Source organism: Mycobacterium sp. 852013-51886_SCH5428379 (assembly GCF_001665575.1).
Classification (GTDB): Bacteria; Actinomycetota; Actinomycetes; order Mycobacteriales; family Mycobacteriaceae; genus Mycobacterium.
On record NZ_LZSU01000052.1, the window covers coordinates 1 to 56,838 of the forward strand.

Below are 56,838 nucleotides of genomic sequence, written 5' to 3' on the forward strand. Positions count from 1 at the left end.
GATGTGTATAAGAGACAACGCCTCGCGCTGTTCGCCCGCGACATCGGCTGCACCCGCCCCGGCTGCACCAAACCCGCCTTCGACTGCCAAGCCCACCACGGCGAGAAGCCCTGGGCTGCAGGCGGACAGACCAACATCGACGAACTCGCCCTGGCCTGCACCCTCGACCACGCAACGCTCGAGGACACCGGTTGGACCACCCGCCGCCGCAACGGCCACACCGAATGGGTCCCCCCACCCAAACTCGACACCGGCCAAACCCGCATCAACCACTACCACCACCCCCAGCGCTACCTCCACACCGAAGACAGCGACGGCAGCGACGGTGATGACGATGATTAGCGCTGCACCACAGCGCATCTCACCGCCCAGCGACGACACGACTGCGGCGGGGTATGTAGCGCTGTCAGCTGTACGAGTTGCGCCAGAAGTCCTCCCACGTGGACTTGGTGCGATAGTCGCTGACGAGGTCGGCGCTGGGGAACGGCGACATCTGGTCCATGAAGTTCTTCACGTTGGACGGGTCGTCCGGTGCAGGCACCTGGGAGTTGGCGGAAGGCTTACCGTCGGCGAGCTGGATGGCGAACCCTTCCTCGGTCAGCATGTAATGGATGTAGAGCTTCGCCGCGTTGGGGCTGTCGGTCTTCGCGGCGTACGCGATCGCCGACGGGAACGACTGCAGCGCCCACGGTTTCATCCCGTCGCAGAGCGCCAGGTGGTAGCCCTTCTGGGCGTTGTTGCGGAACTTCGCCATCGAGATGGGCCCGAAGCTCGGATCCTGCTGGCCGGGCGCACCGACGGCTTCAGAAACCTCCTCGTCGTTACGGGTCAGCTTCGGACTGTTCTGCGCGAAGCGCTTCACCCATTCATGCGCGGCGTCGGGCTGATCGGTGGTCAGCTCCGTCCCGTACAGCTCCTTGTAAGCGCTTCGGAGTGCGGCGTCGTCGTTGAGCGCCATCGTGTTGAACCAGTACGAGTACTTGGCGTTACTCAGCGGATCCGCGATCGCGACGCGTCCGTTGAACTGTTCGTCGGTGAGCTGCCAGATGTTGGAGACCGGGCAGCTCGAATGAACCTCGCTGTTGTACACCCAACCCATCGGCCCGTAGTGCACGATCAGCGGGTACTGATCGTTCGGTTTGATCGACTCCTTCATGTCGCCTGGCACCCAGTTGACGAGGATGCCCTGGTCCAGCAGCTCGACGGCGTACGTCGGGAGATCCTCGTTGATGACGACGTCGCCGATGACGTTGCCGGACTGGTTCTCCTTCAGCACCTTGTCGATGGCACCGAGCTCGACCTTCACCCCGGTGGCCTCGAGCCCGTACTTCGCGGCGAAGGCCTCGGCGGTGGCGACGACCTTGGTGGTCTGGTCGTAGATCGTGATGGGAGGCTCGGTGCGGGCCGCTGCGATGAGCGCATCGAGATCGAAGCCCGCCAGATCCTCATCGGGCTGTGTCGTCTTCTGCGCCAGCGGGGGTGGCGCCTCGTCGGTATCGGTCGGGGCGGGCGGCGCGCAGGCCGTCGCCAGGAGCGTGGCGGCGGCGCCCACGAGCATGACGCGCCGGATGCGCGAGGGGTTTGCGAGCATGAGTTCTCCTTGATGGACGAGCGATCAGTGGTTGGACGGGCTGGAGAGCGAGTTCGCGTCGACGCGGTCACCTGCGGTGTCGAAGACGTGTACGTCGTCCGGGGCGATCCGCATTCGGATGTCGTCACCGGGCCGGCATACCGGCGGCACGGATGTGGTCGCAAAGAAGTGGTGGCCGTCGGCGACGACCTCCACGGTCCAGCTTCCGCCGGTGGCGAGCACCGCGAACACCGTGCCCTCGATGCTCAACCCGTCGCCGGTCGATGCACTGCGTCTCTCGATCCGGATCGACTCCGGACGAAACCCCACCGAACCCGCGGCAGCCGCGGAGCCCTGCATCCTCGCAGTCCCGAACGCGTACGCCGCCGACACATGCGGCGCGCTCTCGCTGTCGACGAACTCCACGACGTTGAGCGGCGGGTTGCCGAGGAACTCTGCGACGAGTCGGTTCCGTGGGCGGTCGTAGATGTCGGTCGGCGATCCGATCTGCTGGAGCCGACCGTCGAACATGACCGCGATCCGCGTCGCCAGAGTCATTGCCTCCCACTGGTCGTGGGTCACGAAGACGATGGTGGAGCCGAAGTCGCGGTGGATGCGCTTCAGTTCCGCCCGCATCTCCAGACGCAGCCGTGCGTCCAGATTCGACAGCGGCTCGTCGAGCAGCATGACGCCGGGGTTGACCGCCAGCATCCGGGCCAGCGCCGCCCGCTGCTGTTGTCCGCCCGACAGCTGGGACGGGTATCGGTCCGCGTAACGGTCGATGCCCATCACCGCCATCACCTCGTCGGCGCGCCGATTCCGTTCCGCTCGGGCGATTTTCCGCAGACGCAGACCGTAGTCGGTGTTCTGCCGGATCGTCATGTGCGGCCACAGTGCGTAGCTCTGGAAGACCATGCCCATGTCCCGGCGCTCGGGTGGAATGCACACACCGTCGTCGACCGAGTCCAACACGCGATCTTCCACGGAGATCGACCCGGCGGTCGGCGGCTCCAGACCGGCGATCATCCGCAGCGTCGTCGTCTTGCCGCAGCCGGACGGGCCGAGCAGGCACATGAAGTCCCCGTGCTCGACCGTCAGGTCCAGCTCGTCGACGGCAGCCGTCGTCGCACCGGGATATCGCTTGGTGACGCGGCGCAGTGTGATCGTGGGCATCGGTCAATAACCCCATCCCCGACCGAGGTCGGCTTTCATCGTCTTCTGGATGGCGTAGGTGCCGCCGAACGCGATCGCCGAGACGATGAGCACGACGCTGTTGGCGGCCTGGGTGAAGCCGAACTCGACGAGTTTGATCGCAAACGTCGTCAGGACGTCCATCCCGGGCACGGTCAGGATCACGACGAGGCTCAGGCTGCGGACTCCCGCGATGAACGGCAGGAGTACACCGACGGCGAGCGAGCGTTTCTGGAGCGGGAGAACGATGCCCGCCATCCGACGCCACCAGGCGGCACCGGCGACCTGCGCCGCCTCTTCGGGCTCCGGGCCAAGTTGCATCATCGACGAGATGCCCGCGCGGGACGCGAACGGCATCTGCTCGGCGGTGTAGATCAGCACCAGGATCGCGGCCGTGCCGTACAGCGCCGGAATCGGCCCGCGCGGTACGGCGAACAGCGACAGGTAGGCGACCGCGAACGCGATACCCGGTACGAGGTAGGGAAGGAACGTCAACTGGCGCAGCGTCGTTGCGAGGAACCGGTGCGGTGAGCGGACGACGACGTAGCCGACGAGCTGGCCCAGGATGCCCGCCGACACCGCGGCGACGCCGACGATCCAGAACGTGTTCCACGCTGCCGACCACACGGCGCTGCTCACCAGCACACCGTCGGTGAACCCCGGGGTGTCGAGGTCGTGGCCGGTCCAGTAGGCCACGGTGAAGTTGTCGAGTGAGAAGTCGGCCGGCCGCCGCATCAGGGTCGAGAGCAGCAGGACACCAACGGGAACGACCACGCTCAGCGAGAATGCGAATCCGCACAGCGCAGTGGCCGGCAGACGCAGTCTCCCGAGTAGTCGAGGCCGGTCCATCGCCCCCCTGCCGCCGACGGTCACGAAACGCCGTGCCTCCCTGAGGAACCGCACATCCACCCACAGGGAGAGCAGCCCGATCACGACGATGGCGCCGGCGATGACCGCCGCCGAACCGCTGTCGCGGGTCGAGATGTTGCGGTACAGCGAGGTCGCCAGGACATCGAAGTCGCTGGGCAGGCCGAGGATGTAGGTCACTCCGAACTCGCCGAGGATCTTGGCCAGGATCAGTGTGGCGGCTGACGCGATGGCGGGCCGCATCAGCGGCACGAGGATGGTGCGCACGACCGTCGCGTAACTCGCTCCGAGCAACCGCGCCGAATCCTCCCACTGCGAGTCGAAGCGTTCGAGCGCGTTGCCGACCAACAGGATGACCAGCGGTGAGAAGTACAGCGTGAAGATGATGGTGATCGGAACGCCGCCGTAGGCAAGCCAATCCGGAGGGGTGATGCCGATGGACTCCAGCCAGCCGGGTTGTCCACCCACCGTGCGGTTCTTGAAGATCGTGGTCCACGCGAGCGCGAACGCCCACGTCGGCAGCATGTACGGAACGATCAGCGCCGTGCTGAACCACCGGCGGCCCCACAGATCCGTGCGCGTCAGCAGCCAGGCGAACACCCCGCCGACGAGCAGTGACAGCACCACCGAACAAACACTGACCACCACCGTGTTGAGCAACGGCTGCCAGAACAGGTCGGCGGAGACCGGCGAGAGGAACACCCGCCAGAGGTAGTACGACGTCAGCGAGCCCGCTGGCTGCTGCACGATCAGCGTGTCCTTGGGGCTGACGGTGACGCCCTGGATCAGCATCGTCACGATCGGAACCACGATGAGGTAGCCGAACAGCAGCAGCCCGAGCACACCGAGAACCGTCGTGGGCCGCCGGACGGCAAGCCGCAACCGGTGCCGCACGGGCATCGGATGATCCGGCGCCGCTGCCCGTCTCATCACCTGGAGTCCTCGTTCGGCTACGGCTCAACGGACAGATGTCCGGCACCATACCTGCCCGAACCGGTGGGTCTGGCCTGAAAGGACGGATCAGCCGACGTGGCGGGCGAGCCAGTCCTGCACGCGCTTCCACGCATCGGCGGCGGCGGTCGGGTTGTAGCGGTCACCGGTGTCGTTGAAGAACGCATGGTTGGCGTCGGGTTCGGTGACGAGCTCGAACACCAGACCGGCCTTCTCCAGCGCCTCGCGCGCGACCGGTTCGGTGGCGTTCACCCGTTGATCCTGTGCGGCGTAGATCCCCAGCACCGCAACGTCTTTCGAGCCGGAAAAATCCGGGTTGTCCGGTGCCGGGCCGTAGAACGGCACCGCGGCGGCCAGCCGTGGCTCCCCCGCCGCGAGCAACCGCCACACCATGCCGCCGCCCATGCAGAAGCCCACAGCGGCGAGCTTCTGATCCGGCGTGCGTCGGGCGAGCTCGTCGATCCCGGAGCGCAAATCCGCGACCGCCTCCTGCGGCGGGATCTTGCTCAGCGCCGCGGTCGCCTCCGCGGGATCGGCGAAAGCGCCCGTCCCGCCCTGCGCCGACAGCAGATCGATGGCCAGGGCCGAATAGCCGATGCCGGCGAAGCGTCCCGCGACCGACCGGATGTAGTCGTTGAGGCCCTTGTTCTCGTGGATCACCAGCACCGCGCCGCGCGGTTGCACCGCCGCCGCCCACGCGCCCTGCAGTTCGCCGCGGGGTCCGGCCCAGGTCACCGGCATCGTCGTCACCGCGGTCTCGGCGCCCGGCGGCGGCGCGCTCACCGTCGCCGCGCCACTCGACGTCACCGGCGCCTCGGCCTCGGGTTGCCGGTTCTGCCCGCACGCCGCGATCAACGCGGCCGCCGCACCCGCACCCATGCCGAGCAGGCCGAGACGGCGCATCGCCTCGCGCCGGGTCAACAGCCCGTCCACGTGATCGGTCGCGATCTCCTCAGCGATGTACTGCTGTAGCGGCGTCACTCGTGCGAGTATGCCCACGCCACCCGACCGCCGCCGGAAATTGCCAGCTCACGGTCAGAAATAGACAGAAAATCAAATCTGTTCATCACGATCGTTGACACCCGCCCGCCGGGGACTGTTCTATGACAGACGTGACCTACGACACGATCATCCGCAACGGCCGCTGGTTCGACGGCACCGGCGCCCCGTCGGCGGTGCGCACCATCGGCATCCGCGGCGGCCACGTCGTCACCATCACGCCGGACGACCTCGACGACACCGACTGCCCCCAGGTCATCGACGCCACCGGCAAATGGGTACTGCCGGGCATGCTCGACATCCACACGCACTACGACGTCGAAGTGCTGTGCGCGCCCGCGCTGAGCGAGTCGCTGCGCCACGGCGTCACCACCGTGATGCTCGGCTCCTGTTCGCTGTCCACCGTGCACGTCGACGGCACCGACGCCGGCGACCTGTTCGGCCGTGTCGAGGCCATCCCGCGCGAGCACGTCATCGCCGCGGTCGACGAGCACAAGACGTGGACGAACTGCGACGAGTACGTTGCGGCACTCGAATCCACTCCCTTGGGCCCCAATCTCTGCGCGTTCATCGGCCATTCCGATATGCGCACCGCCGTGATGGGTCTGGATCGCGCCACCCGCCATGACGAGCGGCCCACCCGCGCCGAGCAGGCCCGGATGGAGGAGATGCTGCGCGAGGCGCTCGACGCCGGCTTCGTCGGGATGTCGTCGCAGCAGTTGCTCTTCGACAAGATCGACGGCGAAACCTGCCGCTCGCGCACCCTTCCGTCGACCTACGCCAAACCGCGCGAACTGCGCCGCCTCAAGGCGCTGCTGCGCCACGCCGGCCGCATCCTGCAGTCCGGCCCGGACATCGCCAATCCGCTCAACCTCGGCTCCCAGCTGGCGCAATCGCTCGGCATCTTCCGCAATCCACTCAAGACCAGCCTGCTCTCGGCGGCCGACGTGAAGTCCAACCCCTACGCCATCCTCGCGATGGGGCCGTCGGCCCGCGCCGTGAACAAGCTCGGCGGCGACTTCCGCTGGCAGCACCTGCCCGTGCCGTTCGAGGTCTACGCCGACGGAATCGACCTGGTGGTGTTCGAGGAGTTCGGCTCCGGCGCCGCTGCCCTGCATCTGCGCGACGAGGTGGAGCGCAACGCGCTGATGCGCGACGAGGACTACCGCCGCCGGTTCCGCAAGGACTACGAGAACAAGATGGGTCTGCGGGTCTGGCACCGGGACTTCTTCGACGCCGAGATCGTCGGCTGCCCGGACCAGACGGTGGTGGGCAGATCGTTCGGCCAGGTGGGTGTGGACCGCGGCCTGCATCCCGTCGACGCCTTCCTCGACCTTGTGCTCGAACACGGACGAGAGTTGCGGTGGCGCACCACGATCTCCAACCACCGCCCCGAGATCCTCAAGAAGATGGCGGCCGAGCCCGGCATCCAGATGGGCTTCTCCGACGCCGGTGCGCATTTGCGCAACATGGCCTTCTACAACATGGGCCTGCGCCTGCTGCGCCACGTCCACGACGCCGAGAAGGCCGGCCGGCCGTTCATCAGCATCGAGCACGCGGTGCACCGCCTCACCGGGGAACTCGCCGACTGGTACCGCCTCGACGCGGGCCACCTCCGCATCGGCGACCGCGCCGACGTCGTCGTCATCGACCCCGCGCACCTGGACGCTTCACTCGACGCCTACGCCGAGGACACCGTCGAGGAGTACGGCGGCCTGTCGCGCATGGTCAACCGCAACGACGACACCGTCGTCGCCGTGCTCGTCGGAGGCCGCACGGTCTTCCGCGACGGCGAGTTCACCGAGCTGGTCGGCCGACAGCGCACCGGCCGCTTCCTGCGCGCCGCCCACCAGGCCCCCGCGCTGCCCGTCACGGAGCTCGCCGGTGTCCGCTGAAGACGTCGTGCGGGGTCTCTGGAAATCGTTGTCCGCCAGGGACTGGAACGCGGTGAAGACGCATCTCTCGGACGACTGCATTTACGCCGACATGCCGGTGGGCGCGGCGCTGGCCGCCCGCGGACCCGAAGACATCGTCAAACGGCTCAAGGTCGGCCTCGAACCGCTGGCCGGCTACGAGAACCACGACGGCATGCTCGTGGACAACGGCTCCGACGTTTTCTACGAGCACTCCGAGACGTGGCGGTGGCAGACCGGCGAGACCGCCCTGCTGCGCTTCGTCACGGTGCACCGCGTGGAGGACGGCAAGATCACGTTGTGGAAGGACTACTGGGACATGTCCGGCCTGACCGCGACGGCCCCGCCGACCTGGATGGAAGAGCTGATGACGGCCGACACGTCGTGGGTGTTCGACGCCACGGGCATGATCTGAATCGCACCGCAAGTGGTGCCGATCAGAGGGTGATCTTGCAGCTCTGGCCGATGTCCAGAGTCCGCAGCACCCGGCCCATCCCGAGCCACATCGCACACGAGATCGCCAGGTCGGTCAGCAGGTCGGCGTCGAAGTGCTCGGCCGCCCGGGCCCAGAAGTCGTCGTCCTCGCGGAGACCGACGTGGTCGGCGGCGAAGCGGTGGGCGAATTCCGCCGCGATCCGCTCGGCCTCGCTGTACCCCGGCCAGGTCCGCCACTCCTCGGCGTGGTCGTAGAGGTCCTCGTCGACGCCGGCGGCCACGCCGTCGGCGTCGCGGGTGTTCTGGCACACCACGCACTCGTTCGAATTGGCGATCACGATGCGGGCCAGCTCCCGCACCCGCAGCGGCAGCCTGCCCTTGGTGTAGACCGCGTTCGCGAAACCGGCCATCGCGGCACCGAGGTCCGGGGAGCGCACTGCGAACGAGGTGACGTCGTCGTCGGCGAAATCGTGCTCGGGGTCTCCGATTCGGCTCATGGCCGAATGCTACGCCGACCCGGGGCGGTTCTGGAACGTGTTCCAGTTTTCGCCCCGGGGACCGGTCCGTGTCCTGCTACTGGGGTGGCCGCGATACGCACTGCGCCTGGTACAGCGCCTCGCCGAGCTGCCCCATCAGTTCGAGCTGTGTCTCGATGTAGTCGATGTGCTTCTCCTCGTCGGCGAGGATGGTCTCGAAGAGGTTGGCCGTCGTGGCGTCACCCTTCTCCCGGCACAGCTGGATGCCCGGCCGCAGCCGTTCGACCACCTCGTACTCGATCGCCAGATCGGCCTCGAATTGTTCGCGAATGGTCTGCCCGACGCGCAGCGAGAACAGGCGTTGATAATTGGGCAGGCCATTCAGCAGCAGAATACGGTCGGTGATCGCCTCCGCGTGACGCATTTCTTCGAATGACTCGTCGCGGGTGTGCGAGGCTAATTCTGTGTAGCCCCAGCTCTCCTGCATCTTGGAATGCAGAAAATACTGATTGATCGCCGTCAATTCGCTCGTCAATTGCTCATTGAGCAATTTCAGAACGTCCGGATCGCCTTGCATTTTTCCTACTCCTATCGACCGTGTGGGCTGGGCCGTCGCGGCGATGGGTGGGCCGGCCGCGTGTCTCCAACTTAGTGCAGTGCAACGACATCGGTGAACCTTTATTGCCTGATGTCGGGGCATTTTCGGCGTTTCGAGGCGTCCGTACGGACAGCGCTAGGCACTTCTCTGGACTGCCTGTCCTAAGTAAGGTTAGACTGCGCTAACATGTCGTCGATGACTGCGAACAGACGGGAAACAATGGACGAGGACGAGCTGCATTCGCTTATTCTCGCCTGCGATTTCCGAGTCACCGACGTCACCGGGATGTGGCAGTGGCTCAGAAAACACAAACGCGGTCTGCATTCCATCGGCGCCCATCATGTCGTGCTCTACACATCGATTTGGGAGCCCGGCCGGGTATTGGTCACGGTCGGCATCCGGCACGCCCGGTCGATCCGTGACGTGCTCAGATCCCCCGAAATATTCGAATGGTTCGACGTCTCCGGCGTCGAGGACATCCCGCCCATCTTCGGCGGCCAGGTCGTGGAGAAGATCGACGTCGACGAGCCCCGTCCCAAGCTGCACGTGGCCGGCGTGATCGTCGGGGCGATGGCGTCGGTCGACGGCGTCGGGCCGCTGATCGAGAAGGTGCACGACGGTCTCGACCGCTTCAGGGAGGCCGGCGTCCGCAAGGTATGGGTGTACCGCGCCCTCGACGACGGGCAGGAGGTGATGATCCTCCAGGAGATCAGGGACGAGAAGACGGCCCGGCAGTGGATCGACCATCCCGACGCCGCCGCGGAATGGATGACCAACGCCGGCTTCGGCGCCTACCCGACGTTGTTCGTCGGCAAGCTCGCCCACATCATGACCGTGGACGACGGAGAGTAGCGGGTCGGCCATGTTCGTATGTCTGTGCCGGGGAGTCACCAGCCACGTCGTCGACGAGGTGGTGGCGGCCGGGGCCAAGACATCGAAGGAGATCGCGGATGCCTGCGGTGCGGGTAGCGACTGCGGGCGCTGCCGGCGCACCCTGCGAGCGATCCTGTCCGCCCATCAGATCAACGGCTGCCCCGCCGGCGGCACCGACCAGTGCCCCGCATCGGGCCCGGCTCAGCGCAACGGCCACTCCTCGCGCGCCCCGCGCTGAGCCGCCGCCGGTCAGCTCTTGGGCCGGCCTGCGAACGCGGCGAGCGCGTCGCTGTTGGCCGCACTTCCGAGCAGCGTCTCGAACTGCGCGTACTCGCGGCTCAGCGCCGCGCGGATCTCGTCACGCAGTGGGTCGACCATCGTCTGCTTCACCGCGATGAGGCTCGAAATCGGCCGGGAGGCAAGCACTTCGGCGTGCCGCCGGGCCTCGGTCAGCAGCTGGTCGGGTTCGCACACCCGCCAGGCGATGCCCATCCGGTGCGCCTCCTCGGCCGACACCCATTCCGAAGACAGCAGCAACCAGGCGGCGTTCTGCCTGCCCATCAGCTGGGGCAGCAGATAGGACGACGCCGCCTCCGGAGCCACGCCGAGACTGGTGAACGGGCACTTCAGCCGCGCCGAATCGGCCATGAACACCAGATCCGCGTATCCCAGGATCGTGGTGCCGATACCGAGCGCCACGCCGTTGACCGCGCAGATCAACGGCTTTCGGAGATCCAGCAGCGCCTCCATCAGACCGGGGAAGCCGAATTCGCCCGGCTGGAACTCGGGATCGGTCACGCGGGCGGCCATCTCGTGCAGATCGTTACCCGCACTGAAGGCCCGCCCGTTGCCGGTCAGGAGCACGACCGCGACCTCCGGATCGGCGTCGGCGTCGCGCAGCGCCACCGTCGTCGCGTCGTAGAGCGCCTCGTTGAACGCGTTGAGCGCTTCGGGCCGGTCCAGGGTGACGGTCCGCACCCCGCTGTCGTCGCTGATCTGCACGGTCACGGCAGCAGACTACGCGTCGGCGGCGAACGGCGAGCGCAGCACGTAGCGACTCGTCGGCACCGTGTCGACATCGCGGTCCGCCCCGAAAGCCCCCGTGCTGGCCAGCATCCGCTGCATCCGGTCCGACAGGTCGGCGTCGTCGGCGGCTCCGAAGAAGGCGTGCAGATCCGCCACCGCCGCGAGCGGGAACAGCTCCTCCACGATCGCGTCGATCCGCGGCGCACCGTCTGTCAGCGGCCGCACCACCGTGTTCTGCACGTAGCCGAAGGTGTCCTGCGTGGCGATCGCCACCGGGGTGTGGTCGACGTGCCAGCGGGTCAGCCACGTCCGCTCGTCGAGATCCGGCGGACGGCGCAGCAGCGCCACGTTCGCCAAACCGTCGGTGCGTGCACCGACCACGCTCGGCGGCGGCAGCGGCACCGACTCCGTGACCAGATAGGCCGGCGCCTCGGCACATTCGGCGGCAAGAAGGTCGCGCACCGCACCCAGTTCCGGGCTGTGATAGCTGTGGGTCCACACGCTGACCACCGCGACCACGGGCGGGTCCAGCGTCGTCAGCGTCATCAGCGACGCCCGCACCGGCGCATCGCGGACGTTGACGGCCAGCCCCGGCACCCCGGCGTCGAGCACCCGGTTCGCCACCTCCGTGCGCAGCCGCGCACACCACTGGTCATCGGCGCCGTCACGGCGCAACGTGAACATCACCTTCTCCACGAGACCTCCTCCACGAGGGAACGTACACATGGCCGTGACGACGGCCACCGGCGATAGGACACAATCGACTCGTGCTCATCGGCGACCGCGTGAAGGATGCGCTGCGGTTGACCACGCCGGGTGCCGGCGCGGTGCTGCGCAGCCTGCTCGGCGTGCTCGCGATGACCGCACTGGCGCTCTACCTGATCTCGCCCACCGCCGCGATGTGGACGGCAGGCGCGGGCATCGTCGCGGCGGCCGTCGCGCTGCAGGACGTACCGGGCAGGCGCTGGCCGATCGTGCTGATCGCCTCCGCCGAACTGGGGGCCGCGGTGCTGCTCGGCGCTTTGACCGGTGCACACGACGTGGCGTTCGTGGCCGCGGTCGCGGTGTGGGGTTTCGTCGCCGGAATGCAGTGGGCGCTCGGCGCACACGCGGCGTTCGTCTGCTCGGCCGCGGCGGCGCTGTTGGTGATCGCCCCGCCCGTCGCGAGCGGATGGGTCGACGTCGTGGCCGGTACGGCGATGGCGGTGGCGGCCGGTCTGCTCCAGGCGGGGCTGGTGTGGCTACGGCCGCCACAGCGCTGGCGGGTGCAGCAGCATGCGCTCACGCGGGCACACCGATCGTTGGCCGAGGATGCCCGCAGTATGGCCGCGGCGCGCGACACCGCACTCGACCCCGCCCAGATCACCTGGCTGCGCGAGGTGTTCGTCGACATCCCGGTTCGCCAGCGCCCCAAGGCCTACCAGGTGGGTTACCGGCTGCCCGAGCGGATCTCGGCGACGCTGACGGCGCTGCGGCGCACCGACACCGACGCCACCGAGTTGCTCTCGGCCGCCGGTGACTTCCTCGACGCCATCGCCGGACACGGCGTCACCGCCCACCGGGACGCCGAGCGGGCACTGCAGCGCGTCGATGCGGCAGCCGCGGCCATCGACGGTCCGGGCGCGGATGCGGCACAACAGTTCTCGAAGCAGCTGCACGACGCGGCGGTGCTGCGGTTCGGTCAGCTGCGCGGGCCCGGCGTCGCCGAATCGCTGACCGGTTCGATGGCGGCGCTGCGACGGCATCTGGAGTGGACGTCGCCGGTGTTGCGGCACGCGCTGCGCCTGGCGGTCGCCGTGGGGATCGGCGCCGGGGTGGCCCGCTTCGGTCATCTCGAGGAGGGTCACTGGGTCGCGCTCGCGGTGCTGCTGCTGCTCCGCCCGGAGACCTCGCACACCTACACCCTCAGCGCGGGCCGGCTGGCCGGGACCGTCGGCGGTATCGCGCTGGCCTCGGCGCTGGGCCTGATGTGGCCGCCGTCGGGCATGGTGGCGGCCCTCGGCGCGGTGGTGTTCGCCGGGCTGGCGTATCTGGTGTGGGGATTCGGCTACATCGCGGTCAGCGGGGCGATCGCCGCGTCCACGGTGTTCCTGGTCGGCATCGCGACGCCGGTGCAGGCGCTCGACGTAACCGACCGGTTGTTCGCGGCGATGCTCGGTGGCGGTCTGGTGATGGCAGTGCACGTGCTGCTGCCCGACGACTCGCTGATCCGGCTACGCCAGCGCGCCGGCGAACTGCTCAAGACCGAGATCGACTACGCCGCCACGGTGATGCGGGCGTTCGTACGGGAGGTGGACCGCCCCGCCGACGCACTGGCGGCCGCGTGGCAGCGGGCGTTCCGCGCTCGGGCAGCGTTCGAGGCGGCGTCGGGTGCGGTCCGGCTCGACGAAGCCCACCTGAGGCAGTGGCTGCGGTCCCTGCGCGCTGCGCTCAACGCCATCACCGGGGCCTGCACCACCATGGAGGCCGGTCTGCCGCAGGTGCCGCCGACGGGTCTGAGCCCCGAATTCGTCGCGGCGGTGGACGATTACGTCGACGCGCTGCGCGGTGCGCCGGCCAATCCGGCGGCGCCGTGGACCGTGGATCTGACGGAGCTGACCGCGGCCGACCAGCTGGTCCGCCGGACCGCGCTGACCGGCGCCGGGGACAGCGCCGCGGCGCGCGTCCTGGTCGCCGGTCTGACGACCATCACGCGCAGCCTGTCGGCGATCACGTTTGTTCCCGCGCCCACCTGGGCTGAATGAACACCCCGTGGGCTTCGACGGTCACACCGTCGTCGTCGGCGAGGAAGCCCTCGGCGTAGGCCTTCACGCCCTCGATCCGCACGATCGCAGCCTCGGCGCGTAACCGGCCCAGCGGGGTGGTGCGCAGGTAGCGCAGGCTGATGGTGCCGGTGAGGCGGGGCCGTTCCAGGTTGCTCGCCGCCTCGCCCAGCAGATGGTCGAGCACCAGCGCGGCGACGCCGCCGTGGACGTGGCCGGGCGGCCCCTCGTAGGCGGCGCCCAGTTCGAACTCACTGGCGACGCTGCCGTCGTCCCGGTGCTCGACGATCACCGGCGGTGCCATCGGGTTGCGCAGCCCGATGACGGGGTTGCCCCAGGTCATCTGGGTGCCGTCCCCGGCAGTGCGGATCCCGAACGGGCCGTCGATCTGACGACTGCGCAGCCGAGCGGTCGCGGCGTCGATCTCGGCCTTGGCGGCGGCGACGGCGTCGGCGTCGGCCTCCGTGCGGATCGTGGCGTCGATCAGGGCGCGCACCGATTCGGTCAGCGGTTCGTAGACCGCCCGCAACCGGTGGACGTCGTCGGTGCTCAGGCTGTCGACAGGGGTGTAGTCCAGCACCTCTGCACTAGAACACGTTCCAGACTCCGGTGTCGAATCATCGTCGCCGGCCGCAGCCGTCATCGATCGAGGTCCGACAGCGGCCGCCGTTCGACCCCGCGCCCGGTGACCACCTTGGCACTGATCGCGGCGAGGCGGGCCATCCCGCGATAGGTCGACGGGTTGAACAGGGTCGGCCACGTGGTGCGGGTCAGATGGTCGTCGAGGGGGCGGCCGTCGAACCGCTCCCGCAGCCACCGCAGCGACATCGGCGCCGACATCGGGTGCAGCAGAATGTGCTCGCAGAACCGGTCCCGGTGATAGGTGACGTGGGTGCCGAGGCCGCGGTAGTTGCGGGCCAGTTCGTCGATGTCGTCGACGGAGATGATGCGGTCGTGCACCGCCTGGATCATCAGCACCGGCATCGACGGCGCCGACCGGCCGAGCCGGATGGCGTCGAACACCTCCTGCACCTCCGGCATCTCGAGCAGTTCGTCGACCGGGCCGTCGAGCATCGTGGCCATGTCCTTTTTCATCAGCCGCAGCACCGCCTGCGCCGTCGTCATCTTCGACAGCCGCTCGAGCGTTGCCCTGCCCTCGGCGTTCGCCCGTTCCTCGACGATCCTGCGGAGCTCGGGATAGCTGTGCATCAGGGCGACGACCACCATCACCGGCAGACCGGAGAAGACCTTGCCGTTGAGGCGGTGGTAGGTGTTGCCGAGGTCCCCGACCGGCGAACCCAGAACGGCCCCGACGATGTTGAGTTCGGGTGCGTAACAGCTGTGCATCTCGGCTGCCCAAGCCGTCGCCAGACCGCCGCCGGAGTAACCCCACACGCCGATGGGCGCCGCCGGGGACAGTTCGAAAGGGGCATGGTTCAGCGCGGCGCGCAGTCCGTCGAGCACACAGTGCCCGGGTTCGTACGGCGCGCCGAACACCCCGTGCGGTCCGCCGTGGTCGGGGATCGCGACGGCCCAGCCCTCGGCCAGCAGCGCCGCGATGAGGAGCAACTCCACCTGCGCGAGCGAACCCGCCGCCCTGGCCCGGCGCCGCAGTGCGTAGGACGGGAAGCAGCGGCCGGTGACCGCGTCGATCGCGCACTGGTAGGAGACGATGGGCGTCAGCTCGCCGGGCCGGCGGTCGGCCGGCGTCAGCACGGTGGTGGCGGTGCTCAACGGTCTGTTCTCCAGATCGTTGGTCCGGTACAGCACCTGGGTGGCGGTGAAGCGCTGCGGTATCAGTCCGAGGAAGGCCAGCTGCACGTCGCGGAAGCGCAGCACGGTCCCGGGCGCCGTGTGCTCGTATCCACTGGGCGGCCGGTAGAACGGGTCATGCGCCGGCAGCTGCGGGCGGCCGCCTCTTCGAGCCATGCTCGTTCTTTCCCCGGCGTGCAGCCGAATATGCCTGCTCTCAGATCTCCTGACGCCGCGCGGCAGAGGCGAACCCCAGCCAGGTGTGCCGGTTGCCCGCCCAGCACCACCCGACCTTGAGCGCATCGCGCCGCGCACGGCCGTCGCGGCCGGTGCCGTTGCTGATCCACAGCGCGGGCGTGCGGGTGTCGAGCGCGCCGCCGGGTTTGCGCCGCCGCGATCCGATCGTCATGAAGCAGTACCCGCGTTCGAGCGCGCCGGGTTGTTGGAGCACCCAGAACAGGCCCTCGGTGACGGTGAGCGGCGTCCGCCCGGCCGCGACCAGTGCGGGCAGCGCCTCGTCGGGGCTCCAGTTCGCCATCGCGTCACCCCGGTCGAGGCCGGTGACGGCATAGGCGGGGGCGTCCGGCAGGTCGTCGACCGGGTCGAAGTCGTCCACGTCGGTCATGTCCGCGACGACGAAGGCCGGCCGGTCCCGCCAGATGACCGCCGGGGTGAGCACCGACGGCGGCAACAGCTTCGGATGGATGACGAGCAGAGCGCCCTCGGGGGCGTCGGCGGCCGCGCGTCGCAGCGCGTCGACGGGGAGGCCGGCCATGTCGTGCAGGCCGGTGTCGATGATCCGGTCGGCCTGTTCGGTCGGCGTGGGCAGCGCATCGGTGAGCGTCGGCACCCGCGATCAACGATCCGGCGCCCCACCGGGTTCCCGGCGGCGGTCAGGTGGCGACTCAGCCCGGGATGAACGCCACCTCGACGTCGTCGGCCAGCACCACGTACATCCGGCGCCACGGATCGCTGCCCTCCAGGCGCCATTGGTGTCCGGATCCCGCGGTGTCCTCGGCCAGCAGCACATCGCCGGGACCGAGCGGGAACTCCGAGCCGTCACGCGTGGCGAACACCAGTGAACCCGCCAGCGTCACGACGAGCTGGCGCACCGGCGCGGTGTGCCACGCCAACGCTCCCCCGACGGCAGTCTCCTCGACGGTGACATGGGTGGTGGGCATGACGGCCGAGACGAGGTCGTCGTTGCGGCCGGGCCGCATGTCGAGGCGGCCGACCTCGAAGTGCGACGCGTCGTCGGAGCCCGTCCACAGCCGCACACATCGGATCATTGGGTCACCGTAGTGGCAGACGCATCGATCCGCCGTACAACGGGGCAGACGCGACCGTCGCGGTCGGGCCCGTATTCGATTACCGTGCGTGACATGGCTGTATCGCTCGGCACGGACGCCGAGCCCTACTACGACCTCGGGACCTACCACCGGCCGACGGACACCCCGTCCGCGCAGGCGCAGACGTGGTTCGACCGCGGCATGGTGTGGGCATACGCGTTCAACCACGAGGAGTCGATCCACTGTTTCGAGCGGGCGCTGGAGCTCGACCCGGATCTCGGGATCGCGCGGTGGGGTGTCGCCTACGCCGTCGGCCCGAACTACAACAAGCCTTGGGAGGCTTTCGATCCCGTCGACCGGCAGGCCTCGCTCGCGCGGGCCCGCATGGAACTCGACCTGGCCGCCGCGGCGCGGGCGTCGACGGTCGAACGCGGCCTCATCGACGCCCTGAAGGCGCGGTTCGCCGCCGAGGATCCCGAGGACGGGGACGCGCTGGAAGCCGCGCACCGCGCCTACGCCGAGGCGATGGCCGGCCTGGCGCGCACCCACCCCGACGACGTCGACGTCCAGGCGCTGGCAGCCGACGCGCTCGTCAACGTCACCGCGTGGGCGCTGTGGAACACCCGGACGGGCGAACCCGCGCCGGGGTCGCGCGTGGTCGAGGCGAAGGCGCTCCTCGATGCCGCCCTGGACACGCCGGCGGGCTGCGCGCACCCCGGGGTGCTGCATCTGTATCTGCACACGATGGAGATGTCGGCGACGCCCGAGGTGGCGCTGCCAGCCGCGGATCTGCTGCGCGGACTGGTGCCCGACGCCGGACACCTGCAGCACATGCCGAGCCACATCGACGTGCTGTGCGGCCACTACCGCGCCTCGGTCGTCGCCAATACCGTTGCGGTGGAGGCAGATCGGCGGTTCGTCGAACGTGCCGGGCCGTTGAACTTCTACTCGCTCTATCGGGCGCACGATCTGCACTTCGTGGTGTATTCGGCGATGTTCGAGGGCGCGTCGCGGATCGCGCTGCAGGCCGCCGACGAGCTCGCCGGTCAGCTGACCCCGGAGTTGCTGGCGATCGAGTCGCCGCCGATGGCCGACTGGCTGGAGGCCTTCGTCCCGCTGCGGGTACATGTCCTGGTCCGCTTCGGCCGGTGGGACGATCTGATCGCCGAACCGCTGCCCGACGATCTGCAGCTCTACTGCACCACCGCGGCCACCGTGCACTACGGCCGCGGCGTGGCCCACGCGGCCAAGGGTGATCTCGACGCGGCCCGCGCCGAACGCGACGCCTTCGCCGCCGCTCATGACCGGATCCCCGAGAGCCGCTACCTGTTCAACAACACCAGCCGCGACATCCTCGCCGTCGGCCGCGCCATGCTCGACGGTGAGATCGCCTACCGGGAAGGCGATTTCGAGCGCGCATTCGCGGATCTCCGTAGGGCGATCGACCTCGACGACGCCCTGCCCTACGACGAACCGTGGGGGTGGATGCAACCGACCCGCCATGCGTACGGCGCGCTGCTGCTCGAACAGGGCCGGGTGGAGGAGGCCGCCGCGGTGTACGCGGCGGATCTGGGGCTCGATCCGACACTCGCGCGGTCGTCCCAGCATCCGGGCAATGTGTGGAGCCTGCACGGCTATCACGAATGTCTGCAGCGACTCGGCCGTACGGCCGAGGCGACGATCATCGGGCGGCAACTGGCGATCGCCGCCGCCCGCGCCGACGTCCCGGTCAACGCCTCGTGCGCCTGCCGGCTCGAGGTCGCCGGCGGCTGCTGCGACTGAGGCCTGCTGACCGGGACCCGCTGCGTAGACTTCGGGGCGTGCCGATCAGCGACTCCGACCTGCAGCATCTGCGGCGCTGCGTCGAACTGGCCCGAGAGGCGCTGGAAGCAGGCGACGAGCCGTTCGGGTCGATCCTGGTCGACGGCGCCGGTCAGACGCTGTTCGAGGATCACAACCGCGTCAGCGGCGGCGACGCGACGCGCCATCCGGAATTCGAGATCGCCCGGTGGGCGGCCGAACACCTCGACCCCGCCGGCCGCCGCGACGCCACCGTCTACACCTCCGGCGAACACTGCCCGATGTGCTCGGCTGCGCACGCCTGGGTGGGGCTGGACCGCATCGTGTATGCGACCTCCTCGGCACAACTGGTGGACTGGCTCACCGAATGGGGCGCTCCCCTGCCGCCCGTGACCGGCCTGCCGATCAACGCGGTCGCGCCGGACGTCACCGCCGACGGTCCGGCACCCGAACTCGCCGAGGTCATGCGCGGTCTCTACGAAGCGAGGTTCCGCGGATGAGCGCGCCCGGGTGGGTCGAGCACGCCATCTGGTGGCACGTCTATCCGCTGGGTTTCGTCGGGGCCTTCCCCGCCGAGACGCCGCCGTCGGCCGACGAACACCGGCTGCGACGGATCATCGACTGGCTCGACCACGCCGTCGCGCTCGGTGCGTCGGGCCTGGCGCTGGGCCCGGTGTTCGCGTCGAAGACCCACGGTTACGACACCACCGACCACCTGCGCATCGATCCCCGCCTCGGTGACGATGCCGACTTCGACGCGCTGGTCGCCGAAGCGCACGCCCGCGGGCTGCGGGTGCTGCTCGACGGCGTCTTCAACCACGTCGGCACCGACTTCCCGCAGTACCGCGACGCACTGGACGGCGGCCCCGGCGGTGAGTGGTTCCGCAAGCGGCGCAACGAATTCGCTACCTTCGAGGGGCACGGCGAGCTGATCGCGCTCGACCACCGCAATCCCGCGGTGGTCGACTACACCGTGGAGGTGATGTCGCACTGGTTGTCGCGCGGCGCCGACGGCTGGCGGCTCGACGCGGCCTACGCGGTGCCCGACCACTTCTGGGCTCAGGTGTTACCCCGCGTGCGGGAAGCGCATCCCGATGCCTGGTTCGTCGGCGAGGTCATCCACGGCGACTACGCGGCCCGGGTGGCGGCCGGTTTCGACTCGGTGACGCAGTACGAACTGTGGAAGGCGATCTGGAGCAGCCTCAACGACGGCAACTTCCACGAACTCGACCATGCGCTCAAGCGGCACAACGAGTTCCTCGAGACGTTCGCACCGCTGACGTTCGTGGGCAACCACGACGTCACCCGGATCGCGAGCAAGCTCGAGAACCCGGCGCACGTCGCCCAGGCACTGGCCCTGATGTTCACGATCGGCGGAGTGCCGAGCGTGTACGCCGGCGACGAACTCGGCTACCGCGGGGTCAAGGAAGATCGGGCCGGCGGTGACGATGCCGTCCGACCGGAGTTCGGGACGCCGCCGGGTGACGACAGCGATATCTTCCGGCTGCACCAGTTCCTGATCGGGCTGCGGCGCAGGCATCCGTGGCTGCACCGGGCCACCACCACCCCGGTCGTGCTGACGAACCGGCACTACGTCTACCAGTCTCGGCACGGCGACGACGCACTGCTGGTGGCGCTCAACGTCGACGACGCGGAGCCGTTGACGGTGCCGCTGGCCGATGCCGGATTCGGTCGCGGCACGGTGATCGCCGGCGCCGGCGCGCCACCGCCCGACGAGGTCGAGCAGGTCACCGTGGCTCCGCAGAGCTGGGTCGTCGTCAAACCGGCCTGAGGCCGGTTCAGTCAAGCCTGCGGGCAGTGACCGGATCCTCCGCACCGTCGTAGAACTTGTCGAGTACAGCACGGAACCGGCCACCGTCCTCTGCGCACCGGGCGAACAGCGTCATCGAGGAACGCAACTTCAGATCGTCGGGCGATCCGAAGATCTCCCCCGCCGACCGGCCCTCGACGGCGAGCACCAGGCCGGTGCATTCCCGCAGTCGGCCACCCAGCACCGGATCCGCGAGGTAGGCCTGCGCCTCAGCGCGCGAACCGATGCCGTAGTGCACCGCCGTCGGACTGTGCCCGAGCCCGCGGAGCTGGGGAAACACGAACCACATCCAATGGCTGCGTTTCCGGCCTTCCCGCAACTCGGTCAGCACGGTTTCGTACACCGGATCCTGCGCATCGCGGAAGCGCTGCAGGTCGAACGGATCGGGGCCGTCGGCGGCGGTGCTCATGCGGTGCGGATACCCACCCGAGCGGGCCGACATTCACCGTCGGCCCGGGCCCAGCGACTATCGTCGGGAGACGACGACCACACGCGTATCCGGCGCGTCGAGGAGGTCCACCATGCCCAGCCGCCACGTGCCGCGCCCCCGCGATCTCGCGCCGCTGCTGCAGCTGCGCAAACCCGTGCTGCAGCCCACCGCGCGGCGGTTGTCCAAAGCGCTGACCATCGAGGACCTCCGGCGAATCGCCAAGCGTCGCACGCCGAAAGCCGCGTTCGACTACACCGACGGCGCCGCCGAGGACGAACTGTCCCTGGCGCGGGCCCGACAGGCATTCCGCGACATCGAGTTCCACCCGACGATCCTGCGCAATGTCGCCGCCGTCGACACCAGCACCGAAGTGCTCGGTGGCCCCGCGGCCCTGCCCTTCGGCATCGCGCCCACCGGGTTCACCCGGCTGATGCACACCGACGGGGAGATCGCCGGGGCGCACGCTGCGGCCGCGGCGGGCATCCCGTTCGCCCTCTCGACGCTCGGCACCCGCTCCATCGAAGAGGTTCGCGCCGCGAATCCGCGCGGCCGCAACTGGTTTCAGCTCTACATGTGGACCGACCGCGAACGGTCGATGGCGTTGGTGGAACGCGCCGCCGCCGCGGGCTTCGACACGCTGCTGGTGACCGTCGACGTCCCGGTGGCGGGTGCGCGGCTGCGCGACACCCGCAACGGCATGTCCATACCGCCCCGGCTCACCGTGCGCACGGTGCTGGACGCGATCCCGCGGCCGCGCTGGTGGTTCGATCTGCTGACCACCGAACCGCTGTCGTTCGCCGAGCTGGACCGGTGGCCGGGCACCGTCGCGTCCTACCTGGACTCGACCTTCGACCCGACGGTGACCTTCGAGGATCTGGCCTGGATCGCCGAGCAGTGGCCGAACAAGCTGGTGGTCAAGGGAATTCAGACCCTCGAGGACGCCCGGGCGGTCGTCGACCTGGGTGTGGACGGCATCCTGCTGTCCAACCACGGCGGCAGACAGCTCGACCGCGCGCCGGTGCCGTTCCACCTGCTGCCGCAGGTCGCACGCGAACTCGGCCGCGACACCGAGATCCTGCTGGACACCGGGATCATGTCCGGAGCCGACATCGTCGCCGCGGTCGCGCTCGGCGCCCGGTTCACCCTGATCGGCCGGGCCTACCTCTACGGTCTGATGGCCGGCGGCGAGGCCGGGGTGCGCCGGGCCGTCGACATCCTGGCCGGACAGCTCGCCCGCACCATGCAGCTGCTCGGCGTCACCGCACTCGACGAGCTGACCCCCGACCACGTCACCCAGTTGCACCGACTCACGCCGCGCCCCTGAGGGTTTCGTAACGACCCGAGTCGCAATCGTTGTGGTTTCGCGATGCGCGTTGTCCGTGTTGAAACGGCCGCCGGAGCCGTGCCGCCTGTTTCATGAGGACCGAAAAGCGACGGCGATTGCTTTGAGACATGCGATGGAAAGGTTGGTGGGTTGCCGTTATGAAGATCGGTGAACTGAAGGCGCGGACGGGGCGAGGGACCCTGCGGCGCCGACTGGCGGCGATGGCCGTGGCGCTGCTCGCGCTGCCCGGCCTGATCGGATTCGCCGGAAACACGGCGACGGCGGGCGCGTTCTCCCGACCCGGGCTGCCCGTCGAGTATCTCGACGTGTTCTCCCAGGCGATGAACCGCAACATCCGGATCCAGTTCCAGGGCGGCGGACCGCACGCGGTGTACCTGCTGGACGGACTGCGCGCCCAGGACGACTACAACGGCTGGGACATCAACACCCCGGCGTTCGAGTGGTACTACCAGTCGGGGCTCTCGACGGTCATGCCCGTCGGCGGACAGTCCAGCTTCTACACCGACTGGTACCAGCCTTCACGCGGCAACGGTCAGGACTACACCTACAAGTGGGAGACCTTCCTGACCCAGGAGCTGCCGGCATGGCTGCAGGCCAACCGCGGGGTGTCCCCGGACGGTAACGCCATCGTCGGCCTCTCGATGGCCGGTAGCGCGGCGCTGACCTACGCCGTCTACTACCCGCAGAAGTTCATCTACGCGGCGTCGCTGTCGGGCTTCCTGAACCCGTCCGAGGGCTGGTGGCCGATGCTGATCGGGCTGGCGATGCAGGATGCCGGCAAGTTCAACGCCGAGAGCATGTGGGGCCCGAGCAGTGACCCGGCCTGGCGGCGCAACGATCCGATGGTCAACATCGCTCAGCTGGTCGCGAACAACACGCGGCTGTGGGTCTACTGCGGCACCGGCACCCCGTCGGACCTCGACGCCGGCACCCAGGGCGGCAACCTGATGGCGGCACAGTTCCTCGAAGGGTTCACCCTGCGCACCAACATCACCTTCCGCGACAAATACATCGCCGCGGGCGGCACCAACGGTGTGTTCAACTTCCCGCCGAACGGCACGCACAGCTGGGGCTACTGGGGTCAGCAGCTGCTGCAGATGAAGCCCGACATCCAGCGGGTCCTGGGGGCACAGGGCAGTGTCTGAGATCGACGTCTAGAAGATCCCCCCAACCAGGGAGCCTGCCGCGACCCCCCGCGGCAGGCTCCCTGCCTTTGTCTGGGCGAGAAGCGGCCGGGAACAAACGCCTCCCCGCCAAGGTTGAGTCGATCTGACTGAACTTTGGAGGATCACATGGCTGAAGCCAACGGCACGACACGTGCTGTGCCCGTCCTGCTGAGCAACGACGCGATCGTGCTGCCGGGCATGGTGGTGCCGATCGAACTCGACGATGCCGCCCAGGCCGCGATCGACGCGGCCGGCGCGACCGAATCCGGTGAGTTGCTCGTCGCCCCGCGACTGGACGATCGTTACCCGTCCTACGGCGTGCTGGCCACGATCGTGCAGACCGGGCGCATCCCCGGTGGCGGCACCGCAGCCGTCGTCCGCGGCACCACCCGCGCACACATCGGCGCCGGGACCACCGGACCGGGAACCGCGCTGTGGGTGGAGGTCACCGAGGTGACCGAACCGGAGATCACCGACGAGATCCGCACGCTGGCCGCCGAATACAAGAAGCTCCTGCTGGCGATGCTGCAACGCCGGGAGGCCTGGCAGATCATCGATTTCGTCAACCAGCTCAGCGATCCGTCGGCGCTGTCGGACACCGCGGGTTACGCCGGCTACCTCTCGCAGGTGCAGAAGCGTCAGCTGCTGGAGACGCCCGACGTCGCTGAGCGGCTACGGGCGCTGATCGAGTGGACCGGCGAACACCTGGCCGAGGTCGAGGTGAACGAGAAGATCGCCGAGGACGTCCGTGCCGGTATGGACAAGCAGCAGAAGGAATTCCTGCTGCGTCAGCAGCTGAACGCGATTCGCAAGGAGCTCGGCGAAGACGAACCCGAGGGATCTGAGGATTACCGCGCCCGGGTCGAGGCTGCCGATCTGCCCGAGAAGGTCCGTGAGGCGGCGCTGCGCGAGGTGGGCAAGCTCGAACGCGCCAGCGACCAGAGTCCGGAGGGCGGCTGGATCCGCACCTGGCTCGACACCGTGCTCGACCTGCCGTGGAACGTCACCACCGAGGACTCGACGGATCTGAAGTCCGCCAGAGAGATCCTCGACGCCGATCACCACGGGCTCGACGACGTCAAAGAGCGCATCGTCGAATACCTCGCGGTGCGGGCCCGCCGCGCCCAGCGCGGGTTGGCCGTCGTCGGCGGTCGCGGCTCTGGTGCGGTGATGGTGTTGGCCGGCCCTCCCGGTGTCGGAAAGACCTCGCTCGGCGAGTCCGTCGCCCGCGCACTGGGCCGCAAGTTCGTCCGCGTCGCCCTCGGCGGTGTGCGCGACGAGGCCGAGATCCGCGGTCACCGGCGCACGTACGTCGGCGCGCTACCCGGGCGCATCGTGCGGGCGATCGGCGAGGCGGGTTCGATGAATCCCGTTGTGCTGCTGGACGAGATCGACAAGGTCGGCTCCGATTATCGCGGTGACCCCGCGGCGGCGCTGCTGGAGGTGCTGGACCCGGCGCAGAACCACACGTTCCGCGACCACTACCTCGATCTGGACCTGGACCTGTCGGATGTGGTGTTCCTGGCGACGGCCAACGTCATCGAGAACATCCCGCAGGCGCTGCTGGACCGGATGGAGCTGGTGCAGATCGACGGCTACACCGCCGACGACAAGGTGGCCATCGCCCGCGACTTCCTGCTGCCGCGTCAGCGGGAACGCGCCGCGCTGACCCAGGACGAAGTCGCCGTCACAGATGACGCGCTGCGCAAGATCGCCGCCGACTACACCCGCGAACCCGGGGTGCGGCAGCTCGAACGGCTGCTGGCCAAGGCGATGCGCAAGGCGACGACCATCCTGGCGGCCGATCCGTCGCCGATCACCATCGACGAGCCGGATCTGGTGACCTATCTGGGCCGGCCGCGGTTCATACCGGAATCGGCGGAGCGTACGGCGGTGCCCGGCGTGGCGACCGGACTGGCCGTGACCGGTCTGGGTGGCGATGTGCTTTACATCGAGGCGGGTTCCACCGACGGCGACGCGGGATTGCAGCTGACCGGTCAGCTCGGCGACGTGATGAAGGAATCGGCGCAGATCGCGCTGTCCTACGTCCGCTCGCACGCCGCCGAACTCGGCGTCGACCCGAAGGCGCTGGACCGGCGCATCCACGTGCACGTGCCCGCCGGTGCGGTGCCCAAGGACGGGCCGTCGGCCGGCGTCACGATGGTGACCGCGCTGGTGTCGATGGCCACCGGGCGGCAGGTGCGCTCCGACGTCGGTATGACCGGTGAGGTCACGCTGAACGGGCGGGTGCTGCCGATCGGCGGGGTCAAGCAGAAGCTGCTGGCCGCGCAGCGCGCCGGGCTGTCGACGGTGTTCATCCCGCAGCGCAACGAGGCCGACCTCGACGACGTGCCGGCCGAGGTGCTGGAGTCGCTGACGGTCAGACCGATGACCGATGTTGCCGAGATCGTCGCGCAGGCACTGGAACCGGCGGCGGAGACTGTCGCAGCCGCCTGAGCGCCAGCCCGCGAGTAGACGCAGACTCGGACGATCCGTTGCTGGATCGTCCGAGTCTGTGTCTGTTCAGCGGTCATAGGTGACGCGGTTCGCGGCCGCCCGCCGCGGGTACCGGTCGATCATGGCGGACAGGAACACCGAAGACACCGTGCGACGCCTGCTCGACGAGGCCGGCACGACGTACGCCGAGCAGGCCGGTATCCGGCTCGACGACAAACCGATGCCGCTGTTCGAGCTCCTGACGCTGTGCATGTTGGCCAGCAAGCCGATCGACGCCACCACCGCGGTGCGCGCCGCCCACGAGATCTTCAGGGAGAAACTCCGCACCCCCGATGCGGTACTCGCAGCCAACCGCAGGACGATGATCGATGCGTTCGGCCGCGCCGGTTACGCCCGCTACGACGAGAGCTCGGCCACCCGGCTGGTCGATATGGCGCAGGCCGTGCACGACGACTACGCAGGCGACCTACGTCGACTCGGTGAATCCCACGATCCCGCCACCGTCCGCAGACTGCTCAAGGAGTTCAAAGGCATCGGCGACACCCGCGCCGACATCTTCCTGCGCGAGGTGCAGGACGTGTGGACGTGGCTGCGGCCGTTCTTCGACGACCGGGCCACCGACGCGGCGAAACGATTCGGCCTGCCCGCCGACCCCCAGGAGTTGGCAGAGCTCGCCGGCGACCGGTGCGCCGCGCTGGCCGCCGCGCTGGTGCGGGTGTCGCTCGACGACGACCTGCGGGACAGGGTCGAGCAGGGGTGACGCGGTGACCGTCAAGATCGGCACCTCCGGGTGGTCCTACGACCACTGGGCCGACGTGCTCTACCGGCCGGGACTGCCGGTGGCCAAACGCCTGACGCGCTACGTCGAGGAGTTCGACACCGTCGAACTCAACGCCAGCTTCTACCGCTGGCCGCGCGACGCGGCCTTCACCGGATGGCACGACCGGCTGCCCGCCGGATTCACCATGTCGGTCAAAGCCCACCGCGGGCTGTCGCACTACCGCAGGCTCGGCACCCCGGAGCCGTGGATCGAGCGCTTCGAACGGTGCTGGAAAGCGCTCGGCGACAAGGGCGAAGCTCTTCTGGTGCAGGTGCATCCGGCCCTCGAGCGCGACGACGCCCGCCTCGAGCACTTCCTGACGGTGATGCCGGTTTGGATCCCGGTCGCCATGGAACTGCGGCACGCGTCCTGGAACCACCCCGAGGTGTTCGCTCTGCTGGAACGCCACCACGCGACGTACGTGGTGATGAGCGGTGCCGGTATGCCGTGTGTGCCGCGCGCGACCAGTGATCTGGTCTACGTGCGTCTGCACGGCCCCGATCAGGAGTCGCTGTACGCCGGGTCGTATCCGGACGACACACTGCGGCAGTGGGCCGACCGCATCGCCGGCTGGGCCGACGAGGGCCGGCGCGTGGTCGTGTACTTCAACAACGACCTGGGCGGGCACGCGGTGCGCAACGCGTGGACCCTACGCGAGCTGCTCGCGGCCCGGGTGGGCTGACCCCGCCGCCCGCGCCGCGACCGGCGTCGGGCACCCTGGATAGCCGACATGCGAGCGATGACCCTGATGACCCTGGCCCCGGCACTGATACTGATGACAGCCGGCTGCACCGCGCCCACCATCGTCAACACCGACGAACCGCGGCCGTCGGCGGCCAGTGGCCCGAGCACCACCGCGGCACCGGCGCTCAACACCACGAACCTGGTGAACGCCTTCGACTACGGCGCCCCGGTGGACGCGGTCACGCACTACTTCTTCACCACCCCGTCGGGACGCTGGCAGTGCGCGATCGTCCCCCGGGTCCAGGCGGGGTGTCAGCCTGCCGACGGCGCGGACCTCGACGTCCCTGGCGCACCGGACACCGTGCTCGACGCCACCGGGGAGGAGACCGCCCCGAACGCGATCGTGCTGACCCGCGACGGCGACGCCGCATTCGCCGCCGTCGAGGACACGGCTTTCGTTCCGGAGCCTGGACCGGCCGTCGAACTGCGCTTCAACGAGGTGCTGGCGGTGGCGGGGTTCCGCTGCAACGTGCAGGAGGCGTCGGGGATCTCCTGTCTGAGCGAGCGGTCCGGGAAGGGCTTCGCGTTCTCCACCGAGGCTTTCGAACCGCGGTATGTCGAGGTGCCGGCCGGTGCGGCCGTCGCCTCGACGACGACCAGCACCGGCCGGTAGCCGGTTACGGCTGCTTCTGGCCGGGGATCCCCTCGTAGGCGATGTCGCCGGTTTCGAGGTTCTTGTTGGTCAGATCGGTAAGACCCTCGAGGAACTTCTGCCGCTCGGTGACGACGTGCTCGATGGCGACGTCGACGTTGTCCTTGGTGATGGCGGGCATGATGTAGACCGGCTTGGTGTCGACCTGCTCACCCTTGGCCAGCTTGTTGGCGACGGCCAGCCCGGCGGACAGCTCCACGGTGCCGTTCTGCAGTGAGGTGCCGATGAACTCGCCGCTCTTGACGGCGTTCAGGCCGTCCTCGATACCGTCGATGCCCACGATCGGCACATTGTTGCGGCCGGACTCCTTGAGCGCCTGCAGCGCGCCGAGACCCATGTCGTCGTTCTCGGCGACCACGCCGTTGATCTGATCGCCGAAGCCGGAGATCCAGTTCTTCATCTTGTTGACGGCCTCATCGCGCTTCCAGTTGGCGGTGTCCATCGCCAGGATGCGGATGTCCGGGTAGCGCGACAGCACATTGTTGATGCCCTTGGTGCGGTCGATCTCGCCGGACTGGCCCAGCGGGCCCTGCAGCACGACGATGTTGCCGCGGCCGCCGAGGCGGTCGGCCATCATCTGCATTTCCTGTTCACCGGCGGCGACGTCGTCGGGCTGCACGCTCGCGGCGACGTCGGGGCTGTTGAGTGCGGCGTTGACCGGCACCAGCGGGATGCCCTTGGCCTTCGCGGAGGCGACCTGCGGGCCGAGCGAATCCGCCTGCACCGGAACGACGATGATCGCGTCGACACCCTGGTTGATCATCGAGTCGACCTGGCTGGCCTGGGTGGCGACGTCGAGGTTGGCCGAGTTCCAGACCAACTCGATGTTGTTGTCCTTGGCGTACTGCTCCATACCCTCCTTGCCGGCGGTGATGAACGAGCTCATGTCGTACACGGTCACCCCGATGCGGGTGGTGTCGCTGTTGGCCTCGGTGTCCCCGGCGCCGCAGGCCGTCAGGCCGAACCCCAGCGCGGCGGCCGAGGCGATCGCGAACATCTTCGTCGGCAATCTCATGTGCTTCTCTCTCTCGTTGATGTGCGGAATTCTGCGATGCGCGGTGTGGGCGTCATGTTCGCCCCGTCATGTTCGGCGTCGTGAGGACCAGACGTCGACGGCGACCGCCGACACGATCAGCACACCCTTGATGACGTCCTGCCAGTAGGCGGGCACCACGAGGATGTCCAGCCCGTTGTTGAGGGTCTGAATGATGAACAGGCCCAGCACCGTTCCCCAGATCGTGCCGCGCCCGCCCATCAGGCTGGCGCCGCCGATGACCACTGCTGCGATGGCGTCGAGCTCGTAGCCCTGGCCCAGGTTCGGCGGGCCGGAGATCACCCGGGAGGCCAGCATGACGCCGGACAGCCCGGCCAGCAGCCCGGAGATGGCGTAGACACTGAACAGCACGTTGCGGGCGTTGATACCGGCGATCTCGGCGGCGTTTCGGTTACCGCCGACGGCGTAGACGCGCATGCCGTAGGTGGTGCGCTTCATCACCACGGCCAGCACGAGGATGCCGACGATCATCAACAGCACCGGGATCTGCAGACCCAGGATCTTCGTGTTGGCGATCGAGCCGAACTCCGCGGGGAGGCCGTTGATGGGGGCGCCGCCACCGATGACGTAGGCGAGCCCCGATCCGGCGGTCAGTGTGCCCAATGTCGCGATGAACGGTGGCACGTTGATGCGGGACACCAGGATCCCGTTGACCGAGCCGACCGCGAGGCCGACGAGCATCGCCACCGTGACGGTCATCCACACCTGTCCGGGATTCGCCTTGGCCGTCGCGGCACCCGCCATCGCCGACACCGCGATCACGCTGCCCACCGACAGGTCGATGCCGCCGGTCAGCACCACCAGCGTCTGCCCCAGCGCGATCAACGCGAACGGCGCGGCCGCGACCAGGATGGTGACCAGGTTGTCCACGGTGCCGAAACGCGCACTGCGGTAACTGAAGTACGCGATCACCAGCAGCATGATGATGACCATCGCGTAGCGCAGCGCGATGCCGCCCAGCCATTCCTTGCTGAACAGCTTCACCGGCTCACCGGTGATCGGCGACGCGACCGTGGTACCACCGGTGCCCTTGGGCGCGGTGTCCTCGTCATCGAGCTTGGTGGTCACGATGCTGCCTCCTGATCGTTTCGCTCTGGTTTGGAGTCGAGCGCGGTCGCCAGCCGGAACACCGACTCCTGCACCTCGGGATGGTCGAGCGCGTCGCGATCGAGTTCGCCGACGAACGCGCCGCCGCGCATGACGAATGCCCGGTGCGACAGCCCCACGACTTCGGGCATGTCCGAGGACGCCATCACCACGGCCATGCCCTGCGCGGCGAATTCGGTGATGATGCGGTAGATCTCGCTGCGAGCGCCGACGTCGACGCCGCGGGTGGGCTCGTCGAGCAGCAGCACGTTGACGGTGCCGGTCAGCCAGCGCGCCAGCACCACCTTCTGCTGGTTGCCGCCGGACAGCGTGCCGACCTCCTGGCTCATACCGCGGCTGCGCAGCCGCACCGACTTCATGACATCGGAGACCGCGGTGGTGCGGGCCTTGCCGCGCAGCCAGCCGCCGACCGAGAACGCCCCAAGCCGCGGCAGGGATCCGTTGTCCAGCACGCTCATCGACAACACGACACCGGAGATCTTGCGGTCTTCGGGCACCATCGCCATGCCCGCGGAGATCGCGGCGGCGGGCTGGTTGCGTTTGACCGTCCTACCCCGGACGACGACGTCGCCCGCGGAGGTGTGCCGGGCACCGAAGATCGCCTCGAGCAGTTCGGTGCGGCCCGCGCCGACCAGTCCGGCCAGGCCGAGGATCTCACCGGCCCGCACGGTGAACGACACGGGTTCGGAGGCGCCGTCGACCATGAGGTCGCGCACCTCGAGGACGGTGTCGGCGCCCGGTTCGGGGCGGGCCGGAAACAGGGTGTCCAGTTCCCGGCCGATCATCGCGGTGACGATGTCGTCGTCGGTGACCTCGGCAATGGCTTCGTCGAGGATGAGGCCGCCGTCGCGCAGCACCACCACCCGGTCGGCGATCGCGCGGATCTCGGCCATCTTGTGGGTGGTGAACACCATGGCCACACCGTGGTCGCGCAGTTTCCGGACGATGGTGTAGAGGCCTTCGACCTCGCGTTCGGAGATGGCCGAGGTCGGCTCGTCGAGCATCACCACCCGCGCACCCGTGCGTGCGGCCTTGACGATCTCGACGATCTGGCGCAGGCCGACGGGCAGGCTGCCCATCCGGGCCGATGGGTTGATGTCCACACCGAACACGCCCAGCGCGTCGCGGGCCTCGTCGATCATGGCCCGGCGGTTCAGGAACGGGCCGACAGTGAGTTCCCGTCCGACGAAGAGGTTCTCGTACACCGTCATGTCCTCGATCGAGGCCAATTCCTGCGGCACGATCGCGACACCGTGGCGGACGGCGTCCTTGGTGTTGCCGCCCGCGAGTTGGGCACCCTGCACGGTCACCGTGCCGCGGTCGGCGGTGTACTGGCCGCTGACGATCTTCATCAACGTGGATTTACCGGCCCCGTTCTCTCCGGCGAGTGCGGTGACACTGCCGGGTTCGAGGTTGAGTGTGATGCCCTTGAGGACGGGCACCCCGCCGAAGCTCTTGTGGATGTCGGTGCATTCCAGCAGCGCCTGGGTCACGTTGCACTCCCTGTGTTCTGCGGGTCGGCCGGCGCGGCGGTCACCATACGGTGTACCCGCCGTCGGCGACCAGGACGGAACCGGTGATGAACGAGGCGGCGTCACTGGCCAGGAACACCACGCTGGGGGCGATCTCTTCCGGCAGCGCATACCGCAGCATCGGGGCGTCATCGATCCAGTGCTGTTTGAACTCCGGGCGGTCCACCGGAGCCATATCGGTCTTGACGTAGCCCGGCGCCAACGCGTTGACCCGGATGCCGAGCGGAGCCCATTCGGCAGCAAGCGATTTCGTCAGATGGTGCACGGCGGCCTTCGAGGCGTTGTAGGCCGGCTGCCACTGGGGGCGGTTGACGATGAGACCCGACATGGAGCCGATGTTGACGATCGAGCCCGAACCGCGTTCCCGCATGTGCGCGCCCACGGCCAGCGAGCACGCCCACAGCGCCTTGACGTTGAGGTCGAACACGTCGTCCCACTGCTGTTCGGTGACGTCCCACGACTCGGCGTGATGGCAGGTCCCCGCGTTGTTCACCAGGATGTCGACGTGCCCGAGCGCGGATACGGCTTCGGCGGTCATCCGGTCGACGTCAGCCTGGACGGTGATGTCGGCGGCGATGGGATGCAGGGCGATCCCGTCGGCCGCGGCGTCCGCGACGACCGCGGCGTTGCGGTCGCCGCTGCGGCCCGCGATCGCCACGGTGGCGCCGGCCTGCGCGAGTCCGATCGCGAATGCCCGGCCCAGACCCTGGTTGCCGCCGGTGACCAGGGCGGTGCGGCCGGTGAGATCGAACGGATTCGGCCGGTTCACGAGGGGCTCACGATCGATTTGAGGCTGGCCGGGTCGGAGTCGCTGTCCAGCGCCTCGGCGACGTGGTCGAGGTCGTAGTGGGCGGTCACCATCGCGTCGAGATCCACTGCCCCGGAAGTCACGAGATGTATTGCGGCGGGCCAGGTATCGGTGTAGCGGAACACGCCGGTCAGGCTGATCTCGTTGTTGGCGATGTGGCTGACCGGCAGCGCGTATTCGTCGGCGCCCATCCCGACGAGCACGACGTGCCCGGCCGGTCCGACCGCCTTGATACCGCTGACGACCGCGGCGGGGACGCCGGTGGCGTCGACGAACGCGTCGACCGGGTCGATGGCCGAGACGTCGGCCGCGGCGGGGTCGAGGACCTCGGTGGCGCCGAACGCCCACGCCCGCTCCCGCCGGGAGGCGACGAGGTCGGTGACCACGATGCGGGCGGCGCCGAAGGCGCGGGCGGTCTGCGCGCAGATCACCCCGATCGGGCCGGCCCCGGCGATCAGGATCGAGGTGCCGGGCGCGACCCGGGCCTTACGCATGGTGGCGACGGCGACGGAGAGCGGTTCGAGTAGGGCCGCCGCCTCGTCGGACATGGAATCCGGTACGGGATGGGCCATGTCGTCGTCGATGGTGACGTAGCGGCAGAACGCACCGTCGACCGGCGGTGTCGCGTAGAACTTCATATACGGGCACAGGTTGTAACGGCCTGCCATGCACTGCGCGCACCGACGGCAGGGATGCTGCGGTTCGACGGCCACCCGCTGGCCGACGCGAGCGGGGTCGACGCCCGCGCCGACGGCGGCGATGCGCCCGGATAGTTCGTGTCCCAGGATCATCGGTTCCTCGACGACGAAGTCGCCGATCCGGCCGTGGCGGTAGTAGTGCACATCGGAGCCGCAGACGCCCACCGCGGCCACCTCGACGAGCACCTCGCGCGGCCCGGGAGACGGCACGGGCCGTTCTTCGATCTGCAGGGTGCCGACACCGGTCATGACGCTGGCCCGCATGGTGTTCGGGGTGGCGACCTCAGTGGTCATGGGGTGCGTCCTTCCGCGGGAACGGGCAGTGGGATATGCGCCGCGCGACGGGGACCACACCGCTTCGCACCGGATCGACCTCCGCTCCCTGCGACGCTCGTTTGTCGATGTCGGGACTCATGTGAGTGCTTGTGTCCAGGATCATGCAATGCCTATGCTCATATGTCAACGCTGCCGCACATATGTGCATTTGGGTTCTGTGGGGGTTCCGAAAGGGGTTTGATGGGGCCGGACGAACTGTTCCAGCGCGCCGTGATCGCCCGCCGCTACTACCTGGAACGGAAGACCCGGATCCAGATCGCCGAGGAGTTCGGCCTGTCCCGGTTCAAAGTCGCCCGAATCCTCGATGAGGCAGTGGAATCCGGCATGGTCGAGATCAGAATCCACAACCCGGCGTCCATCGACGTCGACCTGTCCACCGAACTCCAGCGTCGCTTCGGCCTCGAACACGCCTACGCCGTCACCCCGGAGTCCGCCGACGAGGCCGACCGCGTCACCGCCGTGGCCAAGGCGATCGCCGAACTCCTGCAATCGATCCTGCGTGAGGGCGACGTGGTCGGCGTCGACTGCGGCCGCACCCTGACCCACATCTCGGGACACCTCAAGAAACTGCCGCCGTGCGACGTGGTGCAGCTGACCGGGATGGCCGGCGCGATCAACGCCAACGGCACCGACCTGGTCCGGCGGATCAGCGAGGTCAGCGGTGGCCGGTCGTGGCCGATGTACGCCCCGCTGGTCGTCCCCGATGCCCGTACCGCCGCCAGCCTGGCCGGCAATCAGCAGATCGACGAGACCATCCGCAGACACGCCGATGTCAGTTGCGCGATCGTCTCGGTCGGCGCGTGGAGCCCCGGCGCCTCGCAGGTGTATCAGTCGCTGTCGGCCGAGGAGGTGCGCACTTTGGCGGAGGCGGGGGTGTGCGCGGAAACCTGCGCCCTGCTGCTGGATGCGGACGGTAACCGCATCCCGGGTCTCGACGACCGGCGGATGGGGATCAGTGAAGCGACGCTGCGGGCCATTCCGACCCGCATCGCGCTGGCCACCGGGCCCGAGAAGGCCGAGGCCACCCGTGCGGTGCTGTGCTCGGGGTTGGTGTCGTCAGTGGTCACCGACGTCGACATCGCCGAGGCCGCACTCCAGTGAATCGCCCGAGGATGAAGCACCCGACCAGATTGGATTGACATGCAGAACACCCCGACCGAAGAACCCGTGGTCGACCTCGACTTCCGCCTCGACGGCAAGGTCGCGCTGGTCACCGGCGGCGCCTCCGGTATCGGCGCGGCGATCGCCGAGGCGTTCACCGCCAAGGGCGCCCGCGTCGCCGTGGTCGATCTCAACGAGTCCGGCGCCACGGCCGCCGCGGCGGCGCTGTCCGAGCAGAGCCGCGGATTCGGGTGCGACGTCGCCGATCCCGCATCGGTCACCGCGGCCGTCGACGCGGTGGTCGAGGCGTTCGGCCGCATCGACATCCTGGTCAACAGCGCCGGCATCGTGAAACTCGCTCCGGCCGAAGACCTTCCGCTCGACGCCTGGGACGCGACCATCGGGGTCAACCTCAAGGGCACGTTCCTGATGTGCCAGACGGTCGGCAGGCACATGCTGGCCGCCGGCGGCGGCGCCATCGTCAACATGGCCTCCCAAGCCGCGACGGTGGCACTCGACCAGCACGTCGCCTACTGCGCCTCCAAGTTCGGCGTCGTCGGAGTGACCAAGGTGCTGGCCTCGGAGTGGGGCGGGCGCGGCGTACGCGTCAACGCGATCTCACCGACCGTCGTGCTGACCGAACTGGGCCATCAGGCCTGGGACGGACCACGCGGCGAGGAACTGAAGAAGTCGATCCCCGCCGGCCGGTTCGCCTATCCGAACGAGATCGGCGCCGCCGCAGTGTTTCTCGCCTCCGACGCCGCCGCGATGATCACCGGCGCAGATCTGCTCATCGACGGCGGCTACACGATCAGGTGACCAGAGTGGCCGTGCCGTCGGAGTGCACGTCTACCCGCAACCCGGCGATGTCCCGGTCGACGACGTCGGCGGCCTGCGCGGTGTCGGTGATGACCGCCAGCGCGCGGGCGTCCTCGGGGGTCCGCACCGCGAGGAACACCTTCTCGGCCGCGCCGTCCCGGTCGACCGGGATCGTCCACGACTCGACGGTGCCCTGGCCGGTCCACTGCACCTCCACCGCCCGGGTCGGCTCGCTGTCGACCTCGGGCTGCACGTCCTCCCAGCGGAATTCGTGCTGCGGCGGCTCGGTGCCGTACACACCGACGCTGTGTTTGGTGAGATATCCGCCATTGGCGGTGATCAGCCCGCGCTGACCGGGATTGGCGACCAGCCGTTCGGCCATGGTGGCGATCGAGTGGCTGACGTAGTTGTTCCATGGACCGCCGGCGAAGGTCAGACCCCCGGTGACGGTCAGCGGCCGGGCGGGATCGCCGACGGGGAGCCCCAGTTCGGTGGCGGCCACCTGCACGGCGGATGGGAAGCAGGAGTACAGGTCGATCTGTTCGATGTCCTCGAGCGCCGTCTCCGCCAGGTCGAGGGCCCGCCGACCGGCGATCCTGATCGCGGGTGAGCGGTGGAACTCCGCGCGCGCCCCGATCTCGTAGGTGTCGTGGGCGTCGGTGCCGGCGTACGGGAAAACCCACCGCTCTGAGGGGATCTGGAGGTACCGGGCGGTCTCGACCGAGGTCAGGATCAGCGCCGCGCCCTGGTTGACCATGTTATTGGAGTTCATCAGCTTGGTGTACGGCCAGCTGATCATCCGGTTGTCGGGCCCGGGTTGCCAGATGGCGTCGGCGGCCAGCGCCTCGCGGCTCCAGGCGTGCGGATTGTCCGCGGCGACCGCGGAGAACTGCGCCCAGAGGTCGCCGATGCGGCGGCGGTGCTCGTCGAGGGTCTCCCCCGCGGCGATGCGTACCGCCTGCTCGAACATCGGATAGACGTAGGCGGGCCGGTCCAGGCCGATCCGGATGTCGGCGTCGTGGGCCATCGGCACGTTCTCGTCGGCGCCCTCGGCCACCGGCACCGACTCGTCCTGGCGCGTCCAGGTGGACTTCTCGCCCCGCTTGCGCAGTTTGGTACGGGTGCGCCAGTTCTCGGCGCCCGCGATGAGGACGACGCCGGCTCGGCCGGACTGGATGTCGAGGCAGGCGTGGTTCACCAGTGTCTGCGGGACATTGCCGCCGATGCCGGTGTAGCGGGTGGCCGCACCGGGCGCGCCGATGCGCTGGGCCAGCAGCAGGCCCGGATCGCGGTAGCGCGCGGACAGCAGGTTCACCACGCGCACCGAATCGACGGCGGCCAGCACGCGGGGATCGGCGGCTTCGCGCGCGGCCGCGGCCATCAGGTCGACCGGTTCCAGCGCCGGATCGTCGTCGCGGTCGTTGACCTGCCCGTAGCCGATCAGCACGGGCGTATGGACGGTCGACGGCATGCACGCTCCTCGAGAACAGTTGACAGGTGTCAAGGCAGCTTAGCGGTCAGCTCTGTGGGTAGACGGTGGCTACGCGATGTTCACCCGATGCGACCAGAATGGCGAGTATGAGCAGCCCGATCAGCGAAGTGGTCCCCGGTCCCACCCCGACGCTCAGCGACGATGAGCTTCGGCTCATCGACGCCTACTGGCGCGCCGCCAACTACCTGTCCGTCGGACAGATCTACCTGCTGGACAACCCGCTGCTGCGCGAACCGCTCTCACCCGAGCACGTCAAACCCCGGCTGCTCGGCCACTGGGGCACCACGCCGGGACTGAACCTGGTCTACGCGCACCTCAACCGCGTCATCCGCGAGCGCGACGCCGACGTCATCTACATCACCGGCCCGGGACACGGCGGCCCCGGACTGGTCGCGAATGCCTATCTGGAGGGCACCTACAGCGAGGTGTACTCAGCGATCCGCGAGGACACCGAGGGCATGCGACGGCTGTTCCGGCAGTTCTCGTTCCCCGGAGGCATCCCGTCCCACGTCGCCTCCGAGACTCCGGGCTCCATCCACGAGGGCGGCGAGTTGGGCTACGCCCTGGTGCACGCCTACGGCGCCGCGTTCGACAACCCCGATCTGGTGGTGGCGTGCGTCGTCGGCGACGGCGAGGCCGAGACCGGTCCGCTGGCGGCAAGCTGGCACTCCAACAAATTCCTCGACCCGGCGACCGACGGCGCGGTGCTGCCGATCCTGCACCTGAACAGCTACAAGATCGCCAATCCCACGGTGCTGTCGCGGATTCCGCAGGAAGAGCTGGAATCACTGTTCTACGGCTACGGGTACCGGCCGATCACCGTGGCGGGCGACGACCCGGCGAACGTGCACCAGCAGCTCGCCGCCGCCCTCGACGAGGCCTTCGACCAGATCGCCGCCATACAGCGGGCCGCCCGCCTCGACGGGGAGCCCGGCCGGCCGCTGTGGCCGATGATCATCCTGCGCACACCCAAGGGGTGGACGGGTCCCGAGAAGGTGGACGGCAAAAAGGTCGAGGGCACCTGGCGATCCCACCAGGTGCCACTGTCGGAGACCCGTACCAACGCCGAACACATGGCACAACTCGAGGAGTGGCTGCGCAGTTACCGCCCGGACGAGCTCTTCGACGAGAACGGCGCGCTGGTCGACCAACTCAAGGCCCTCGCACCGGAACGCACCCGCCGGATGAGCGACAACCCGCACGCCAACGGTGGTCTGCTGCTGCGCGACCTGGACCTGCCGGATTTCCGCGACTACGCGGTGACCGTGAATCAGCCCGCATCCGAGAACGCGGAAGCAACCAAGGTGCTCGGCACCTTCCTGCGCGACGTCATCGTCCGCAACCAGGACCGTTTCCGGATCATGGGCCCCGACGAAACCGCGTCCAACCGCCTGTCGCCGGTGTTCGAGGCGACTGACAAGGCGTGGATGGCCGAAGTCGATCCCGAGGACGAGCATTTGGCGCCGGCGGGCCGGGTGATGGAGGTGCTGTCCGAACACCTCTGCCAGGGCTGGCTCGAGGGCTATCTGCTCACCGGCCGACACGGGCTGTTCAACTGCTACGAGGCGTTCGTGCACATCGTGGACTCGATGGTCAACCAGCACGCCAAGTGGTTGTCCAGCAGTGCGGAACTGCCGTGGCGGCGACCCATCGCATCGCTGAACTATCTGCTGACCTCCCACGTCTGGCGGCAGGACCACAACGGCGCGTCGCACCAGGACCCCGGGTTCATCGACCACGTCGCCAACAAGCGACCCGAGGTGGTGCGGGTCTATTTGCCGCCGGATGCGAACTCGCTGCTGTCCGTCGCGGATCACTGCCTGCGCAGCAGGCACTACGTCAACGTCATCGTCGCCGGCAAACAACCGGCGCTGAACTATCTGTCCATGGACGAGGCAATCGCCCACTGCACGCGGGGGCTGGGTATCTGGGAGTGGGCGGGTACGACGACCGGTGAACCAGACGTGGTGCTGGCCTGTGCGGGTGACATCCCGACCCTCGAGACGGTGGCCGCCGCCGACATCCTGCGCCGCCGGCTGCCCGAGTTGAAGGTGCGGGTGGTCAACGTCGTCGACATCATGCGCCTGCAGCCGGACTCCGAGCATCCGCACGGCCTCTCCGACCGCGAGTTCGACTCCATCTTCACCACCGACAAGCCGGTCATCTTCGCCTACCACGGTTATCCGTGGCTGATCCACCGGCTGGCCTATCGGCATGCCAATCACGCCCAGCTCCACGTACGCGGCTTCAAGGAGCGCGGCACCACGACCACGCCGTTCGACATGGTGATGCTCAACGACCTCGATCGGTTCCACCTGGTGATGGACGTCATCGACCGGGTCGAGGGTCTGGGCATCCGCGCGGCAGGTCTGCGCCAGGAGATGGCCGACGCGCGGATGAACGCGCGCCGCTATACCCGCGAACACGGCGAGGACGATCCGGCGATCTCGGGGTGGACCTGGGACTCGGGTTTCCGGCCCGACGGCACACAGTCGATGGCACAGGACACCTCCGACAACGAGTGACGCGCGCGGACCAGGCACCCGGTTGCAATCGGTAGCATCGACCGGGTGTCCGTTCACGTCCCGGCCGCAGAGGCGTCGACGCTGCCGCGCGTGCGGGTGTACGCCGACATCGCCATCGTCGTCGCGGTGCTGGCGGCGACGAATCTGATCGCACACTTCACCACGCCATGGGCGAGTATCGCGACGGTTCCGGCAGCCGCCGTCGGCCTGCTGATCCTGGTACGCAGGCGCGGACTGTGCTGGACCGAACTGGGACTGGGCCGCGAACAGTGGCGCTCCGGCGTCGGCTATGCGGCGGCTGCGGTGGCTCTGGTCCTGACGGTGATCGCGATCGGCGCGCTGCTGCCTTGGACGCGGCCGATGTTCATGAACAACAACTACGCCACTGTGTCGGGTGCGCTGATCGCCTCGATGGTCATCATCCCCCTGCAAACCGTCATTCCAGAGGAACTCGCGTTCCGCGGGGTGCTGCACGGAGCGCTGAACCGCGCCTGGGGCTTTCGCGGTGTCGCCGCCGCAGGATCACTGCTGTTCGGTCTGTGGCACATCGCCACCTCGCTGGGCCTGACGAGCAGCAACGTCGGGTTCACGCGGATCTTCGGCGGCGGCGTCATGGGCACCGTCGCCGGTGTCGTGCTGGCGGTGGTGGCCACCGGTATCGCCGGGTTCATCTTCACCTGGCTGCGCCGCCGCAGCGGCAGTCTGCTCGCGCCCATCGCGCTGCACTGGTCGCTCAACGGCATGGGGGCGCTGGCCGCCGCCCTGGTCTGGCACCTGTCGACCTAGCCGACGCGGCTTTCGCGCGCAGCAAACCCGGTTGAACGGCGCGTCAAGCGCTCCTAAGCTGGTAACCGATCGGTTCGGCCCCTGCGATTCCGGGGTTCCCCTCCGGTGGGACGCCGAGCGGTCGAGGTGGCGATGAGCGTGACAATCGATCGCCTGAGCAGCGCTTCGGCGGGCGAGCGGGCGCCGGAAGCGGCCGCCCTCCCCCGCGGTGCGATGACTTTCGGAACCCACTCGGTCACACCAGCCACACAAACCTCACGGGCAACTCTCGTCACCGAACCATGCTGTCATGTACGGGCTGGCAAACGTTCGGTGCGGAACTGCGCGCAACGCGAAAGGACACCGATCATGAAGATGCTCATCACTCTCGCCGCCGGTGCGCTCGCCGCGGGCGGCCTCGCCCTGGGCACTGCAGCACCCGCCGCTGCAGGCTGCCAGGGCGGGTGGACCCCGTGGGGCGGCGGTACGACGTGCGACGGGCCGATCAACCAAGACGGGTCGTTCGAGCGGTGCGTGACCGCCGGGGCCATGGGCTTCGGCGGAACGAACTGCTATGTGCTCAATGTCGCCGACCTCGCCGGTCAGGTTCCGTACGTCGGACCCTGACCGGCGCGGTGGGAGTGCTGCCGATCAGGCCGGCGGCATCATCCCGGGAGCGTTCTCCGGGGCGACCGGCACGGCCACGCCCACACCGGGCCGCGGCGGCGGCGCGTTCGGATCCGCCGGCGGAGGAGGCGGGGCATTGGGATCCGGTGGCGGCGCCGCGGGCGGCGCGTAGGGCCGAATCGAATTGGCCAGCGCCGTCGCGGCATTCGTGTCGATCGGGTTGGTGGCCGAACCCAGCCACACGACGAACCAGCGCTCTGGCGCGCGCTGACCGCGCGGCGTGCCCGGTTGCGTCGGCGTACCGACCACACCGGCCCACACCTGCCCGTTGGGCCGCGTGGTGTCGGTGAACTTCACCTCGTAGTAGTGCGCCGCGCCAGGCATACCGTCGGCGTCGAGGGTCGCGTTCTGCTGGTTGACCCGAGTGCCCGGCAGCGGCATGAAGTAGACGCCCATGTCGGAGGCCAACCGGTTCGCGGCCTTGGCGTTGTCGGTCTCGGCACCGGCGAAGACCTTCAAATCGAGCCTGCCGATGAGGACGCTGGTGTCCTTCGGCGGTTCGGTGCTGCCCTCGGCCGGCACCTTGGTCAGCAGCGCCTGGCCGTAGGAGAGATTGGTCGCGTCGGACACCTGCCAACCCTCGGGCACGACGTAGCTGAACCCGCCGGACGCGTTGTCGACGCGGCCGGGCTCCGGCGCGGGCGGGGCCGGAGGCGCATTCGGGTCGGCCGGGGCCGGAGTGCCCGGTGCCGGAGGCGGCGCGTTCGGATCGGCCGGTGCCGGCGGCGGCGCGTTGGGATCGGCCGGGGCCGGCGGCGGTCCGGGCTCCGGTGCAGGCGGGGGCGCGACCGTGGGGGTCGGCGGCGGCGGGGGCGGCGCGGGCTGCGCATGGGCCACCGAGGGCATGATCAGCGCCGCTGCCGTGGCACTGCTCACGGCGGTGATCGCCAGCGTCTTCAAGCGCCTGCGTCGGGTCGACATCGCGTCCGGGTGGTTCATGACCAAAGAAACTACCGTGTCGCCGGTGTGACGCAAGAGGGAAATGCTGTGGAAGTGCTTAGAATGACGATTGCTGACTGCCGAAAAGCAATGATCAAGGCGATTTCAGCCGTTGCTGAACGCAGACGGGCCACAGGCGCCGCGCCGGGACTGTCGCGGGGCCGTCGGCGTGCACTTTCGCTGGGAATCGCCACCGCGCCGCCGATCGTTACCGCGACAGCCTGACGCGTTGCCGGGGATCCGTCCGGCGCGGGCGCGTCGATTACCCAGGGGTAGCTACCGTCCAGTAACATTCTGGGTGCTCACTGCCGCGCTGCGCGGCCGCCGAGCCGACGAGGAGGTCATGGCGATGGAGGTGCTGGTCACCGGCGGCGATACGGATCTCGGCCGCACGATCGCGGCCGGCTTCCGCGAGGACGGCCATCGGGTGGTGATCGCCGGGGCCCGCCGCGACGACCTGGAGATCGCCGCGAAGGAACTCGACGTCGACTTCCTGGTGTTCGACAACACCGATCCCGCGAGCGTCGAAGATGTCCGGCAGTTGCTCCCCCACCACCTCGACACGTTGGTCAACGTGCCGGCGCCGCGCGTTCCGACGGGTGACCCGCGGACGTTCACCTTCGCCGATCACGCCGCGGCGTGGCGGAACGCGCTGGACGCCACCGTGCTCTCGGCGGTGCTGACCGTACAGATAGTCGGCGACCACCTGCGCTCGGGCGGAACCATCGTCAACGTCGTCCCAGAGGCACCGCGCGACGGCAGCGCCGACGCGGCCGTCAAGGCCGCCCTCAGCGAGTGGACCGCCGGCCAGGCCGCGGTCTTCGGTACGCGGGGCATCACGGTCAACGCGGTGGCGCCCGGCAAGAGTGCCGACGCCTCGTATGACGGCCTCAGCACCACTCCGCCCGCCGTCGCAGCCGAGATCACGCGGCTGGCGATGTTCCTGGCGACCCCGGCCGCGCGTCATATCACCGGCCAGACGATGCACGTCAGCCGCGGCGCGCTCGCCAACATCGGCTGACCCGGTATTCCGCGTTTCGCGCAGAGCGAACCGGGGTGTGAGTTCCGCTTAGCCGCCGTAGGGTTCTACGAGTGACGATTCGACTTGGACTCCAGATCCCGAACTTCAGCTATGGCACCGGCGTCGCCGAACTCTTCCCGACGGTGATCGCCCAGGCCAGAGAGGCCGAGGAAGCCGGCTTCGACTCGGTCTTCGTGATGGACCACTTCTATCAGCTACCCGGTCTGGGCACCCCTGACCAGCCGATGCTGGAGGCGTACACCGCCCTCGGCGCGCTGGCCACCGCAACCGAACGGGTGCAGCTCGGCACGCTGGTCACCGGCAACACCTACCGCAACCCGACGTTGCTGGCCAAGGCCATCACCACCCTTGACGTGATCAGCCAGGGCCGGGCCATCCTCGGCATCGGCACCGGCTGGTACGAACTCGAACACGATTCGCTCGGCTACGAGTTCGGCACCTTCACCGACCGCTTCAACAAGCTCGGCGAGGCGTTGCAGATCATCCTGCCGATGCTGGCCGGCGAGCGCCCCACGGTCGACGGCAAGTACTACCGCACCAACGAGGCGATGGCCGAACCGCGCTTCCGCGACCACATCCCGCTGATGATCGGCGGCAGCGGCGAGAAGAAGACCATCCCGCTGGCGGCCAGGCACTTCGACCATCTCAACGTCATCGCCGGCTTCGACGAGCTGCCGCGAAAGATCCAGGTGGTCCGGGACCGCTGCGAGGAGATCGGCCGCGACCCCGCCACGCTCGAGACCAGCATGCTCGTCGTCGCGCTGATCGACCCCAACATCACCGAGGACGTCATCCCTGAGGACTTCCGGCAGCAGGCGGTGTTCGGCACCCCGGAGCAGATCGCCGATCAGATCAAGACCAAAGTGCTCGACGCGGGGGTCGACGGGGTAATCCTCAGCCCGGTGACCAGCCTGGACGGGTACCACCCCGGTCGCGTCACCGACGTGGCGGCCGCGCTCAAACCGATGCTGGGCGTTTAGCGCCGCATCGCACGTGGCATAAGCCACAACCGACCGGGTGCGCATCCAGGGGCGCCCACGACTAGCGTAGAGGGCGAGAGCTGCATGTTCATGCCCATCGAGGAGTACTGATGAGCCATCCCGGAGCCACTCCATCGGATCGGCACAAAGTCGTCATCATCGGGTCGGGCTTCGGCGGACTCAACGCCGCCAAGACCCTCAAACGGGCCGATGTCGACGTCAAACTGATCGCCAAGACCACCCACCACCTGTTTCAGCCGCTGCTGTACCAGGTGGCCACCGGGATCATCTCCGAGGGCGAGATCGCGCCGCCCACCCGGCTGATTCTGCGCAAGCAGCACAACGCGCAGGTCCTGCTCGGCGACGTGACGCACATCGACCTGGCCAATCAGGTCGTGCACTCGGAGCTGCTCGGCCACGACTACGCCACGCCGTACGACAGCCTGATCATCGCGGCCGGCGCAGGACAGTCCTACTTCGGCAACGATCATTTCGCCGAGTGGGCGCCCGGCATGAAGACGATCGACGACGCGCTCGAGCTGCGCGGCCGAATCCTGGGCGCCTTCGAGCAGGCCGAGCGCTCCAGCGATCCGGTGCGCCGGGCGAAGCTGCTGACGTTCGTCGTGGTCGGCGCCGGACCGACCGGGGTCGAGATGGCAGGTCAGATCGCCGAGCTGGCCGACGAGACCCTGCGGGGCAGCTTCCGGCACATCGACCCCACCGAGGCCAGGGTGATCCTCCTCGATGCGGCGCCTGCCGTGCTGCCGCCGATGGGTGAGAAGCTCGGCAAGAAGGCGCAGGCGCGGCTGGAGAAGATGGGCGTCGAGATCCAGCTCAACGCCATGGTCACCGACGTGGACCGCAACGGCATCACCGTCAAGGACAAGGACGGCACGCAGCGGCGGATCGAATCGGCCTGCAAGGTGTGGTCGGCCGGTGTGTCGGCCAGCCCGCTCGGCCGGGACCTGGCCGCCCAGTCCGACGTCGAGGTGGACCGCGCCGGCCGCGTCAAGGTGCTACCCGACCTGTCGATCCCCGGTCACCCGAACGTGTTCGTCGTCGGCGACATGGCCGCGGTCGAGGGCGTTCCCGGGATGGCGCAGGGCGCCATCCAGGGTGGCAAGTACGCGGCAAACCTCATCAAGAACGAGGTGAAGGGCGCCAACCCGGCGTTCCGCCAGCCGTTCGAGTACTTCGACAAGGGCTCGATGGCCACGGTGTCGAAGTACAACGCGGTGGCCAAGGTGGGCAAGCTGGAGTTCGGCGGATTCATCGCCTGGCTCGCGTGGTTGGGGCTGCACCTCATCTACCTCGTCGGCTTCCGGACCAAGATCGCGACGTTGCTGTCCTGGTCGGTGACCTTCCTCGGCCGCAACCGGGGCCAGCTCACCATCACCGAGCAGCAGGCCTACGCCCGGACGCGGATCGAGGAACTCGAGGAGATCGCCGCGGCGGTCACCGAGACCGACCAGGAGAAGGAGAGAGCGGCCAGTTAGTCAGCCGCTCTCCCTGCCAGGTCGACAGACAGCCGCCGGCCGCCAGCGCCAATACGGTGCCGGGGCTGTCGAATGTCGGCTCCGGATAACGCAATTCGCTGATGCATGCGGTCGGCCTGCCGAGGGCGTCGTCGGTGACCGTCGCGGTACCCATGTCGATGCGGTGGCGCAGCAGCGGCAACCCGTCCACGTCGGCGGACAGCGCACCGGACCAGACGCCGTCGCGTTCACCGGAGCGGCCGATCTGCACCTGCTCACGCAGCCTGAACCGGCCGGGGCCGGTCAGCCGCACCAGGGTGGTGCTGACGTGCCGGCTGCCGCCGGCGACGACGGTGGGCTGCGGGTCGACGTCCAACTCCCCCGCCGATTCGATCTCCCAGTGGGTCCGCGATTCGGACGACGACATTCCCGGCAGGGCGACGCTCGCCGCGACGCTGCGCACGGTCAGGCGGGCGCCCGGTTCCACGATGATCCGGACGGTGATCAGGTCGCCGCCCAGCGGCGTGGCGGCCGCCGACACCAGGTGCACGGTGTCGAACCGCGTGCGGCGGGCCGCGACACCGCCGGTGTGCTCGATGCGCGGCGGGCGGCCCGGACACGCGACGATCGTGACGTCGGAGCGCATCGTCAGTGCTGTACCGGGACGCGCAATTGCTCCCGGACCCAGGCCAGCACCGGCGTCGCCGCGGGATCCTCGGTCAGCGACACCAGCACGAACGGCCGGTCGCCGCGCACCGCCGCCGCGTCGCGCCGCATCACGTCGAGGTCGGCGCCGACCATCGGGGCCAGATCGGTCTTGTTGATCACCAGCAGATCCGAGAACGTCACGCCCGGACCGCCTTTGCGGGGCACCTTGTCGCCGCCGGCGACGTCGACCACGAAGATCTGCACGTCGATCAGGCCGCTGGAGAACGTCGCGGTCAGGTTGTCGCCGCCGGATTCGACCAGGATCAGATCGAGATCGTCATGCCCGGCGATCAGATCGTCGATGGCGTCGAGGTTGGCGGTGATGTCGTCGCGGATCGCGGTGTGCGGGCAGCCGCCGGTCTGCACAGCCGCGATGCGGTCGTCGGGCAGCACTGCGTGGCGGCGCAGGAAGTCGGCGTCCTCGGTGGTGTAGATGTCGTTGGTCAGCACCGCGAGCGACAGTTCGTCGCGCAGCTGCCGGCACAGGGCCGCGACCAGCGCGGTCTTGCCGGATCCGACCGGCCCGCCGACGCCGATGCGCAACGGTTCGCCGGGTTGGCGCCGGCGGCGCGGCCGCTCGGTGTGGGCGTGGGCGTCTCCGTCGAGGAAATGCGGGGGCATGGGCGCCTTTCGGTCAGGACATGAACAGCGGACGCTCGCGTTCGGCGTGGCGCTGGGCCAGCACGTCGAGCAGCGGATCGGACAGGTCGGCGAGTTCCTTGGCGGCGAGCGCGGCGGTGTCGTCGCAGAGTGCCGACAGCTCGAACGTCAACGCGGCGACGTCTCCCGGGTCGAGGGCGAGGAGGCGCTGAGCCGCGGTGGCCGTCCCGGTCATGGTCGTGTAGACGACCGACAGCGCGGTCTGCTCGGGGGTGAGCCCGCCAGCCGCACCGGCCACACCCGACGCGACGGCCAGATGCGGCGTGCGGCCGAGCGGCGCCCAGTCGTGGTCCGGCCACACCCGACGGGACAGCCGCAAAAGCCCCCGGCCCTGCGCGCGCGACGCCGCGCGCGCGGCGGGTGCGGGGGTGCGCGCGTCGGTCTCCCGGTCCGCGGCCTCGACGCCGAGCGTTCCCGCGTGCACGGCCGCCGCGAGCGACGCCGACACCAGCCCCTGGGTCCGCACGCGGCGCACCAGGTAGGCGCGCAGCGTATCGACATCGCCGACCAGCCCACTGGTGACCGCCTCCTCGACCCCGCCGGAGTGCACGTGGCCGCCCGTCGGCAACCGCGAATCGGCCAGGGCGAGCAGGGTGGTCAGCTGGGTCATGACTAGAAGAGGAAGTAGCGCTGCGCCATCGGCAGTTCGGTGGCGGGCTGCTCCTGCCACACGTCACCGTCGATGCGGACGGTGAACGTGTCGGGGTCGACCTCCATACGCGGCAGCGCATCGTTGAGCGGCATCTGTGCCTTCCCGATCCGCCGGCAGTCCTTCACCGGGACCAGACGCCGTCGGACGTCGAGCCGGTCGGCCAAGCCGTCCTCGATGGCCTGCGGCGCGACGAAGTGCACGGAGGTCGCGGCCGCCGCGGCGGGTACGGCGCCGAACATCGGTCGTGGCAGCACCGGCTGTGGGGTCGGGATCGACGCGTTCGCGTCGCCCATCGCCGCCCAGGCGATCATGCCGCCCTTGAGCACCGCGTGCGGGCGCACCCCGAAGAACGCGGGCTCCCACAGCACCAGGTCGGCGAGCTTGCCGACCTCGACCGAACCGATCTCACCGTCCAGACCGTGGGCGACCGCCGGGCATATCGTGTATTTCGCGACGTAGCGCCGGGCCCGCATGTTGTCGGCGCGCGAGTCACCGTCGAGCGCGCCGCGGCGGCGCTTCATCACGTGCGCGGTCTGCCAGGTGCGCAGCACCACCTCACCGATCCGGCCCATCGCCTGCGCGTCGCTGCCGATCATCGAGATCGCCCCGATGTCGTGCAGCAGATCCTCCGCGGCGATCGTCGAGGGCCGGATGCGGCTCTCGGCGAACGCCAGATCCTCGGGCACGCTGGGTTTGAGGTGGTGGCACACCATCAGCATGTCGAGATGCTCGTCGAGGGTGTTGACGGTGTGCGGCCGCGTCGGGTTGGTGCTGCTCGGCAGGACGTGGGGCTCCGCGGCGACGGTGATGATGTCCGGTGCGTGCCCGCCACCTGCTCCCTCGGTGTGATAGGCGTGGATCGACCGGCCCGCGATCGCGCCGACCGTGTCCTCGACGAAGCCGGCCTCGTTGAGGGTGTCGGAGTGCAGCGCCACCTGGACGCCTGCGGCGTCGGCGACCGTCAGGCACGCGTCGATGGCCGCCGGGGTCGACCCCCAGTCCTCGTGCAGCTTGAAACCCGATGCGCCGGCGCGCAACTGCTCCCACAACGAGTCGGCGTTGACCGTATTTCCTTTACCCAGCAGCGCGACGTTCATCGGCCACGAGTCCAGCGCCTCGAGCATGCGGGCCAGATGCCAGGCCCCCGGCGTCACCGTCGTCGCCTTGCTGCCCTCGGCCGGCCCCGTTCCGCCCGCGATGATCGTGGTGATGCCGCCGCCCAGCGCCTCCGCCATGATCTGCGGGCAGATCAGGTGCACATGACAGTCGATCCCACCCGCGGTGACGATGCGCCCGTTGCCGGCGATGATCTCCGTCGACGGACCGATCACCAGATCCGGGTGAACGCCGTCCATGATGTCGGGGTTGCCGGCCTTGCCGATCGCGGCGATCCTGCCGTCGCGAATCCCGATGTCAGCCTTGATGATTCCCCAGTGGTCGAGGATGACCACGCCGGTGATCACGGTGTCCGGGGCGCCGTCGGCGCGAGTGGCGCGGCCCTGGCCCATCGATTCGCGCAGCACCTTCCCGCCGCCGAACACCGCCTCGTCGCCCGCGCGGCCGGGGCCGCCGCTGAGGTCGTCGGTGATCTCGATCAGCAGATCGGTGTCGGCGAGGCGGATCCGGTCGCCGGTGGTGGGGCCGAACAGGTCGGCATAGCGGTCGCGTGACAGTCCACTCATCTAGCTGCCGTCCAATCTGCCCGGGGCGTCCAGGCTCAGCCCGTACACCTCGCGGCTGCCGCGCAGCGGGACCAGAGACACCTCCTGCGAGAGACCGGGTTCGAAGCGCACCGCGGTGCCGCCCGGGATGTCGAGTCGGTGGCCGTGGGCCGCCGCACGGTCGAAGTCCAGCGCCGCATTGGCCTGCGGTAGGTGGACGTGGCTGCCGACCTGCACCGGACGGTCGCCGGTGTTGGTCACCGTCAGCACCAGGCGCGGTGCGCCGGGGTTGATCTCGATGTCGTCGGCGCCGAACAGGATCTCGCCGGGGATCATGCGCGCCGCCTCACGGAATCGGATGGTGGACGGTGACGAGTTTCGTGCCGTCGGGGAAGGTGGCCTCGACCTGCACGTCGTGCAGCATCTCGGGGACCCCCTCCATGACGTCGTCGCGGCTCAGCACGTCGCGGCCGCTGACCATGAGCTCGGCGACCGAACGCCCGTCGCGGGCGCCCTCGAGCAGGTGGTCGGTGATGACGGCGACCGCCTCGGGGTGGTTGAGCCGTAGTCCGCGGGCCTGTCGGCGGCGGGCGAGTTCGGCGGCGTACGAGATGAGCAGCCGGTCCTGCTCATGCGGGGTCAGACGCATAGAGGGCGATCCTGCCACGCCGTGGCGCGCTCAGCAGCGCTCGCGATCAGGCGCGTTCGTCGGGCACGTTCTGCAGGCGCACCTGACCGCGCGCGACCACCTTGCCGTTGTCGGCGGTGATGGTGATGAGCCACAGCTGTTGACGGCGCCCCCGGTGGATCGGCGTCGACACCGCGGTCACGGTGCCCGCGGAGATCGCCCGGAGGAAGTCGGTGTTGTTGTTGACACCGACGACGGTGCCGCCGCCGTTGGCCGACAGCCACACGTGGCCCGAGACGCTGGCCAGACTCTCGATGATCGAGCAGTACACACCACCGTGCACGATGCCCCAGGGCTGCATCAGCTTCTCGGTCAGCGTCAGCTCTGCGCGGCCGCCGTCCGGGGTGACGTCCAGGAAGGTCAGTCCGAGTTCTCTGTCGAAGCCCTCGCCGAGGCCATCGGGTACGTGATCGGTCACAGCATTCGTGTCTACACGTACTGCCCGGATACGAGAACGGGCGGGCCCCGCACAGAATGCGGGACCCGCCCTTCGAGTGGACCGGGGGTCTCTGCAGCCCTCAGGACTCCGGCTCGGTCCGGTGGTTCTCGTGGTCGATCTGTTCAAATAATAGGCAAGGCTTGCCTAATTACACAAGACCTTCCCTGCGCGGACCGAACCGCGGACGGGGAGACCGAAGCTCACGAGCGCGTCGAGGACGGCCTGGCCGCGGCGCATGCCCGTCCACTCGCTCGAGCCGGCCAGCAGCGGCACCTGCGTCGCCGCGCCGACGACGGCGCCACCGACCAGGTGCCACATCGCCGGCACCGACATCGCGCCGTCGCAGATCGACTCGAGGCCGTTGAACAACGGGGCGAGCGCGCGGTGACTGCGGTGCGCGACCCAGGTCGTCAGGGCGGCCTCGCTCGGCAGCGCGACGATGCCGTTCGGTCCGCCGTTCGGGCCGCGGGAACGTCTGGCGCCCGGGGCGAAGAACGGATCCTCCGGCAACGCGCGGAGCGTGGGATCCACGACGCCGACCCAATCGATGGCGCCTTCGGAGTCGACGTGCACCCAGAGGTTCTCCAGCCCGGTGTCCCAGGCCCGGCCCTCGAGCACCAGGAGCGGGATCACCCGACCGAGGACGACGTGGGCCAGGGTGGCAGCCAACTGCTGGGCCACCGCGGCGTGATTGTCGGTCTCGGCGGCGGCGGAGTCGAACATCCCCTGCAGCCGGTCGGCGGTGAGCGCCTCTGCCAGTGGCCACCACCGGCGCCGCGACAGATCGCCCATGACGGCGACCCCGTACACCCGCGGGCACTCCGGATAGAGCTCGCGCAGCCGCCGGCTCGAATCATGCAGCGGCTGGTGCCGTTTGATGCTCATGCCCGCGATCAACGGATCCTCGACCAGCACCGTCACAACGTCTCCCATGGACTCATGGGGGTTAGGTTAGCCTTACTATAGTGAGACGCAAGTAGCCCACGGGATGCTGTGACTCGTTTCACAGGGAGGCTGGGCAGGCACTGCGGGAATGCGCCGGACGGCGCAGACTGTTGCTTCTCGGCATCGGATACGACGCACGGTAGTACGACCGTAGTAGTCTGGTTCTACTGCTCAGGAGATGAACGGATATGGCCAAGTTGACGCGCCTCGGTGAACTGGAACGAGAGGTCATGGACCATTTGTGGTCCGCGTCCGAACCACAGACCGTGCGCCAGGTGCACGAAGCCCTGGCGACCCGCCGCGACCTGGCCTACACCACGATCATGACCGTGTTGCAGCGGTTGGCGAAGAAGAATCTTGTCGTCCAGCACCGCGATGATCGCGCCCACCGGTACGCGCCCACCCACGGCCGCGACGAGCTGGTCGCCGGCCTCATGGTCGACGCCCTCGACCAGGCCGCGGACTCCGGAAGTCGCGAAGCCGCGCTGGTGCACTTCGTCGAGCGGGTGGGCGCGGGTGAGGCCGCCGCGCTGCGCCGCGCGCTGGCCGAACTCGAGAGCAAGGACGTCCTCGATCCATCGGCTGGCAATTCGGCCATCAACTAGGGGACAATCAGGGGGTGTCCGCGCTGGCATTCACCCTCCTGGCGTTGGCCCTCGTCGGGCCGGTGCCCGCGCTGTTGGCGCGAGCGTCCTGGACGATGCGCGCACCTCGGGCCGCGATCGTGCTCTGGCAGTCCATCGCCCTGGCCGCGGTGCTGTCCGCCTTCTCTGCCGGAATCGCCATCGCCAGCAGGCTTTTCGTTCCCGGGTGGGACGGCCGGCCTACTGCCACCGTCATCAGTGAGATCGACGCGCTGGGTTGGCCGCTTGGGACGCTCTATGTCGCCGTCTTCACCATCACCCTGCTCATCGGAGCGCGGCTGGTGGTGTCGGTGCTGCAGGTCGCCGTGGCGACCCGGCGCCGGCGCGCACACCACCGCATGGTCGTCGACCTGCTCGGGCTGACCCGCACCGCGGTGTCGAGTCAACCCTGCCGCGGCGCCGCCGGACTGCGTGTCCTGGACGTCGAACAGCCACTCGCCTACTGCCTACCGGGCGTTCGCAGCCGCGTCGTACTCAGCGAGGGCGCCCTCAACACGCTCTCCGACAGCGAGGTCACCGCAATCCTCAGCCACGAGCGGGCACACCTGCGGGCCCGGCACGATCTGGTGCTCGAGATGTTCACCGCGTTGCACTCCGCGTTCCCGCGCTTCGTCCGGAGCGCCAGCGCACTGGACGCGGTGCGGCTGCTCGTCGAGATGCTGGCCGACGACGCCGCCGTGCGCACCGCGGGCCGAACCCCGCTGGCCCGCGCGCTGGTGGCCTGCGCGTCGGGGCGCGCCCCGTCCGGCGCCATGGCCGCGGGCGGCCCGACCACGGTGATCCGGGTGCGTCGCCTCGGCGGCCAACCGAACAGTCCGCTGCTGGCCGCAGGCGCGTACTTGGCCGCGGCCGCCGTGCTGGTGGTCCCCACACTGGCCGTCGCGGTGCCCTGGCTGACCGAACTGCACCGGCTGTTCACCCTCTGACCAGGCGTCCCGCGGACGCCCGTTCTTCCCGCCTGACAACCAAACAACGAAAGGCCGCCGCATGAGCGACTCCGATCACCCCACCGCCGGCACCGCACAGATTGGCGTCACCGGCTTGGCCGTGATGGGGTCCAACCTCGCACGGAACTTCGCCCGGCACGGATACACGGTGGCCCTGCACAACCGGTCCGTCGCCAAGACCGATGCCCTCCTCGAGCACTACGGATCCGACGGCGAGTTCGTCCGCAGCGAGACCATCGAGGAATTCCTCGCCGCCCTGGAGAAGCCGCGCCGGGTGATCATCATGGTCAAGGCCGGAGACCCCACCGACGCCGTCATCAACGAGCTCGCCGATGCGATGGAGGAGGGCGACATCATCATCGACGGCGGCAACGCGCTCTACACCGACACCATCCGCCGGGAGAAGGCCATCCGCGAACGCGGCCTGCACTTCGTCGGCGCGGGCATCTCCGGCGGCGAGGAGGGCGCGCTCAACGGCCCGTCGATCATGCCCGGCGGCCCCGCCGAGTCCTACAAGAGCCTCGGCCCGCTCCTCGAGGAAATCTCCGCGCACGTCGATGGCGTGCCCTGCTGCACCCACATCGGACCCGACGGCGCCGGCCACTTCGTGAAGATGGTGCACAACGGCATCGAGTACTCCGACATGCAGCTGATCGGCGAGGCCTACCAGTTGCTGCGCGACGGGCTCGGGAAGTCCGCCGGCGAGATCGCCGACGTGTTCGACGAGTGGAACAACGGCGATCTCGACAGCTTCCTGGTCGAGATCACCGCAAAGGTGCTGCGCCAGACCGACGCCAAGACCGGCAAGCCGCTGGTCGACCTCATCCTCGACGAGGCCGAGCAGAAGGGCACCGGGCGCTGGACGGTGAAGTCGGCGCTCGACCTCGGCGTCCCCGTGACCGGAATCGCCGAGGCGGTGTTCGCCCGCGCGCTGTCCGGGTCGGTGGCGCAGCGTAAGGCCACCACCGACCTGGCATCGGGCAGCCTCGGCGAGAAGCCAGGTGACGCTGCGCAATTCGTCGAGGACATCCGGCAGGCGCTGTACGCCTCGAAGATCATCGCCTACGCCCAGGGCTTCAACCAGATTCAGGCCGGCAGCGCCGAGTACGACTGGGACATCAAGCCCGGCGACATGGCACGCATCTGGCGCGGCGGCTGCATCATCCGCGCCAAGTTCCTCAACCGCATCACCGAGGCGTTCGACGACGAGCCCGAGCTGCCGACGCTGATCGCCGCACCGTATTTCCGCGACGCGATCGAGAACGCCATCGACAGCTGGCGACGCGTCGTGGTGAAGGCCACCGAACTCGGCATCCCGATCCCCGGGTTCAGCTCCGCGCTGTCCTACTACGACGGTCTGCGCACCGAACGGCTGCCCGCCGCGCTGACCCAGGGGCTGCGGGACTTCTTCGGCGCCCATACCTACGGCCGCATCGACACCGACCGCGACAAACGCTTCCACACGCTGTGGAGCGGCGACCACAGTGAGGTCGAGGCCTAGCTCCGGCGCCGGGACCGATCGCAATGTCGCCCTGACAGCGCAGCCATGCATATATATCCATGAGGGCGCTGTCAGGGCGACATTGGGCCGCGCAGCCCGCCACTAGACTCGGGCTGTGCAGTTTCTTGACGGGCAGCGCCCGCCCTACGACCTGACCTACGACGACGTCTTCATCGTCCCCGGGCCGTCCGAGGTACCGTCGCGCTTCGACGTGGATCTGTCCACCGTCGACGGCTCGGGCACCACGATCCCCGTGGTGGTGGCGAACATGACGGCTGTGGCCGGTCGCCGGATGGCAGAAACCGTGGCCCGCCGCGGCGGCATCGTCGTACTACCGCAGGACGTTCCGGTCCCGGCGGTGGCCCGCACCATCGACTTCGTCAAGAGCCGCGACCTCGTGGTCGACACCCCCGTCACGCTCGCCCCCGACGATGCGGTGTCGGATGCGATCGCGCTGATCCACAAACGTGCCCACGGCGCGGCCGTCGTGGTCTTCGAGAACCGCCCGATCGGGCTGGTGACCGAGGACGTGTGCGCCGGGGTCGACCGGTTCACCCGCGTCCGCGACGTCGCGCTGGCCGATTTCGTCACCGCGCCCGTCGGGACCGAACCCCGCAAGGTGTTCGATCTGCTGGACCACGCCCCCGTCGGACTCGCGGTGCTGACCGAACCCGACGGCACGCTGGCCGGTGTGTTGACCCGCACCGGCGCGGTGCGGGCGGGCATCTACTCCCCCGCCGTCGACGCCCGAAACCGGCTGCGCATCGCGGCGGCCGTCGGGATCAACGGCGACGTCGGCGCAAAGGCCAGGGCGCTGGCCGAGGTCGGCGCCGACCTGCTGGTGATCGACACCGCACACGGCCACCAGGCCAAGATGCTCGACGCCATCCGCGCGGTGGCCTCGCTGGATCTGGGTCTGCCGATCGCCGCGGGCAACGTCGTCTCGGCCGAGGGCACCCGTGACCTCATCGGCGCAGGCGCGTCGATCGTCAAGGTCGGCGTCGGTCCCGGCGCCATGTGCACCACCCGGATGATGACCGGCGTCGGCAGGCCGCAATTCTCCGCAGTCGTGGAATGTGCGGCGGCGGCAAAGGAACTCGGCGCACACGTATGGGCCGACGGCGGCGTGCGCCATCCGCGCGACGTGGCGCTCGCGCTGGCGGCGGGTGCGTCCAACGTGATGATCGGCTCATGGTTCGCCGGCACCTACGAATCCCCCGGCGACCTGATGCTCGACCGCGAGGGCAGGCCGTACAAGGAGAGCTACGGCATGGCGTCCAAACGCGCCGTCGCCGCGCGGACCGCCGCGGACAGCCCGTTCGACCGGGCCCGCAAGGGGTTGTTCGAGGAGGGCATCTCGACGTCGCGGATGAGCCTGGACCCGGCCCGCGGCGGTGTCGAAGACCTGCTCGACCACATCACCTCGGGCGTGCGCAGCACCTGCACCTACGTCGGGGCCGCCACGCTGCCCGAACTCCACGAGAAGGTGACGCTGGGCGTGCAGTCCGCGGCCGGCTTCGCCGAGGGCCACCCGCTGCCCACCGGCTGGTGAGCGCTGGCGTTACGATTGTGCTTTCCGCTGAGCTTCGATGACCGCCGAACCGTGAAGGGACAACGTGCCGCAGGCACCCGACGCCGAACCCTCATCTAGTCGGCCGGGCTCGCGGCCCGGCACCGGAAACGCGGGTCGATGAGCGTCCTGACCACCGTGGCATCGCTGCTGGCGATCGTGGTGCTGACGGCGGGCACGGCGGTGTTCGTCGCCGCCGAATTCTCCCTGACCGCCCTAGAACGCAGCACCGTCGACGCCAACGCCCGCAGCGGCCACAAGCGCGACAAGATGGTCCAGCGGGCGCACCGCACACTCTCCTTCCAGCTCTCCGGCGCGCAGGTCGGCATCTCGATCACCACGCTGGCCACCGGCTATCTCGCCGAACCTGTCGTCGCCCGACTGCTGCACCCCGGCCTGTCCGCGATCGGTCTGCCGGACCGCGTGGTGAGCGCGGTGGCGCTGGTCCTGGCGATTCTCATCGCGACGTCGGTGTCGATGGTCTTCGGCGAGCTGGTGCCCAAGAACCTCGCGGTGGCCCGGCCGGTGCCGACCGCACGCGCGTCGGCCGGTCCGCAGCTGTTGTTCTCGACGCTGTTCACCCCGCTGATCCGACTGACCAACGGCACCGCGAACGCCATCCTGCGTCGGCTGGGCATCGAACCCGCCGAGGAACTGCGCTCGGCCCGCTCCCCCCAGGAACTGATGTCGCTGGTGCGCAACTCGGCGCGCAGCGGCTCGCTCGACCCGGTCACCGCGCTACTGGTCGACCGGTCCCTGCAGTTCGGCGACCGCACCGCCGAGGAACTGATGACCCCGCGCACCGAGATCGAGGCACTGCAGGCGGACGACACCGTCGCCGATCTGATCGCCGCGGCCATCGAGACCGGCTTCTCGCGCTTCCCGATCGTCGAGGGTGACCTCGACGAGACGATCGGCGTGGTGCACGTCAAACAGGTGTTCTCGGTGCCGCCCGACGACCGGCAGCGCACCCGGTTGGCCGCGCTGGCGGTGCCGGTCGCGACCGTGCCCTCTGCACTCGACGGCGATGCGGTGATGACCCAGATCCGCGCGAACGGACTGCAGACCGCGCTGGTGGTCGACGAGTACGGCGGCACCGCGGGCATGGTCACCGTC

General features: G+C 68.9%; 56 protein-coding genes (1 of these 56 only partly in view). 28 read left to right on the plus strand and 28 right to left on the minus strand.

All coding sequences use genetic code 11. The features are described from left to right. The coding region (locus tag A5757_RS23505; protein ID WP_197497417.1) for an HNH endonuclease signature motif containing protein at positions 1-342 on the plus strand (342 nt) is incomplete at its 5' end. Positions 343-406: 64 nt separating this feature from the next. Here the strand turns inward: A5757_RS23505 and A5757_RS21880 are convergent. The 4 genes from A5757_RS21880 to A5757_RS21895 all read right to left on the minus strand — a co-directional run bounded on the left by A5757_RS21880 (position 407) and on the right by A5757_RS21895 (position 5,560). Next, entirely contained in the window at positions 407-1,591 is a 1,185-nt protein-coding gene (locus A5757_RS21880; protein ID WP_066838826.1) for an ABC transporter substrate-binding protein, read from the minus strand. A 24-nt stretch (positions 1,592-1,615) separates the two neighbouring features. Beyond that, positions 1,616-2,743, minus strand: coding sequence for an ABC transporter ATP-binding protein (locus A5757_RS21885; protein WP_066838829.1), 1,128 nt, complete (start codon positions 2,741-2,743; stop codon positions 1,616-1,618). A gap of 3 nt (positions 2,744-2,746) precedes the next feature. Then, the gene (locus A5757_RS21890) at positions 2,747-4,558 is read right to left on the minus strand and encodes an iron ABC transporter permease (protein WP_066838832.1); all 1,812 of its coding nucleotides are present in this window, start codon (positions 4,556-4,558) and stop codon (positions 2,747-2,749) included. A gap of 90 nt (positions 4,559-4,648) precedes the next feature. Next, positions 4,649-5,560: a dienelactone hydrolase family protein gene (locus tag A5757_RS21895; protein ID WP_066838836.1), complete on the minus strand. Its 912-nt coding sequence runs from the start codon at positions 5,558-5,560 to the stop codon at positions 4,649-4,651. 122 nt (positions 5,561-5,682) lie between these two features. Here A5757_RS21895 and A5757_RS21900 point away from each other — a divergent pair, with 122 nt between their 5' ends. Together A5757_RS21900 and A5757_RS21905 are read left to right on the plus strand one after the other, a co-directional pair. Next, complete coding sequence (locus A5757_RS21900) at positions 5,683-7,473, plus strand: amidohydrolase family protein (protein WP_066838839.1); 1,791 nt, start codon at positions 5,683-5,685, stop codon at positions 7,471-7,473. Further along, on the plus strand, positions 7,463-7,906 hold the full coding sequence (locus A5757_RS21905; protein WP_066838841.1) for a limonene-1,2-epoxide hydrolase family protein: 444 nt from the start codon (positions 7,463-7,465) through the stop codon (positions 7,904-7,906). The genes A5757_RS21900 and A5757_RS21905 overlap by 11 nt, the downstream gene beginning before the upstream one ends. Positions 7,907-7,928: 22 nt before the next feature. Here the strand turns inward: A5757_RS21905 and A5757_RS21910 are convergent, their stop codons facing one another. Then, positions 7,929-8,423, minus strand: a complete 495-nt coding sequence (locus tag A5757_RS21910; protein WP_066838845.1) for a carboxymuconolactone decarboxylase family protein — start codon at positions 8,421-8,423, stop codon at positions 7,929-7,931. Positions 8,424-8,499: 76 nt separating this feature from the next. Further along, positions 8,500-8,979, minus strand: a complete 480-nt coding sequence (gene bfr / locus A5757_RS21915; protein WP_066838847.1) for a bacterioferritin — start codon at positions 8,977-8,979, stop codon at positions 8,500-8,502. A gap of 240 nt (positions 8,980-9,219) precedes the next feature. Between bfr and A5757_RS21920 the strand changes: the two genes are divergently transcribed. Continuing rightward, positions 9,220-9,852: a fatty-acid--CoA ligase gene (locus A5757_RS21920; protein WP_066838851.1), complete on the plus strand. Its 633-nt coding sequence runs from the start codon at positions 9,220-9,222 to the stop codon at positions 9,850-9,852. Between the two features lie 10 nt (positions 9,853-9,862). Beyond that, on the plus strand, positions 9,863-10,111 hold the full coding sequence (locus A5757_RS21925; RefSeq protein ID WP_066838854.1) for a bacterioferritin-associated ferredoxin: 249 nt from the start codon (positions 9,863-9,865) through the stop codon (positions 10,109-10,111). Between the two features lie 11 nt (positions 10,112-10,122). On the opposite strand, the gene A5757_RS21930 is transcribed toward A5757_RS21925, so the two are convergent. Further along, positions 10,123-10,881: an enoyl-CoA hydratase/isomerase family protein gene (locus tag A5757_RS21930; protein WP_066838857.1), complete on the minus strand. Its 759-nt coding sequence runs from the start codon at positions 10,879-10,881 to the stop codon at positions 10,123-10,125. A gap of 9 nt (positions 10,882-10,890) precedes the next feature. Then, the gene (locus A5757_RS21935; RefSeq protein ID WP_066838861.1) at positions 10,891-11,595 is read right to left on the minus strand and encodes an EthD domain-containing protein; all 705 of its coding nucleotides are present in this window, start codon (positions 11,593-11,595) and stop codon (positions 10,891-10,893) included. A 71-nt stretch (positions 11,596-11,666) separates the two neighbouring features. Between A5757_RS21935 and A5757_RS21940 the strand changes: the two genes are divergently transcribed. Next, entirely contained in the window at positions 11,667-13,643 is a 1,977-nt protein-coding gene (locus A5757_RS21940) for an FUSC family protein (protein ID WP_231984084.1), read from the plus strand. On the opposite strand, the gene A5757_RS21945 is transcribed toward A5757_RS21940, so the two are convergent. Genes A5757_RS21945 through A5757_RS21960 form a run of 4 tightly spaced genes read right to left on the minus strand, consistent with a single transcriptional unit; the run spans position 13,609 to position 16,702 of the window. Then, complete coding sequence (locus A5757_RS21945; RefSeq protein ID WP_066838866.1) at positions 13,609-14,241, minus strand: PaaI family thioesterase; 633 nt, start codon at positions 14,239-14,241, stop codon at positions 13,609-13,611. The two genes, A5757_RS21940 and A5757_RS21945, sit on opposite strands and share 35 nt — an antisense overlap. Positions 14,242-14,300: 59 nt before the next feature. Beyond that, complete coding sequence (locus A5757_RS21950; RefSeq protein ID WP_082929621.1) at positions 14,301-15,590, minus strand: lipase family protein; 1,290 nt, start codon at positions 15,588-15,590, stop codon at positions 14,301-14,303. A 40-nt stretch (positions 15,591-15,630) separates the two neighbouring features. After that, entirely contained in the window at positions 15,631-16,263 is a 633-nt protein-coding gene (locus A5757_RS21955) for a DUF5701 family protein (RefSeq protein WP_066838868.1), read from the minus strand. A gap of 55 nt (positions 16,264-16,318) precedes the next feature. Continuing rightward, positions 16,319-16,702 (minus strand): hypothetical protein, encoded by a 384-nt coding sequence (locus A5757_RS21960; RefSeq protein ID WP_066838871.1) that lies wholly within the window; start codon positions 16,700-16,702, stop codon positions 16,319-16,321. Positions 16,703-16,795: 93 nt separating this feature from the next. Between A5757_RS21960 and A5757_RS21965 the strand changes: the two genes are divergently transcribed. The 3 genes from A5757_RS21965 to A5757_RS21975 are packed head-to-tail and all read left to right on the plus strand — an operon-like array spanning position 16,796 to position 20,294. Next, positions 16,796-18,484: a tetratricopeptide repeat protein gene (locus A5757_RS21965; RefSeq protein ID WP_066838874.1), complete on the plus strand. Its 1,689-nt coding sequence runs from the start codon at positions 16,796-16,798 to the stop codon at positions 18,482-18,484. 38 nt (positions 18,485-18,522) lie between these two features. Further along, the gene (locus A5757_RS21970; RefSeq protein ID WP_066838877.1) at positions 18,523-19,002 is read left to right on the plus strand and encodes a nucleoside deaminase; all 480 of its coding nucleotides are present in this window, start codon (positions 18,523-18,525) and stop codon (positions 19,000-19,002) included. After that, on the plus strand, positions 18,999-20,294 hold the full coding sequence (locus A5757_RS21975; RefSeq protein WP_066838879.1) for an alpha-amylase family protein: 1,296 nt from the start codon (positions 18,999-19,001) through the stop codon (positions 20,292-20,294). The genes A5757_RS21970 and A5757_RS21975 overlap by 4 nt, the downstream gene beginning before the upstream one ends. Before the next feature lie 7 nt (positions 20,295-20,301). On the opposite strand, the gene A5757_RS21980 is transcribed toward A5757_RS21975, so the two are convergent. Next, positions 20,302-20,742 (minus strand): DUF1810 domain-containing protein, encoded by a 441-nt coding sequence (locus A5757_RS21980; RefSeq protein WP_066838882.1) that lies wholly within the window; start codon positions 20,740-20,742, stop codon positions 20,302-20,304. 112 nt (positions 20,743-20,854) lie between these two features. Here A5757_RS21980 and A5757_RS21985 point away from each other — a divergent pair, with 112 nt between their 5' ends. The 6 genes from A5757_RS21985 (at position 20,855) to A5757_RS22010 (ending at position 27,908) form a co-directional block, all read left to right on the plus strand. After that, on the plus strand, positions 20,855-22,087 hold the full coding sequence (locus A5757_RS21985) for an alpha-hydroxy acid oxidase (RefSeq protein WP_066838886.1): 1,233 nt from the start codon (positions 20,855-20,857) through the stop codon (positions 22,085-22,087). A 158-nt stretch (positions 22,088-22,245) separates the two neighbouring features. Further along, positions 22,246-23,253: an esterase family protein gene (locus A5757_RS21990; RefSeq protein ID WP_066838891.1), complete on the plus strand. Its 1,008-nt coding sequence runs from the start codon at positions 22,246-22,248 to the stop codon at positions 23,251-23,253. Positions 23,254-23,400: 147 nt separating this feature from the next. After that, the gene (gene lon / locus A5757_RS21995; RefSeq protein ID WP_066838892.1) at positions 23,401-25,731 is read left to right on the plus strand and encodes an endopeptidase La; all 2,331 of its coding nucleotides are present in this window, start codon (positions 23,401-23,403) and stop codon (positions 25,729-25,731) included. 121 nt (positions 25,732-25,852) lie between these two features. Further along, positions 25,853-26,491 carry an endonuclease gene (locus A5757_RS22000; protein ID WP_066839170.1) on the plus strand — a complete coding sequence of 213 codons (639 nt, stop codon included), beginning with the start codon at positions 25,853-25,855 and terminating at the stop codon, positions 26,489-26,491. A gap of 4 nt (positions 26,492-26,495) precedes the next feature. Then, the gene (locus A5757_RS22005) at positions 26,496-27,233 is read left to right on the plus strand and encodes a DUF72 domain-containing protein (RefSeq protein WP_066838897.1); all 738 of its coding nucleotides are present in this window, start codon (positions 26,496-26,498) and stop codon (positions 27,231-27,233) included. 57 nt (positions 27,234-27,290) lie between these two features. Beyond that, positions 27,291-27,908, plus strand: a complete 618-nt coding sequence (locus tag A5757_RS22010; protein ID WP_369815988.1) for a hypothetical protein — start codon at positions 27,291-27,293, stop codon at positions 27,906-27,908. A gap of 4 nt (positions 27,909-27,912) precedes the next feature. Here the strand turns inward: A5757_RS22010 and A5757_RS22015 are convergent, their stop codons facing one another. The 5 genes from A5757_RS22015 to A5757_RS22035 form a co-directional block, all read right to left on the minus strand. Next, the gene (locus A5757_RS22015; protein ID WP_066838905.1) at positions 27,913-28,962 is read right to left on the minus strand and encodes a substrate-binding domain-containing protein; all 1,050 of its coding nucleotides are present in this window, start codon (positions 28,960-28,962) and stop codon (positions 27,913-27,915) included. 66 nt (positions 28,963-29,028) lie between these two features. Beyond that, positions 29,029-30,069: an ABC transporter permease gene (locus A5757_RS22020; protein WP_066838906.1), complete on the minus strand. Its 1,041-nt coding sequence runs from the start codon at positions 30,067-30,069 to the stop codon at positions 29,029-29,031. Further along, positions 30,066-31,601: a sugar ABC transporter ATP-binding protein gene (locus A5757_RS22025; RefSeq protein WP_066838908.1), complete on the minus strand. Its 1,536-nt coding sequence runs from the start codon at positions 31,599-31,601 to the stop codon at positions 30,066-30,068. The genes A5757_RS22020 and A5757_RS22025 overlap by 4 nt, the downstream gene beginning before the upstream one ends. A 40-nt stretch (positions 31,602-31,641) precedes the next feature. Then, a complete protein-coding gene (locus A5757_RS22030; RefSeq protein WP_066838910.1) occupies positions 31,642-32,409 on the minus strand; it encodes an SDR family NAD(P)-dependent oxidoreductase in 768 nt (255 codons plus the stop codon). Next, on the minus strand, positions 32,406-33,440 hold the full coding sequence (locus tag A5757_RS22035) for an NAD(P)-dependent alcohol dehydrogenase (RefSeq protein ID WP_066838913.1): 1,035 nt from the start codon (positions 33,438-33,440) through the stop codon (positions 32,406-32,408). The genes A5757_RS22030 and A5757_RS22035 overlap by 4 nt, the downstream gene beginning before the upstream one ends. Positions 33,441-33,662: 222 nt before the next feature. Here A5757_RS22035 and A5757_RS22040 point away from each other — a divergent pair, with 222 nt between their 5' ends. Both A5757_RS22040 and A5757_RS22045 read left to right on the plus strand, forming a co-directional pair. Further along, the gene (locus tag A5757_RS22040; protein ID WP_066838915.1) at positions 33,663-34,583 is read left to right on the plus strand and encodes a sugar-binding transcriptional regulator; all 921 of its coding nucleotides are present in this window, start codon (positions 33,663-33,665) and stop codon (positions 34,581-34,583) included. A 39-nt stretch (positions 34,584-34,622) separates the two neighbouring features. Beyond that, positions 34,623-35,402, plus strand: coding sequence for an SDR family oxidoreductase (locus A5757_RS22045; RefSeq protein ID WP_066838917.1), 780 nt, complete (start codon positions 34,623-34,625; stop codon positions 35,400-35,402). Here the strand turns inward: A5757_RS22045 and A5757_RS22050 are convergent. Then, positions 35,395-36,873: an acetyl-CoA acetyltransferase gene (locus tag A5757_RS22050; RefSeq protein WP_066838919.1), complete on the minus strand. Its 1,479-nt coding sequence runs from the start codon at positions 36,871-36,873 to the stop codon at positions 35,395-35,397. The genes A5757_RS22045 and A5757_RS22050 overlap by 8 nt on opposite strands. Before the next feature lie 107 nt (positions 36,874-36,980). Here A5757_RS22050 and A5757_RS22055 point away from each other — a divergent pair, with 107 nt between their 5' ends. From A5757_RS22055 to A5757_RS22065, 3 genes are all read left to right on the plus strand, one after another. Beyond that, a complete protein-coding gene (locus A5757_RS22055; RefSeq protein ID WP_066838920.1) occupies positions 36,981-39,419 on the plus strand; it encodes a phosphoketolase in 2,439 nt (812 codons plus the stop codon). Between the two features lie 45 nt (positions 39,420-39,464). Then, entirely contained in the window at positions 39,465-40,205 is a 741-nt protein-coding gene (locus A5757_RS22060) for a CPBP family intramembrane glutamic endopeptidase (protein ID WP_197497418.1), read from the plus strand. A gap of 348 nt (positions 40,206-40,553) precedes the next feature. Beyond that, complete coding sequence (locus tag A5757_RS22065; RefSeq protein WP_066838926.1) at positions 40,554-40,811, plus strand: hypothetical protein; 258 nt, start codon at positions 40,554-40,556, stop codon at positions 40,809-40,811. A 24-nt stretch (positions 40,812-40,835) separates the two neighbouring features. Here the strand turns inward: A5757_RS22065 and A5757_RS22070 are convergent, their stop codons facing one another. Further along, on the minus strand, positions 40,836-41,810 hold the full coding sequence (locus A5757_RS22070; RefSeq protein ID WP_066838928.1) for an APA family fibronectin-binding glycoprotein: 975 nt from the start codon (positions 41,808-41,810) through the stop codon (positions 40,836-40,838). Between the two features lie 349 nt (positions 41,811-42,159). Between A5757_RS22070 and A5757_RS22075 the strand changes: the two genes are divergently transcribed. The 3 genes from A5757_RS22075 to A5757_RS22085 all read left to right on the plus strand — a co-directional run bounded on the left by A5757_RS22075 (position 42,160) and on the right by A5757_RS22085 (position 45,328). After that, a complete protein-coding gene (locus A5757_RS22075) occupies positions 42,160-42,831 on the plus strand; it encodes an SDR family oxidoreductase (RefSeq protein WP_066839177.1) in 672 nt (223 codons plus the stop codon). Positions 42,832-42,902: 71 nt separating this feature from the next. After that, the gene (locus A5757_RS22080) at positions 42,903-43,832 is read left to right on the plus strand and encodes an LLM class F420-dependent oxidoreductase (RefSeq protein WP_066838931.1); all 930 of its coding nucleotides are present in this window, start codon (positions 42,903-42,905) and stop codon (positions 43,830-43,832) included. A 110-nt stretch (positions 43,833-43,942) separates the two neighbouring features. Further along, entirely contained in the window at positions 43,943-45,328 is a 1,386-nt protein-coding gene (locus tag A5757_RS22085; protein ID WP_066838934.1) for an NAD(P)/FAD-dependent oxidoreductase, read from the plus strand. Here A5757_RS22085 and A5757_RS22090 read toward each other — a convergent pair. The 8 genes from A5757_RS22090 to A5757_RS22125 form a co-directional block, all read right to left on the minus strand. Further along, positions 45,288-45,953 carry an urease accessory protein UreD gene (locus A5757_RS22090; RefSeq protein ID WP_066838938.1) on the minus strand — a complete coding sequence of 222 codons (666 nt, stop codon included), beginning with the start codon at positions 45,951-45,953 and terminating at the stop codon, positions 45,288-45,290. The two genes, A5757_RS22085 and A5757_RS22090, sit on opposite strands and share 41 nt — an antisense overlap. 2 nt (positions 45,954-45,955) lie before the next feature. Continuing rightward, entirely contained in the window at positions 45,956-46,636 is a 681-nt protein-coding gene (ureG, locus tag A5757_RS22095; RefSeq protein ID WP_066838941.1) for an urease accessory protein UreG, read from the minus strand. Positions 46,637-46,649: 13 nt separating this feature from the next. Next, complete coding sequence (locus tag A5757_RS22100) at positions 46,650-47,285, minus strand: urease accessory protein UreF (protein WP_066838943.1); 636 nt, start codon at positions 47,283-47,285, stop codon at positions 46,650-46,652. 2 nt (positions 47,286-47,287) lie between these two features. Continuing rightward, on the minus strand, positions 47,288-49,009 hold the full coding sequence (locus A5757_RS22105) for an urease subunit alpha (RefSeq protein WP_066838946.1): 1,722 nt from the start codon (positions 49,007-49,009) through the stop codon (positions 47,288-47,290). Further along, positions 49,010-49,324, minus strand: coding sequence for an urease subunit beta (locus tag A5757_RS22110; RefSeq protein WP_066838948.1), 315 nt, complete (start codon positions 49,322-49,324; stop codon positions 49,010-49,012). A 10-nt stretch (positions 49,325-49,334) separates the two neighbouring features. After that, positions 49,335-49,637, minus strand: coding sequence for an urease subunit gamma (locus tag A5757_RS22115; RefSeq protein WP_066838950.1), 303 nt, complete (start codon positions 49,635-49,637; stop codon positions 49,335-49,337). A gap of 46 nt (positions 49,638-49,683) precedes the next feature. Then, positions 49,684-50,094, minus strand: coding sequence for a PaaI family thioesterase (locus tag A5757_RS22120; RefSeq protein WP_066838952.1), 411 nt, complete (start codon positions 50,092-50,094; stop codon positions 49,684-49,686). Positions 50,095-50,259: 165 nt separating this feature from the next. Further along, positions 50,260-51,036 (minus strand): iron reductase, encoded by a 777-nt coding sequence (locus A5757_RS22125; RefSeq protein ID WP_066838955.1) that lies wholly within the window; start codon positions 51,034-51,036, stop codon positions 50,260-50,262. A gap of 212 nt (positions 51,037-51,248) precedes the next feature. Here A5757_RS22125 and A5757_RS22130 point away from each other — a divergent pair, with 212 nt between their 5' ends. From A5757_RS22130 to A5757_RS22150, 5 genes are all read left to right on the plus strand, one after another. Next, the gene (locus tag A5757_RS22130; protein WP_066838958.1) at positions 51,249-51,665 is read left to right on the plus strand and encodes a BlaI/MecI/CopY family transcriptional regulator; all 417 of its coding nucleotides are present in this window, start codon (positions 51,249-51,251) and stop codon (positions 51,663-51,665) included. A 14-nt stretch (positions 51,666-51,679) separates the two neighbouring features. Next, on the plus strand, positions 51,680-52,630 hold the full coding sequence (locus tag A5757_RS22135) for a M56 family metallopeptidase (RefSeq protein WP_066838959.1): 951 nt from the start codon (positions 51,680-51,682) through the stop codon (positions 52,628-52,630). A 61-nt stretch (positions 52,631-52,691) separates the two neighbouring features. Beyond that, positions 52,692-54,152 carry an NADP-dependent phosphogluconate dehydrogenase gene (gene gndA, locus A5757_RS22140; RefSeq protein ID WP_066838962.1) on the plus strand — a complete coding sequence of 487 codons (1,461 nt, stop codon included), beginning with the start codon at positions 52,692-52,694 and terminating at the stop codon, positions 54,150-54,152. Positions 54,153-54,267: 115 nt separating this feature from the next. Beyond that, a complete protein-coding gene (locus A5757_RS22145; protein WP_066838965.1) occupies positions 54,268-55,704 on the plus strand; it encodes a GuaB1 family IMP dehydrogenase-related protein in 1,437 nt (478 codons plus the stop codon). A gap of 138 nt (positions 55,705-55,842) precedes the next feature. Then, positions 55,843-56,838, plus strand: the 5' portion of a protein-coding gene (locus A5757_RS22150) for a hemolysin family protein (protein ID WP_066838968.1). It continues 372 nt past the right edge of the window; 996 of the gene's 1,368 nt are visible here — the first part of the coding sequence; its start codon is at positions 55,843-55,845; its stop codon lies off the right edge, out of view.

Excerpts from the sequence above, each read along its gene's own strand:
- A5757_RS22090 (WP_066838938.1), bottom strand. The coding sequence starts at position 45,953 with ATGCGCTCCGACGTCACGATCGTCGCGTGTCCGGGCCGCCCGCCGCGC.
- A5757_RS21975 (WP_066838879.1), top strand. The coding sequence starts at position 18,999 with ATGAGCGCGCCCGGGTGGGTCGAGCACGCCATCTGGTGGCACGTCTAT.
- lon (WP_066838892.1), top strand. The coding sequence starts at position 23,401 with ATGGCTGAAGCCAACGGCACGACACGTGCTGTGCCCGTCCTGCTGAGC.
- A5757_RS21965 (WP_066838874.1), top strand. The coding sequence starts at position 16,796 with ATGGCTGTATCGCTCGGCACGGACGCCGAGCCCTACTACGACCTCGGG.
- A5757_RS21890 (WP_066838832.1), bottom strand. The coding sequence starts at position 4,558 with ATGAGACGGGCAGCGGCGCCGGATCATCCGATGCCCGTGCGGCACCGG.
- bfr (WP_066838847.1), bottom strand. The coding sequence starts at position 8,979 with ATGCAAGGCGATCCGGACGTTCTGAAATTGCTCAATGAGCAATTGACG.
- A5757_RS22085 (WP_066838934.1), top strand. The coding sequence starts at position 43,943 with ATGAGCCATCCCGGAGCCACTCCATCGGATCGGCACAAAGTCGTCATC.
- A5757_RS21910 (WP_066838845.1), bottom strand. The coding sequence starts at position 8,423 with ATGAGCCGAATCGGAGACCCCGAGCACGATTTCGCCGACGACGACGTC.
- A5757_RS22015 (WP_066838905.1), bottom strand. The coding sequence starts at position 28,962 with ATGAGATTGCCGACGAAGATGTTCGCGATCGCCTCGGCCGCCGCGCTG.
- A5757_RS22055 (WP_066838920.1), top strand. The coding sequence starts at position 36,981 with ATGAGCAGCCCGATCAGCGAAGTGGTCCCCGGTCCCACCCCGACGCTC.
- A5757_RS21880 (WP_066838826.1), bottom strand. The coding sequence starts at position 1,591 with ATGCTCGCAAACCCCTCGCGCATCCGGCGCGTCATGCTCGTGGGCGCC.
- A5757_RS22045 (WP_066838917.1), top strand. The coding sequence starts at position 34,623 with ATGCAGAACACCCCGACCGAAGAACCCGTGGTCGACCTCGACTTCCGC.
- A5757_RS21980 (WP_066838882.1), bottom strand. The coding sequence starts at position 20,742 with ATGAGCACCGCCGCCGACGGCCCCGATCCGTTCGACCTGCAGCGCTTC.
- A5757_RS22115 (WP_066838950.1), bottom strand. The coding sequence starts at position 49,637 with ATGCGTCTGACCCCGCATGAGCAGGACCGGCTGCTCATCTCGTACGCC.
- A5757_RS22050 (WP_066838919.1), bottom strand. The coding sequence starts at position 36,873 with ATGCCGTCGACCGTCCATACGCCCGTGCTGATCGGCTACGGGCAGGTC.
- A5757_RS22040 (WP_066838915.1), top strand. The coding sequence starts at position 33,663 with ATGGGGCCGGACGAACTGTTCCAGCGCGCCGTGATCGCCCGCCGCTAC.
- A5757_RS21960 (WP_066838871.1), bottom strand. The coding sequence starts at position 16,702 with ATGATCCGATGTGTGCGGCTGTGGACGGGCTCCGACGACGCGTCGCAC.
- A5757_RS22035 (WP_066838913.1), bottom strand. The coding sequence starts at position 33,440 with ATGACCACTGAGGTCGCCACCCCGAACACCATGCGGGCCAGCGTCATG.
- A5757_RS22000 (WP_066839170.1), top strand. The coding sequence starts at position 25,853 with ATGGCGGACAGGAACACCGAAGACACCGTGCGACGCCTGCTCGACGAG.
- A5757_RS22065 (WP_066838926.1), top strand. The coding sequence starts at position 40,554 with ATGAAGATGCTCATCACTCTCGCCGCCGGTGCGCTCGCCGCGGGCGGC.
- A5757_RS21990 (WP_066838891.1), top strand. The coding sequence starts at position 22,246 with ATGAAGATCGGTGAACTGAAGGCGCGGACGGGGCGAGGGACCCTGCGG.
- A5757_RS21885 (WP_066838829.1), bottom strand. The coding sequence starts at position 2,743 with ATGCCCACGATCACACTGCGCCGCGTCACCAAGCGATATCCCGGTGCG.
- A5757_RS22010 (WP_369815988.1), top strand. The coding sequence starts at position 27,291 with ATGACCCTGATGACCCTGGCCCCGGCACTGATACTGATGACAGCCGGC.
- A5757_RS22105 (WP_066838946.1), bottom strand. The coding sequence starts at position 49,009 with ATGAGTGGACTGTCACGCGACCGCTATGCCGACCTGTTCGGCCCCACC.
- A5757_RS21985 (WP_066838886.1), top strand. The coding sequence starts at position 20,855 with ATGCCCAGCCGCCACGTGCCGCGCCCCCGCGATCTCGCGCCGCTGCTG.
- A5757_RS21900 (WP_066838839.1), top strand. The coding sequence starts at position 5,683 with ATGACAGACGTGACCTACGACACGATCATCCGCAACGGCCGCTGGTTC.
- ureG (WP_066838941.1), bottom strand. The coding sequence starts at position 46,636 with ATGCCCCCGCATTTCCTCGACGGAGACGCCCACGCCCACACCGAGCGG.
- A5757_RS22070 (WP_066838928.1), bottom strand. The coding sequence starts at position 41,810 with ATGAACCACCCGGACGCGATGTCGACCCGACGCAGGCGCTTGAAGACG.
- A5757_RS22130 (WP_066838958.1), top strand. The coding sequence starts at position 51,249 with ATGGCCAAGTTGACGCGCCTCGGTGAACTGGAACGAGAGGTCATGGAC.
- A5757_RS21925 (WP_066838854.1), top strand. The coding sequence starts at position 9,863 with ATGTTCGTATGTCTGTGCCGGGGAGTCACCAGCCACGTCGTCGACGAG.
- A5757_RS21920 (WP_066838851.1), top strand. The coding sequence starts at position 9,220 with ATGGACGAGGACGAGCTGCATTCGCTTATTCTCGCCTGCGATTTCCGA.
- A5757_RS22110 (WP_066838948.1), bottom strand. The coding sequence starts at position 49,324 with ATGATCCCCGGCGAGATCCTGTTCGGCGCCGACGACATCGAGATCAAC.
- A5757_RS22100 (WP_066838943.1), bottom strand. The coding sequence starts at position 47,285 with ATGACCCAGCTGACCACCCTGCTCGCCCTGGCCGATTCGCGGTTGCCG.
- A5757_RS22075 (WP_066839177.1), top strand. The coding sequence starts at position 42,160 with ATGGAGGTGCTGGTCACCGGCGGCGATACGGATCTCGGCCGCACGATC.
- A5757_RS21950 (WP_082929621.1), bottom strand. The coding sequence starts at position 15,590 with ATGGCTCGAAGAGGCGGCCGCCCGCAGCTGCCGGCGCATGACCCGTTC.
- gndA (WP_066838962.1), top strand. The coding sequence starts at position 52,692 with ATGAGCGACTCCGATCACCCCACCGCCGGCACCGCACAGATTGGCGTC.